The sequence below is a fragment of the Microbacterium sp. NPDC090225 genome, from assembly GCF_044772365.1.
Taxonomy (GTDB): domain Bacteria; phylum Actinomycetota; class Actinomycetes; order Actinomycetales; family Microbacteriaceae; genus Microbacterium.
In genome coordinates this window covers 2,424,260-2,475,133 of record NZ_JBIVYS010000001.1, presented here as the reverse complement: position 1 = coordinate 2,475,133, position 50,874 = coordinate 2,424,260, and the positions used below count along the sequence as shown (strand labels likewise).

At 69.4% G+C, this 50,874-nt stretch carries 43 protein-coding genes (1 of these 43 running past the window's edge); 18 read left to right on the top strand and 25 right to left on the bottom strand.

Annotated features, from left to right (window positions below; all coding sequences use genetic code 11):
• Positions 1-250: 250 nt before the first annotated feature.
• The 3 genes from ACIQTT_RS11905 to ACIQTT_RS11895 are packed head-to-tail and all read right to left on the bottom strand — an operon-like array spanning position 251 to position 3,866.
• The gene (locus tag ACIQTT_RS11905) at positions 251-1,561 is read right to left on the bottom strand and encodes an MFS transporter (RefSeq protein WP_402789998.1); all 1,311 of its coding nucleotides are present in this window, start codon (positions 1,559-1,561) and stop codon (positions 251-253) included.
• 38 nt (positions 1,562-1,599) lie between these two features.
• Positions 1,600-2,571 (bottom strand): amidohydrolase family protein, encoded by a 972-nt coding sequence (locus ACIQTT_RS11900; RefSeq protein WP_402789995.1) that lies wholly within the window; start codon positions 2,569-2,571, stop codon positions 1,600-1,602.
• Positions 2,568-3,866 carry a homoserine dehydrogenase gene (locus tag ACIQTT_RS11895; RefSeq protein WP_402789993.1) on the bottom strand — a complete coding sequence of 433 codons (1,299 nt, stop codon included), beginning with the start codon at positions 3,864-3,866 and terminating at the stop codon, positions 2,568-2,570. Before ACIQTT_RS11895 ends, ACIQTT_RS11900 begins: the two co-directional genes overlap by 4 nt.
• Before the next feature lie 166 nt (positions 3,867-4,032).
• Between ACIQTT_RS11895 and otnK the strand changes: the two genes are divergently transcribed.
• From otnK to ACIQTT_RS11880, 3 genes are read left to right on the top strand one after another with little or no spacing between them, the layout of a single operon-like run.
• The gene (otnK, locus tag ACIQTT_RS11890) at positions 4,033-5,280 is read left to right on the top strand and encodes a 3-oxo-tetronate kinase (RefSeq protein ID WP_402789990.1); all 1,248 of its coding nucleotides are present in this window, start codon (positions 4,033-4,035) and stop codon (positions 5,278-5,280) included.
• Entirely contained in the window at positions 5,264-5,920 is a 657-nt protein-coding gene (locus ACIQTT_RS11885) for a class II aldolase/adducin family protein (protein WP_402789987.1), read from the top strand. The genes otnK and ACIQTT_RS11885 overlap by 17 nt, the downstream gene beginning before the upstream one ends.
• A 12-nt stretch (positions 5,921-5,932) precedes the next feature.
• Entirely contained in the window at positions 5,933-6,733 is an 801-nt protein-coding gene (locus ACIQTT_RS11880; protein ID WP_402789984.1) for a DeoR/GlpR family DNA-binding transcription regulator, read from the top strand.
• Between the two features lie 49 nt (positions 6,734-6,782).
• Here ACIQTT_RS11880 and ACIQTT_RS11875 read toward each other — a convergent pair whose 3' ends face one another.
• Entirely contained in the window at positions 6,783-7,481 is a 699-nt protein-coding gene (locus ACIQTT_RS11875; RefSeq protein ID WP_402789981.1) for a gamma-glutamyl-gamma-aminobutyrate hydrolase family protein, read from the bottom strand.
• A gap of 138 nt (positions 7,482-7,619) precedes the next feature.
• Here ACIQTT_RS11875 and ACIQTT_RS11870 point away from each other — a divergent pair, with 138 nt between their 5' ends.
• The 6 genes from ACIQTT_RS11870 (at position 7,620) to ACIQTT_RS11845 (ending at position 10,247) form a co-directional block, all read left to right on the top strand.
• A complete protein-coding gene (locus ACIQTT_RS11870; RefSeq protein ID WP_402789978.1) occupies positions 7,620-7,937 on the top strand; it encodes a LysR family transcriptional regulator in 318 nt (105 codons plus the stop codon).
• Positions 7,938-8,255: 318 nt separating this feature from the next.
• Positions 8,256-8,576 (top strand): hypothetical protein, encoded by a 321-nt coding sequence (locus ACIQTT_RS11865; protein WP_402789975.1) that lies wholly within the window; start codon positions 8,256-8,258, stop codon positions 8,574-8,576.
• A complete protein-coding gene (locus ACIQTT_RS11860; RefSeq protein ID WP_402789972.1) occupies positions 8,573-8,887 on the top strand; it encodes a hypothetical protein in 315 nt (104 codons plus the stop codon). The genes ACIQTT_RS11865 and ACIQTT_RS11860 overlap by 4 nt, the downstream gene beginning before the upstream one ends.
• Positions 8,884-9,189, top strand: coding sequence for a hypothetical protein (locus ACIQTT_RS11855; RefSeq protein ID WP_402789969.1), 306 nt, complete (start codon positions 8,884-8,886; stop codon positions 9,187-9,189). The genes ACIQTT_RS11860 and ACIQTT_RS11855 overlap by 4 nt, the downstream gene beginning before the upstream one ends.
• Positions 9,186-9,488 (top strand): hypothetical protein, encoded by a 303-nt coding sequence (locus ACIQTT_RS11850; protein WP_402789966.1) that lies wholly within the window; start codon positions 9,186-9,188, stop codon positions 9,486-9,488. The genes ACIQTT_RS11855 and ACIQTT_RS11850 overlap by 4 nt, the downstream gene beginning before the upstream one ends.
• 186 nt (positions 9,489-9,674) lie before the next feature.
• On the top strand, positions 9,675-10,247 hold the full coding sequence (locus ACIQTT_RS11845; RefSeq protein ID WP_402789963.1) for a DUF805 domain-containing protein: 573 nt from the start codon (positions 9,675-9,677) through the stop codon (positions 10,245-10,247).
• A gap of 110 nt (positions 10,248-10,357) precedes the next feature.
• Here ACIQTT_RS11845 and ACIQTT_RS11840 read toward each other — a convergent pair whose 3' ends face one another.
• The 3 genes from ACIQTT_RS11840 to ACIQTT_RS11830 are packed head-to-tail and all read right to left on the bottom strand — an operon-like array spanning position 10,358 to position 11,092.
• On the bottom strand, positions 10,358-10,618 hold the full coding sequence (locus tag ACIQTT_RS11840; RefSeq protein WP_402789960.1) for a hypothetical protein: 261 nt from the start codon (positions 10,616-10,618) through the stop codon (positions 10,358-10,360).
• A gap of 10 nt (positions 10,619-10,628) precedes the next feature.
• Positions 10,629-10,883, bottom strand: a complete 255-nt coding sequence (locus ACIQTT_RS11835; RefSeq protein WP_402789957.1) for a hypothetical protein — start codon at positions 10,881-10,883, stop codon at positions 10,629-10,631.
• Complete coding sequence (locus ACIQTT_RS11830; protein WP_402789954.1) at positions 10,883-11,092, bottom strand: hypothetical protein; 210 nt, start codon at positions 11,090-11,092, stop codon at positions 10,883-10,885. The genes ACIQTT_RS11835 and ACIQTT_RS11830 overlap by 1 nt, the downstream gene beginning before the upstream one ends.
• A gap of 202 nt (positions 11,093-11,294) precedes the next feature.
• On the opposite strand from ACIQTT_RS11830, the gene ACIQTT_RS11825 reads away from it, so the two are divergent.
• The 3 genes from ACIQTT_RS11825 (at position 11,295) to ACIQTT_RS11815 (ending at position 13,541) form a co-directional block, all read left to right on the top strand.
• Complete coding sequence (locus tag ACIQTT_RS11825) at positions 11,295-11,663, top strand: hypothetical protein (RefSeq protein ID WP_402789951.1); 369 nt, start codon at positions 11,295-11,297, stop codon at positions 11,661-11,663.
• A gap of 238 nt (positions 11,664-11,901) precedes the next feature.
• Positions 11,902-12,606, top strand: a complete 705-nt coding sequence (locus ACIQTT_RS11820) for a hypothetical protein (protein ID WP_402789948.1) — start codon at positions 11,902-11,904, stop codon at positions 12,604-12,606.
• 182 nt (positions 12,607-12,788) lie between these two features.
• Positions 12,789-13,541, top strand: coding sequence for a GntR family transcriptional regulator (locus ACIQTT_RS11815; protein WP_402789945.1), 753 nt, complete (start codon positions 12,789-12,791; stop codon positions 13,539-13,541).
• Positions 13,542-13,687: 146 nt separating this feature from the next.
• On the opposite strand, the gene ACIQTT_RS11810 is transcribed toward ACIQTT_RS11815, so the two are convergent.
• The 13 genes from ACIQTT_RS11810 to ACIQTT_RS11750 all read right to left on the bottom strand — a co-directional run bounded on the left by ACIQTT_RS11810 (position 13,688) and on the right by ACIQTT_RS11750 (position 40,657).
• Positions 13,688-14,377, bottom strand: a complete 690-nt coding sequence (locus ACIQTT_RS11810) for a hypothetical protein (protein ID WP_402789943.1) — start codon at positions 14,375-14,377, stop codon at positions 13,688-13,690.
• A 66-nt stretch (positions 14,378-14,443) separates the two neighbouring features.
• Positions 14,444-21,397 (bottom strand): GEVED domain-containing protein, encoded by a 6,954-nt coding sequence (locus tag ACIQTT_RS11805; RefSeq protein ID WP_402789941.1) that lies wholly within the window; start codon positions 21,395-21,397, stop codon positions 14,444-14,446.
• A 172-nt stretch (positions 21,398-21,569) separates the two neighbouring features.
• Positions 21,570-23,168, bottom strand: coding sequence for a LuxR C-terminal-related transcriptional regulator (locus tag ACIQTT_RS11800; RefSeq protein WP_402789938.1), 1,599 nt, complete (start codon positions 23,166-23,168; stop codon positions 21,570-21,572).
• On the bottom strand, positions 23,165-23,650 hold the full coding sequence (locus ACIQTT_RS11795; protein WP_402789936.1) for a hypothetical protein: 486 nt from the start codon (positions 23,648-23,650) through the stop codon (positions 23,165-23,167). Before ACIQTT_RS11795 ends, ACIQTT_RS11800 begins: the two co-directional genes overlap by 4 nt.
• A 96-nt stretch (positions 23,651-23,746) precedes the next feature.
• A complete protein-coding gene (locus tag ACIQTT_RS11790) occupies positions 23,747-25,825 on the bottom strand; it encodes an Ig-like domain-containing protein (RefSeq protein ID WP_402789933.1) in 2,079 nt (692 codons plus the stop codon).
• An 856-nt stretch (positions 25,826-26,681) separates the two neighbouring features.
• Positions 26,682-30,839 carry an SdrD B-like domain-containing protein gene (locus tag ACIQTT_RS11785; RefSeq protein ID WP_402789930.1) on the bottom strand — a complete coding sequence of 1,386 codons (4,158 nt, stop codon included), beginning with the start codon at positions 30,837-30,839 and terminating at the stop codon, positions 26,682-26,684.
• A 786-nt stretch (positions 30,840-31,625) separates the two neighbouring features.
• Positions 31,626-32,996, bottom strand: a complete 1,371-nt coding sequence (locus tag ACIQTT_RS11780; RefSeq protein WP_402789928.1) for an RNA polymerase sigma factor — start codon at positions 32,994-32,996, stop codon at positions 31,626-31,628.
• 234 nt (positions 32,997-33,230) lie between these two features.
• Positions 33,231-34,151 carry an aldose 1-epimerase family protein gene (locus tag ACIQTT_RS11775; protein ID WP_402789925.1) on the bottom strand — a complete coding sequence of 307 codons (921 nt, stop codon included), beginning with the start codon at positions 34,149-34,151 and terminating at the stop codon, positions 33,231-33,233.
• A 160-nt stretch (positions 34,152-34,311) separates the two neighbouring features.
• A complete protein-coding gene (gene araA / locus ACIQTT_RS11770) occupies positions 34,312-35,835 on the bottom strand; it encodes an L-arabinose isomerase (RefSeq protein ID WP_402789922.1) in 1,524 nt (507 codons plus the stop codon).
• On the bottom strand, positions 35,832-37,460 hold the full coding sequence (locus tag ACIQTT_RS11765) for a xylulokinase (protein WP_402789920.1): 1,629 nt from the start codon (positions 37,458-37,460) through the stop codon (positions 35,832-35,834). Before ACIQTT_RS11765 ends, araA begins: the two co-directional genes overlap by 4 nt.
• Positions 37,457-38,176: an L-ribulose-5-phosphate 4-epimerase gene (locus ACIQTT_RS11760; RefSeq protein ID WP_402789918.1), complete on the bottom strand. Its 720-nt coding sequence runs from the start codon at positions 38,174-38,176 to the stop codon at positions 37,457-37,459. The genes ACIQTT_RS11765 and ACIQTT_RS11760 overlap by 4 nt, the downstream gene beginning before the upstream one ends.
• Positions 38,177-38,355: 179 nt before the next feature.
• On the bottom strand, positions 38,356-39,354 hold the full coding sequence (locus ACIQTT_RS11755) for a LacI family DNA-binding transcriptional regulator (protein ID WP_402789916.1): 999 nt from the start codon (positions 39,352-39,354) through the stop codon (positions 38,356-38,358).
• A gap of 130 nt (positions 39,355-39,484) precedes the next feature.
• The gene (locus tag ACIQTT_RS11750) at positions 39,485-40,657 is read right to left on the bottom strand and encodes an ROK family protein (RefSeq protein WP_402789914.1); all 1,173 of its coding nucleotides are present in this window, start codon (positions 40,655-40,657) and stop codon (positions 39,485-39,487) included.
• 119 nt (positions 40,658-40,776) lie between these two features.
• On the opposite strand from ACIQTT_RS11750, the gene xylA reads away from it, so the two are divergent.
• Together xylA and xylB are read left to right on the top strand one after the other, a co-directional pair.
• A complete protein-coding gene (xylA, locus tag ACIQTT_RS11745; RefSeq protein ID WP_402789913.1) occupies positions 40,777-41,964 on the top strand; it encodes a xylose isomerase in 1,188 nt (395 codons plus the stop codon).
• Between the two features lie 8 nt (positions 41,965-41,972).
• Positions 41,973-43,268 (top strand): xylulokinase, encoded by a 1,296-nt coding sequence (xylB, locus tag ACIQTT_RS11740; protein WP_402789911.1) that lies wholly within the window; start codon positions 41,973-41,975, stop codon positions 43,266-43,268.
• 34 nt (positions 43,269-43,302) lie between these two features.
• Here the strand turns inward: xylB and ACIQTT_RS11735 are convergent, their stop codons facing one another.
• A complete protein-coding gene (locus ACIQTT_RS11735) occupies positions 43,303-43,971 on the bottom strand; it encodes a GPP34 family phosphoprotein (protein ID WP_402789909.1) in 669 nt (222 codons plus the stop codon).
• Positions 43,972-44,109: 138 nt separating this feature from the next.
• Positions 44,110-44,760 carry an MIP/aquaporin family protein gene (locus ACIQTT_RS11730; protein WP_402789906.1) on the bottom strand — a complete coding sequence of 217 codons (651 nt, stop codon included), beginning with the start codon at positions 44,758-44,760 and terminating at the stop codon, positions 44,110-44,112.
• A gap of 200 nt (positions 44,761-44,960) precedes the next feature.
• Between ACIQTT_RS11730 and ACIQTT_RS11725 the strand changes: the two genes are divergently transcribed.
• A complete protein-coding gene (locus ACIQTT_RS11725; RefSeq protein ID WP_402789903.1) occupies positions 44,961-45,173 on the top strand; it encodes a multidrug transporter in 213 nt (70 codons plus the stop codon).
• Positions 45,174-45,194: 21 nt separating this feature from the next.
• On the opposite strand, the gene ACIQTT_RS11720 is transcribed toward ACIQTT_RS11725, so the two are convergent.
• Positions 45,195-46,478, bottom strand: coding sequence for a serine hydrolase domain-containing protein (locus ACIQTT_RS11720; protein WP_402789900.1), 1,284 nt, complete (start codon positions 46,476-46,478; stop codon positions 45,195-45,197).
• Positions 46,479-46,575: 97 nt separating this feature from the next.
• On the opposite strand from ACIQTT_RS11720, the gene ACIQTT_RS11715 reads away from it, so the two are divergent.
• Both ACIQTT_RS11715 and ACIQTT_RS11710 read left to right on the top strand, forming a co-directional pair.
• Positions 46,576-46,890, top strand: a complete 315-nt coding sequence (locus ACIQTT_RS11715; protein ID WP_402789897.1) for a DUF2470 domain-containing protein — start codon at positions 46,576-46,578, stop codon at positions 46,888-46,890.
• 65 nt (positions 46,891-46,955) lie between these two features.
• Complete coding sequence (locus ACIQTT_RS11710; protein WP_402789894.1) at positions 46,956-47,603, top strand: heme oxygenase (biliverdin-producing); 648 nt, start codon at positions 46,956-46,958, stop codon at positions 47,601-47,603.
• A gap of 329 nt (positions 47,604-47,932) precedes the next feature.
• Here the strand turns inward: ACIQTT_RS11710 and ACIQTT_RS11705 are convergent, their stop codons facing one another.
• Positions 47,933-49,327, bottom strand: a complete 1,395-nt coding sequence (locus ACIQTT_RS11705; protein ID WP_402789891.1) for an ATP-dependent RecD-like DNA helicase — start codon at positions 49,325-49,327, stop codon at positions 47,933-47,935.
• A 115-nt stretch (positions 49,328-49,442) separates the two neighbouring features.
• Here ACIQTT_RS11705 and ACIQTT_RS11700 point away from each other — a divergent pair, with 115 nt between their 5' ends.
• Positions 49,443-50,513, top strand: coding sequence for a hypothetical protein (locus ACIQTT_RS11700; protein WP_402789888.1), 1,071 nt, complete (start codon positions 49,443-49,445; stop codon positions 50,511-50,513).
• A 26-nt stretch (positions 50,514-50,539) separates the two neighbouring features.
• On the opposite strand, the gene ACIQTT_RS11695 is transcribed toward ACIQTT_RS11700, so the two are convergent.
• Positions 50,540-50,874, bottom strand: the final stretch of a protein-coding gene (locus tag ACIQTT_RS11695) for a cytochrome c oxidase assembly protein (RefSeq protein ID WP_402789885.1). The gene runs 1,678 nt beyond the window's last position; only the last 335 of its 2,013 coding nucleotides appear in the window; its start codon lies beyond the right edge, outside the window; its stop codon occupies positions 50,540-50,542.

The following is a 50,874-nucleotide window of genomic DNA, read 5'->3' as shown; positions in this document are numbered from 1 at the left end:
TTTGGTGTTTGTTTCCTTTATCGTAACCATGCTACGGGCCTCGGGCCCCCGCCCCCACCCCCGGGGGGGCCGCCCCACCCCCGGGGGTGGCTGTGCCTTTCCAAGCGTCCCCCTCCCCCCCCCCCCCCCCGAAGACACAGCTCCTCGGGGCGGGGCCCTTCGACAAGCTCAGGAACCCAGCCCTGACACCACGACGAAGCCCCCGCAGACACTGTCTGCGGGGGCTTCGCCGGTCTCGGTAGCGGGGGGTCTACTTCGAGACGAGCTCCGACGGGAGATCCTTCGCCGTGGCGACGGCGCGATGCTGCCGCACGGTCATGGTGAGGATCGCGCCGACGATCATGATGCCGCCCGTGATGTACAGGGCGACGGTCGCGACGCCGGTCGCGTCCTTCACGAAGCCGATGAGGTACGGCGCCGCGAAGCCCGCGAGGTTTCCGGTCGAGTTGATGAGCGCGATGCCACCGGCGAGGGCGGTGCCGGCGAGCATCGAGGTCTGGAAGCTCCAGAAGATCGCCGGGATCGACAGGGCGCCCGCGTTCGCGAGGCACAGACCGATGATTCCCCAGACCGGGTCGGTGCCCGCGATGATGCAGATCGCGAAGCCGGTGGCGCTGAGCAGGAAGGCCGCGGCGATGAACTTGCGGCGCTCTCCGGCACGGTCCGACAGGTAGCCGAAGGTGACCATCGAGATGATCGCCGCGAGGCTGGGCAGCGCACTGAGGAAGCCGACCTGCACGGTGTCGGTGATGCCGAGGTCGCCGATGAGGGTCGGCAGCCAGAAGCTGATGCCGTAGAGGGCGAAGTTGTACGAGAAGTACACCGCGGTGAGCAGCCAGATCAGCTTGCTGGTGAAGACCTTGCGCAGCGGCGTCTCGGCTTCGTCGACGCGTTCGGCCGCGAGGAGGGAGCCGAGGCGGTCGCGCTCGGGTTCGGTGAGCCAGGTGACCTTGCGGTAATCCTCCTGCAGGCAGAAGAGGATGACGATACCGAGCAGCACGGTGGGGATCGCCTCGATCACGAACAGCCACTGCCACCCGGTGTGGCCCCAGACGCCGTCCATGCCACTGAGGATGAAGCCCGAGACGGGGCCGCCGATGAGGCCCGAAGAAGCGAGGGCGATGTAGAAGATGCCCCAGGCGCGCCCGCGGCGGCTGGCCGGGAACCAGTGCGCCATGTAGAAGAGGATGCCGGGGATGAAGCCGGCCTCGGCCACACCGAGCAGGAAGCGCAGCAGGTAGAACATCCACTCGCTGTCGACGATGAACATGAGGCCCGAGATGAGGCCCCAGGTGATCATGATGCGCGCGATCCACTTGCGCGCGCCGACCTTGGCGAGGATGAGGTTCGAGGGGATCTCGAAGATGAAGTATCCGATGAAGAACAGCCCGGCGCCGAGGCCGTAGACCACGTTCGAGAAGCCGAGGTCGGCGCTCATGGTGGCCTGGGCGTAGCCGATGTTCACGCGGTCGAGGTACGAGAGGAAGAAGCCGAGCATCGCGAGCGGGAGCACGCGCAGCATCACCTTCCGGAAGAGCTTGTCGTCGTTGACGGTCGTCATGAGGGTCCTTCGTCGGTTCAGGGGGTTCGGGTGTCGGGTCAGGCGGCGGGCACGTCGAGTCGGTAGACCCGCGCGGCGGTGCCGTGGAAGAGCGCGTCGAGTCCCGCGGCGTCGAGGCCGGCGGCACCGGTGAGGATCGTGTCCATCACCTCGTCGAAGTCGGGGGCGGTCAGGGTCGCGACCGGCATGTTGGAGGCGAACAGCGCACGGTCGGCACCGAAGATCGCGAGGGTGTCGCGCACGACCTCCTCGTTGGAGGGGCGGTCCCAGCGGTTGCGGTACAGGCCGAGTTCCGACACCTTGACGGCGGTTCGGGGCAGCCCGGCGAGGCGCTCCATGCCGTCGCGCCAGACGCGCAGGGCGTCGGCGTCGCGGTCGAGCGGCAGGCCGCAGTGGTTGATCACGACGGTCAACTCGGGGAAGTCGGCGAGCACGTCGGCCGCTTCGGCGAGGTGGTAGTAGGGCACGCGCAGGTCCCACGAGAACCCGTGCGCCGACAGCGCGGCGATGCCCTCGACCCACGCGGGGTCGTGGAGCGTGCCGGGGCCGGTCGCGGCCTCACCGGCGCGCGGGGCGATGACGGGCTTCGAGCGGATGCCGCGCACGATGGAGCGCTGCGCGTGGCCGGCGAGCACCTCGTCGCGGTCGGGCTGGAGGAACCCGACGTGCGCGACGGCGGCGATCGGGAAGCGTCCGCCGGTGGCGTCGCTGAGCCCCTGCAGGAAGTCGTCCTCGGCGACCTGCTCGCTGCGGCTGCGCTCTGCCTCGCAGTGCACGGTGCCGAGGATGTGCCAGCCCGCGGTCTCGGCGAGGTACTCGCGCGGCAGGAAGGTGCGGCGCATGGCGTTGTAGTCGCCGAGGAAGAACTGCTCGTTGTACTCGTCCTGGATCCAGGGCCAGTGCCCGTCGCCCTCGAGGTCCCAGAAGTGGTGGTGCGCGTCGACGATGCGCAGGTCGTACCCCTCGGGGAGGCGCGCATCCTGGATGCGGCGGGCGGTCTCGATGCTCACAGCCGCACACCCTCCACGAAGGCGGCGCGCACGTCGTCGGCCACGCCGTCGAGGTCTGCGAGGCGGATGAGCTCCCCCTCGGCGACGTCGCGCACGAGGCGCGCGCCGGAGAGCAGGTAGTAGGCGGCCGCGAGGGTGTCGTCGGCGTCGGTGACGGCATCCGCCCGATCGATGATGACGGGCGCGACGCCGTCGATCTCGTGGTGGTGGCCGCGCACCTCGAACGTGGTGCCCGCGGCGAGCGCTCCGGCCGCGCGGGCGGCCAGAACGGTGTGGTGACGCGGCTCGGCGAAGGTCGAGGTGCCGTCGACGAGGGCGTCGATCGTGAGCGGGGTCTCGACGCCCATGAAGTGGTACGGCCAGTAGATGCAGGCGTAGCGGCCCGAGCGCGAGACGATGTGGCCCTTGCCGGCGAGCAGGTCCCAGGTTTCGGGGTCGCCGGTGGTGACGATCGCGAACACGCCACCGGCGAAGCTCGTCTCGCCGGGCAGCCGCAGTGCCGAGAACACGTCGACGGTGCGGTCGGTGCCGATGATGCCGCCGTCGGCGCGGCGGGCGTAGATGTCGGCCAGCTCGCTCGGGCGGGCGACCGGGTAGTGCATGCGTTCGGTGTCGGCGGTGGCGCCGGCGTAGAGCGAGACGACGGCCATCTCGCAGGAGTCGGCGGCGGCTGCGCGCTTGAGCGGTGCGACGACGGATGCCCGGGCGGCGAGCGTCGCCGCGATGTCGTCGCCGAGGAACAGGTGGTCGGTGAGGGCGGATGCCTCGATCCGCTCGCCCTGCTGCTCGAGCACTCCGGTGGCGGGGTCGAAGACGAGGTCGTACTCGCCGGACTTGCCGAGGGCGACGACCTCGAGGCCGACGCGCTCGACCCAGTCGAGCAGGCGCAGCAGGTTGGCGGGCTGGTCGCCGTCGCCGGGCAGGTAGCCGACGCCCTTCGCGCGGGCGGCGCGCGAGAGCGAGACGCCGGCGACGCTCTCGATCTCCTTGCTGACCATGACGACGTGGATGCCGCGGTCGATGGCTTCGGCGGCGTAGCGGTAGCCCGCCTCGACCCGACCGGAGGCTTCGACGAGCACGTCGATCTCGTCCCAGCGGACGGCGTCGTGGCCCGGGATCGGCTCGGCGTCGGGGAGGGCGCCGAGATCGGCGATGAGGGTGCGCACGCCCTCGACGTCTGGGTCGATGAGCTGCGTGGCCGTCATGCGGTCGATCGAGCGCAGCTGCGAGAGGAACGTGCGGCCGAAACCTCCGCGTGCGCCGGTGAGAGCGACGCGGATAGGAGCGCGGGTCATCGGTGGTCCCCTCTGCACGGGACGTTCCGTGCGGTCGTACGAGAGCTGCGGGAGCGGGTTCTCCCTGCGGCCTCGAACACTGTTTCACAGTCGTAAACATTTCTCAAATTTGTTCACAACAGTTCACACGTGGTGGAATGGGGACACCCACTCCCGAGGAGGAACCGTGATCGACATCGGCGCCGTCGCAGACGACTTCACCGGCGCGACCGACCTCGCCATCGCGCTGCGCCAGCGCGGATTCCGCGCGGTCGTCTCGATCGAGGACGCCCCGCTCGACCCGGCCGAGCTCGGCGATGCGGATGCCGTCGTCGTCGCCCTCAAGACCCGCACCGCCCCGGTCGGCGACGCGGTCACCCAGTCGCTCCGCGCCGTCCGCGCCCTCGAGGCCCTCGGCTCGCGTCGCTACTACGTGAAGTACTGCTCGACCTTCGACTCCACGCCCGAGGGCAACATCGGCCCGATCCTCGACGCCGTGCTCGACGAGCTCGGCGAGACCCGCACGATCGTCGTGCCCTCGTTCCCCGACAACGGCCGCACCGTCTACCGCGGACACCTGTTCGTGCACGACGAGCTCCTCGAGCACTCCCCCATGCGACAGCATCCACTCACGCCGATGACGCAGTCGCGCCTGCGCGACATCCTCGCCCCGCAGACCGCACGCCCGATCCACGAAGTGGGAGCGGATGCCGTGTGGGCAGGACCTGCGGCGCTCCGCAGCATCCTGGGCTCCGAGCCGGACGGCTACACGGTCGTCGACGCGATGACCGACGCCGACCTCGCGACCATCGCGACCGCCGTCTCGGACTGGCGCGTCGTCACCGGCGGGGCGGGTCTCGCGCTCGGCATGACCGGACCGCGGCCCGGCACGCTCTCCGAGATCGAGATCGCCCCCGGGCGCCGCCTGATCGTGTGCGGCAGCGCCTCGGCGAAGACCCGCGCGCAGATCGCGCACGCTGCCCGCACGCTGCCCTCCCGCAAGCTCGACATCGAGGAGATCGCCGCTGACCCCGCGCAGGTCGTGGCCGACACGGTCGCGTGGCTCGAGACGCTCGACGCCGACAGCATCCCCCTCGTCTACACCGTCGGCTCGCTCGACGACATCCGCCGCGGCCCCGAGGGCAACACCGTCTCCGGCCGGATCGAAGAGGTGCTCTCGGCGATCGTCGACCGCGCGACCGCCGAGCTCGGCGTCACCCAGGTGATCGTCGCGGGCGGCGAGACCTCGGGTGCCGTCGTTCAGCGCCTCGGCATCCAGCGTCTGCGCATCGGACCGCGCATCGCGCCCGGCGTGTGCTGGAGCGCCGCCGAGACGACGCACGGCCCCGTCACCATCGCTCTCAAGTCGGGCAACTTCGGCGCCGACGACATGTTCACCACCGCCTGGAGGGCGCTCGATGACCACTCCCACTGACGCACTCATCGCGGCCGGAGCGCGCGTCGCCGCCGCCGGCATCAGTCCCGGAAGCAGCGGCAACGTCAGCATCCGCGTCGACGACGTCGTGTACATGACCGGCACCGGCACCGACCTCGGCCGCCTCACCGACGCCGACATCGCGGTCGCCACCCGCGGCGGCGACCACCTGCGCGGCGCGAAGCCGTCGAAGGAACTCAGCCTGCACCTCGCGTTCTACGCCAAGAACGCCGAGCACACCGCCGTCGTGCACCTGCACTCGCCCTTCGCGGTCGCCGCGAGCTGCCTCGAGCCGTGGGCGGAGCACAGCGCGATCCCGCCGCTCACCCCCTACTTCGTGATGCGCGTCGGCCAGACGCCGCTGGTGCCGTTCCGCGTGCCCGGCGACCCCGACCTCGCCGCGCAGATGCTCGCACTGCCCGGTGAGTTCCGTGCCGCGCTGCTCGCGAACCACGGTCAGATCGTGTCGGCGCCCGACCTCGATGCGGCCGTCGAAGCGGCGATCGAGCTCGAAGAGGCGTGCCGCATCGCGCTGCTCACCGACGGCAAGCCCCGCCGCCTGTTGCCACCGGAAGACGTGCGCGCTCTCGCCGACCGGTGGGGCACTCCCTGGACCGAGGAATCCGCCCTCGTTCGCTAGGCTGACGACGACATGACCCCCTCCGACGACGCCACCGCCACGCCGCTCATCCCCGAGCAGCGGCGCGAGCTGATCGTCAAGCACCTGCGCCGCGAGGGCGTGCTCAGCTACCGCCAGCTCACCGGCATCCTCGGCGTGAGCCACATGACGATCCGACGCGACATCGCCGTGCTCGAAGAAGCCGGCCGCGTGCTCGCGACCCCCGGCGGGGCGAAGATCGCCTCGCGCCTGGTCGCCGAGCCGTCGCGGTTCGAGAAGGCTCGGCAGGACGTCGCCGAGAAGGACGCGATGGCCCGCCACGCGGCATCGCTCGTCACCGAGTCGATGACCATCTACCTCGACGCCGGCACGACCATCCAGGCGATGCGCCCGCACCTCGAGACAGTGCAGGACCTCACGGTCGTGACGAACGACCTCGCGATCATCGCCGCGTTCCTCGACCACCCCACCGCCGACATCATCGCCATCGGCGGACGCGTCGAGAAGGCCAACCAGTCGACCACCGGGCGTCTCGCCGCTCTCACGCTGCACGAGCTGTCGATCGACATCGCGTTCCTCTCGTCGTCGTCGTGGGATCTGCGCCGTGGCGTCACGACCCCGACGGAGTCGAAGATCGCCCCGAAGACCGCGGCGATCGAGAGCGCGAGCGAGACGGTGCTCGTCGCCGGCAGCTCGAAGTACGGCTCGTTCGGCCGCTACCGGGTGTTCGACCTCGAAGACCTCGACGTGATCGTCACCGATGCGGGCCTGAGCGACGCCACCGCCGCCGGCATCGAAGAGCGCGGCGTCACGGTCGTCCGCACCGGCGCATAGCCTTCACGCGGCGGGGCCCTTCGACAAGCTCAGGGACCCACTCCCGCCCCTACGCCACCAACTCCCCCGCATGCACCGCTCGCAGCAGCGCGCCGAACTGCGTCGCGGCGGTCAGCGGATGCTCGGGATGCCACTGCACCCCCAACAACGGCAGGGTCTCGTGCGCGATGGCCTCGATGACCCCGTCGCGCGATCGGGTGAGCGCCACCAGCCCCTCACCGAGCTCGTCGATGGCCTGGTGGTGCGTGCACAGGGTCGGGCCGCGAAGACCGGGGGCCACCGCAGACGGATCAAGCGCCGTGGCGATGAACGGTTCCACCCCCGGCCCCCGGTGCCCGGGCACGTGTTGCAGCAGGCTCCCGCCGAGGGCGACGTTGAGCAGCTGATGCCCGCGGCACAGTCCGAGCAGCGGCCGCCCGGCGCCGACGGCATCCATGATCACGGCGATCTGCAGCCGGTCGGCCCGCCGCTCGTACGGCGATCGGCGCGGCCGGCGGTCCTCCTGGCCGTAGAGCCCGGGCTCGATGTCGTCGCCGCCGAGGATCACGACCACGTCGGCGTCGCGCGAGGCCCGGCGCAGCTCGGGCTCGGGGTCTTCGGCCGCGGCGTGCAGCGAGGCGGTCCAGCCGAGCCCCTCGACGGCGGCGACGGCCGCGTCGTTGAGACTGTCGAGCAGGGCCTGGTAGCCGGCGGCGGCGCGGGCACGGTGAGTGCGCACATGGAAGAGGGCGACGTGCGGGGCCGTCATGCGGATGCCTCGGTCATGGGTACTCCTCCAGCACCAGGAAACCCTGCGAAGAACCCCAGGTCAAATACGGTATTGATACCGTTTCGCTCGCAATCTCCCCGTAACGGAGCGGTAATACGAGACACGTATCGTGCCCTCATGGAGCTCCGTCAACTGCGCTATTTCATGGCCGTCGCCGACGAGCTCCACTTCGGCCGCGCGGCCCAGCGCCTGCACATGTCGCAGCCCCCGCTGAGCGTGCAGGTGAGTCGGCTCGAGCAGGAGGTCGGTACCCCGCTGTTCGAGCGCAGCACCCGTCGGGTTTCGCTCACGCCGGCCGGTCGCCACCTGCAGGAGCGCGCCCGGCACATCCTCGACGAGGTCGAGTCGGTGCGTGCCGATATGCGCGACTACGTCGATGGGCTCGAAAACTCACCCCACCGATCACGTCACGAAAACCGATATACGGCGTCTTAACCACTGAAGGGCTTCTGCCTTCGCCGGCCTCCCCGCCGGCAGCCGGCCTCCCCGCCGGCATCCGATCCAGGTCCCCACGACCGGATCCCGAGGGAGGGCGCCCCAACGCCCTCCCTCTTCTCGTCGCCCCGCCCTGTTGAGCTGAGCCTCGGGTTGCCGAGCCCTGGGTTGCTGAGCCTGTCGAAGCATCACAGGGCGGGACCCTTCGACAAGCTCAGGGACCCCGTGCAGCCACTCAGGCTCCGTCCAGAATCAGCCCGTATCGTCGCCGACTCGCTGTCCATCCTGGGGAGGGTCGACGAGCGAAAGGCACGACACATGGCACTGGCCTCTGCCCTCAACGCGTTGACCATGGGCACGTGGGCGCTCTTTCTGGGAATGCTCGTCGCTTCCTACCGAAGCGGCGCACCCGCACGGCGGCGCGGGGCGCTCGCCGTCGTCGCCGCGGTCTGGCTGATCGTGGCGGGCGTGCAGCTCTGGCACGAGCCGGCGATCGAACCCCTGTGGCTGCAATACCTGCTGCTCCTCCTGTTGCCCGCAGCGCTGGGGCTCGGCTTCGCCCTGCTCGCGCAGCACTTCCGCACATCCCCCGCCGATCCTCCGAGCCGGGATCCCCAGATCGAGGAGGGCGAGCGGTGAACGGCTGGGAGGTGGCCGCTGTGATCGCCATGGTCATCGTCGCCGTGCGGTTCGGCTGGGATCTCCGCTCGGTCGGCGAACCGGAGACCACGTACTCACCTCGCTTGAGCGTAGCCATCCTCGCATTCGTGATGTGCGTGATGTGCGTCACGCTCGTACGCATGCACCCGTCGTTGGGCGACTGGTCGTACTTCCCCTACGCTCTCGCCGCCCCGTGCGGCCTCGGCTACTGGCTGCACAAGAAGCGCAGCACGCGACGGCGCACCCGTGAAGCATCCGCACCCGACACCTCAACCGGAGCCTCCCGATGAACGACACCGTCCTCATCCCGATCGTCTCCGCGGCGATCGTCTCGATCGCCGCGCTGTGCCTCGGCATCACGACCCACATCGCGCGACACCGCCGCATGCGCGCGGCGACCTTCACGCTGATCGCGTACCCGCTCATCCTGGCGGTCTTCGGGCTGCGCAGCGCCGAGCATCCGCTGTTCGGGCCGCTCTGGCTGCAGTTCCTCGCCCTGATCGCCGCGCCGTTCACCATCGGCTACAGCGCCCATGCGTTCGCGGCCAGGGGGCGTCGACCCGATCACCCTTCGAAGGAGAGCATGCGATGACCGAACAGACCGTCACCCTCATCAGCATCGCCGTCGCGATCGCGCTCGTGATCGTGTCTCTGGCCTACGGCATGAACCTCGGACGCCTCAGCGCCCAGAAGCGCGAGACCACGGGGTCCGATCGACGACCCAGCGGGTTCGGCCTCCTGATGTTCTTCTGCGCCGCGATGCCCGGTGGAATCGTCTTCCTGTGGAACCGCCCGCTCTTCGAACCGGTCCTGCAGATCGTGTTGCTCTGCATCGTCCCGGCGCTGATCGGCTACGGCATCCGCGTCCTGCTGCGACGACCGAGTCGCTGAACCCGTCGAAGGGCGACAGCTCTCGCCGAGACCCACTGCCGCCGCCGAGACCGGGGTGGCCGCTTCGTGATTCGTCCGTGCACAGGAGCACGGGGCGGACCGCTTCGACAGGCTCGGCGACCCAGTCGTCGAAGCTGGGTCCCTGAGCTTGTCGAAGGGCCCTACGACGGACATGAGGATGCCCCCATGCGCGAGACTGAGGGGGCGGATGCTTCCGCCGAACCGTCGAGGAGACCCGTGTCCGCAGCATCCGCTCCCCTGTCCCAGCCGCTGTACCGCGCGACGTTCGCGCAGGCGGTGAGCCGGTTCTTCCGTCAGTTCGCGACGTTCACGGGGCGGGCCTCGAAGAGCGAGTTCTGGTGGGTGGCGCTGTTCGTGTTCCTCGTGTCGCTCGCGCCGAACGCCCTCCTGACGGTCGGCCTCGCCTCCGGGATCACGCACTCGATCACCAGCCAGCTGACCGTCTCGGCCGGCGCCGACCCCGACACCGCGATGCCCGTCGGCACAGCGGGCGCCGCGATCCTCGACGACCCGACAGCCGCCCTGCTCGTCCCGCTCGGGGCCGCGATCGGCGGCGTCATCGCCCTCGCGTTCGTGGTGCCGTGGCTCGCCCTCACCTGGCGGCGTCTGCACGACGCGGGTCTCGCCGGAGCCTGGTTCTTCCTGTCGTTCCTCCCCGCCGTCGGGGGCCTCTTCCTCCTCGTGCTCATGCTGCAGCCCGCGAAGAAGGAGGGCCGCCGGTTCGACCCGGCCCCCTGACTCGACGCGCGCCCCCGCCACCTGCAGGGAGAGAACACACGTGCAGGGATAAACCACCCGATCCGCCCTGCGGGTGTAAAGCCTCCCTGCAACTCGCAAGCGTGCACCCCTCACACCCCGCGCCGACGCCGACGCCGCGACCGCGCCTCCACCTCCGCCTCCGCCTCCGCCTCCGCCTCCGCCTCCGCCTCGAGCATCCGCCGCCGCTCCCGCCACCCCAGGACCAGGGCGACCGTAGCGATCACGAGACTGACGAGCGCCGCGACCCCCACCCACGCACCGGCCGACCCGAACACCAGCGCACATCCGAACAGCACCCCCGCGGCGAGGAACAGCACGCCCTGCACGAGGAACCAGCGCCAGCGCGGCATCCGCCCGACCTCAGTCTTCGCCCGGCAGAGAATCGGATGCCGCGGCCACCGCCCGATACCGACGGCTGCTCGGTCGACGCGGCGTCACGCGCTCGCGCGCCCGCTCACGCAGCGCGAGCACGAACCCCCACGCCGAGACCGCGAACACCAACATCAACGTGAGGATCGCCTCGACGACGCGCCTATCGTCGCGCGCAAAGAGGAGGATTCCCCCGACGAGGAGGAACACGAGTCCCTGCAGCAGATACGCCCGCTTCTTCGCCATCACCGGCGAGACTCGACATGAGTCACTCGTCGCTCGCGGCGGCGCTCGCGCAGCGCCCGGGTGAGCATGATCCCCGATGACAGGAACGCCGCGGGCACGACGAGCGCGACCCACCAGCTGGCACCGACCGCCGCGATGACGAGCGAGAACACCACCGCGCCGAGGAACAGGATCCCCGCCTGTCCGAGATTCCACTTCCACTGGTCCATGACCGCTTCCCCCGTCGTATCGTGCCGGCGTCGCCTCACACGTACGCCCCCTCATCCACATGACGAGATCGCCCTCGGGATCGGTCGCGGCCCGTCCGCACCCCCTCCGATTTCGGGCATCAGCGTAAGAATCCGCCCCCTCGCTCGTCTCCTAAGGGGGCATCGCGCCCGCATCGTTCGAACTGGGGAAAGGAACGACGACATGAGCGAGGGAATCCCTCTCTGGTCACCGGGCATGCTGACCGCGCCCGACTCCGCCGCGCACGCGCGCTTCCACGTGCACGCCGGCACGGATGCCGTGGCTACCGCCGTCGAGCAGATCGTGATCGGCGGCGAGCACACCGATCTGCAGGTCGACGATTCACGGCAGCGTCTGCGATTCCGCACGAAGCGCACGATCTGGAACTGGGAGATGGAGGTCGGCGTGACGTCGACCCCGATGCGTCGCGGGTGCGAGGTGCAGATCTCGCTCGACGTCGCACCCGACCGCCCGTTCAGCCCGCACGACGCCGAGAAGAACGTCGCTGCGCTCGAGCAGATCCGCTGGCAGATCGAGTCGTCGATCGATTGATTTCCGGAATCGGCGACAGATTCCTGCACTCCATCCGTCAATAGATGTGGAAGCGGAGTCTCGGTCTTCGCTTCCGTCCTCGATCCGGGAATATCGAGGCCACAGGTGGGCGACATGGGGGTGTCGCCCACCGAAGGTGGTCGGCATCTTTTGCATGCGGATGCCGGCCACCCCAGTGGGGATTACTCCCCATGTCCGCAGCCATAGTCGCTGCACAGGTTTCGCTATGCTCGGGCGCATGACCCTGGCTACCGTCCAACATCAACTGTCCACGCCCGAAGGTTTCGCGAAGGCCGTCGACGCCAAACGCACCGTCGGGAGTCTCGGCTGGACGAGCCTCGGGCTCGGCGCGGCGGCGTTCGCGTTCAACCTCTTCTCGACCGGCCAGGCCGTCGACTGGAACTGGAGCCTCGTCGGAATGACGCTCTTCCGCCCCGATCTCTTCGAGTACTCGAGCGGTCGTGGCGAGGTGTGGGCGTACGTCTACACGTTCGCACCGATCGTCCTCATCCCGCTCGGCATCATCCTGCTGATCGTGCACTTCTCCACGCGCAAGAATGCGGGCTCGAACCTCTTCGCCGACTTCCGGTCGCGCGGCTGGGTCGGCAAGCAGCGCTACACCGGGCTGCAGGTCAAGAACGGCAACCAGACGGTCGACACCGTGCTGGTCTCGCACCCGAGCATCCCCGACGAGCAGTTCGACGCGATCGCTCTGCAGTTCCAGACCTACGTCACCAGCCTCGACAAGAAGGCGCTCAAGGCCTTCACCGCCAGCGCGACCAAGGCGGGCGTGCTCACGGGCATCCCGGCCGCGGTGATCGCACCGGGCATCCCCGCCGAGGTCGTCATCGCCCCGACGCAGGGCAAGAGCGAGTTCGCCGTCGTCGTTCCCCCCGCTCCGGGCACGACCGGCAAGTTCAAGGTGCTGCCGATCAAGAGCTGATTTCCTGCACTCAGTCGCCAATTCGACGAGCGAGCGTCAGATTCCTGACGCTCGCTCGTCAATCTTTTGAGGGGTAGTCGGTTCCCTCATCTACGCGGCGGCTCCAGGGGAGTGTCGCGTGAAGGGGGCGGAGTGTGGTGCGCCGCCCCCTTCACCCTCCACAGTGAGTCGATTGGTGATAGATGAGCGTCATCCTGGACGAAGTCCGCGTACGGCCCCGCAGTGCCCTGAAGGTTCCCCACCCGGTCGAAGATCTGGCCCCGGCCGACCCGAGCCCCGAGATCCCCGCCACTCCGCGGCAGGAGATCTATGACGGCTCCGAGCTGCGCCGTGAGCGCCGTTTCCTGGGTGACGACGCCTTCTCCGAGATCGGATCGGCGATCGCCTCCGGCTCCCTCGAAGACGGCGAGCTGCTGCGCGACCGCGAGCTGGCCGAGCAGATGGGCATCTCCCGCACGCCGGTGCGCGAGGCCATCCTGCAGTTGCAGCAGATCGGGCTCGTCGAGATCCTTCCGTCACGCCGCACGCGCGTGACGCCGCTGACCCGGCAGATCGCCGAGGACTGCCGTCGCTGGGCCGGCTACTGCGGGGGCATCGCCGCCCGCCAGGCGGTCGCATCACTGTCGACGACGGATGCCGCGACCGCCGTCTCCCGCATCGATGCACTGCTCGAGGCCATCGGCTCGCCCGCCGAGGCCGCGACGGCGGCGCTCGAACTCCTGCTCTTCCTGTCGGCACGCGCCGGCAGCCCGATCCTCCACGCCGAGATCACCGAGCGCCAGTTCTCGCTGCTGCGGGCGCTGCGTCGTCTCTCGTACTCGTCGCACGAGGTCGACGACGCGCGCACGGGCAGCCGCGATCTCGCCTCTGCGATCGCACGCCGCGACGGCGACGGCGCCGAGTCGGCGATGCGCCGCATCTTCGGCATCCGCTAGATGTTCTTCGAAGGGCCCGAGCACACGCTGTCTCGGGCCCTTCGACGTATGCCGGAACCTTGCCGCGGGCGGGGTGCTTCGACAGGCTCAGCAGCCCACGGACAGCACTGGGGCCCTGAGCCCATCGAAGGGCCCCACCCCGAGAGTCAGTGACTCCCCGGCTCCTCGGGTCCGGCATCCGTGGGCTGCGACTCGCGCCGCGCATACCCGACCCACGCTTCGCGCTTGGCGGCTTCCTCTGCGGCGCGACGGCGACGCTGCAGCACGATGAACACGACCGCGAGCCCGATCAGCACGACGATCAGCCCGATTCCCACGGCGAGCAGGATGCCGGGCAGCGGACTGACCTCGGTCGGCACGTCGTCGACTCCATCGATCAGGTCGGCCGATGCGGTGCGCACGAGCGGGCTCGTCTCATCTCCGACGTACAGGCTCAGCAACGCGGTCGCCCGCAGCTCGGCGTCGGGGATGTCGCCGATCCGTGCGGGGATCTCGATCGTCTTCGTCTCGGCCGCTCCGAGGGTGAGCGACCAGGTCGCCTCGTTCTCGTCGACCTCGGCATCGTCGAGCGAGCCGAGTCCGACGTAGGCGGGCGGGGTGAGCACCACGCGGACCTGCACGGCCTCTCCCCTGTTCACGATCTCGGCGGTGTAGGTGATCCGATCCCCCGCGGCGAGGGCCTCGGCGTCGCTCGTGAGAGTGACCGCGATGTTCGGCGTCGTCTGCTCGGCGGCGGCCGCCGGAGCCCCGCCGAAGCCGAGCAGCCCCAGCACCGGGAGCGCGATCGCGAGTACGGCCGCAAAACGGGTGACAGTTAAGAGATGTATACGTGACATGTCGTGGATGCGGTGAACGGGCGAGGCCGTGTGGCCCCGCCCGTTCACCTGTGCCTTACTTCTCGATTACTCGGCGACGTTCTGACGGCGGCGCACCAGGAGCAGTGCGAGTCCGGCGAGGATCGCCAGCGTCGCGACTCCGAGGCCTCCGCCCACGATCCACGGGTTCAGACCCGTGGTCGCCAGCGGCGGCTGTCCCGGAACCTCGACCTCGGTCAGGGTCTCGCAGGCGTCGAAGCACGGCTGCCCATCACCGGGCATCACCGCGTTCCGCAGCTCGCGGTCGCCGGACACCGAGTCGTTGACCGTCACGCTGTACGTCACGGTGACGACTTCGCCGACCGCGAGCGGTCCGGACCAGCTGAGCACCGGTGCCGCGTAGATCGCGCCGTTCGTCGCGTCGCCGTTGTACGTCGCGTCGTCGAGCACCTCCGAGAGGTCATCGGTGAACGACGCGGGGGTGGCGTCGGTGTAGTCGGCCGCTCCCGTGTTCTCGATGGCGATCGTGTAGGTCACGACCTCGCCGAGTGCGGTGGACGTCGTGTCGACGACCTTCGCGACGACGTAGCCCATCACCGGGGTGTCGGTGATGCAGGATCCCTCTTCGAGGCACTCTCCGCCGGCACCCGGGGTGACCACGTTGACCAGCTCGAGGTCACCGGTGAGCTCGTCGTCGACCGTCACCGAGTAGGTGAGGGTGACGCTCTCCTCGACCGGGATCGCCAGCGACCACGACAGGATCGGGGCGGCATAGGTCGCACCGTTCGAGGCGTCGCCGTTGTAGGTCGCATCGTCGAGCACACCCGACAGGTCGTCGGTGACGGTGGCCGGGGCATCTGCCGTGAAGGCAGCAGCACCGGTGTTCGTCACGACGATCGTGTAGGTGAGCACCTGGCCGCGACCGATGACCGTGCCCGAAGCCGACTTGTCGACCGTGAAGGAGCGGAGTGCGTCGGTGGTCGAGCACTCGCCCTCCGGGTCGCACCCGCCGCCGGGACCGGTGGGGACGACCGCGTTCGTGAGAACGCCGTCGCCGGTTCCGGCGGCGAGCACCGTCACCGAGTACGTGATCTCGATGGACGCACCACTGGGGAGGGCGCCCGACCACGACAGGGTGTTTCCGGTGACAGTCGCACCGGTGGACGCGTCGTCGTTGTACGACGCGTCGTCCAGCACCGCCGACAGGTCGTCGGTGAAGGAGGCCGGCACATCGTCGGTGTAGTCGACGGCGCCGGTGTTCGTGATGGTCACGGTGTAGGTGACCGCGTCACCCACGGTGACCGTGCCTGCGGCCGACGATGTCTTCGAGGCCGTGTAGGCCTGGAGGGCGTCTTCGGTCGAGCAGTCGCCGATGCAGGTACCGCCGTCACCGGGCACGACCGCGTTGGTCAGGATGCCGTCGCCGTCACCGGCCGCGTTCACGGTCACCGAGTAGGTGATGGTGATCGTGGCGCCGGCGGCGATCGGACCCTCCCACGAGAGCGTGCCGTCGGTGACGGTCGCCCCCTCGGTCGCGTCGTCGTTGTACGTCGCATCGTCGAGCACGGCCGACAGGTCGTCGGTGAAGGATGCCGGGGCGTCCTCCGTGAAGTCGACGGCGCTGTTGTTCGTGACGGTGATCGTGTAGGTCAGCACGTCGCCCTCGTTGACCTCGCCCGTGCCGGACGATGCCTTCGAGACCTGGAACTGGCCGATCGGGGTGTCGGTGGCGCACCCGCCCTCGGGGTCGCAGTCGCCGCCCGGGGCGGTCGGGACCACGATGTTGCCGAGGTTGAGGTCGCCCGCGCCCTGGCCCGCCGGGTTGACGGTGACGGAGTAGGTGATCTCGATCGAGGCACCCACGGCGAGCGGACCCGACCACGAGAGCGTCGTACCGGTGACGGTGGCGCCGCCCGTGGCGTCGTCGTTGTACGTCGCGTCGTCGAGCACGTTCGCGAGGTTGTCGTCGAACGAGGCCGGCTCATCGGCGGTGAAGTCGATCGCACCGGTGTTGGTGACGGTCACCGTGTAGGTGACGACGTCGCCGGGCAGCGCGCTGGTCGCCGAGGCGTCCTTCGACACGGTGAACGAACCCGAGGGGATGTTCACGAGGCAGGCAGGGTCCGTCGAGCCGGGCTCGCAGTTTCCGCCGTTCTCGGTGACCACCGCGTTGTCGATCTGGCTGTCGCCGGTGATCGGGTCGTTCACGGTCACCGAGTACGTGATCGTGACGGTCTCGCCGACCGCGAGCGGGCCGGACCAGCTCAGCACGGGAGCCGCGTAGGTCGCACCGCCCGTGACGTCTCCGTTGTACGTCGCGTCGTCGAGGACCTCGGTGAGGTCGTCGGTCAGCGCCGCCGGGGAGTCGGCGGTGTAGGCCGCCTCGCCCGTGTTGGTGATCGTCAGCGTGTAGGAGATCGTGTCGCCCGGGATCACGTCCACGGCATCCGCCGTCTTCGTGACCGTGTACGACTGCACCGGCGTGACCGTCTCGCAGACCTCTGCGGGGTCGCACGTTCCACCGGGGCCGGTCGGGACGACCGTGTTGGTGAGAACGTTGTCGCCGGTGTTGGGGCTGTTGACCGTCACCGAGTAGACGATGTCGATCGACTCGCCCGCCGCCAGCGCGCCCGACCAGGCGAGCGTGTTGCCCGTCACGGTCGCGCCGCCGGTCGCGTCGTCGTTGTACGAGGCGTCGTCGAGCACGGCCGAGAGGTCGTCGGTGAAGGATGCCGGGGCGCCCGCGGTGTAGTCCACGCCACCCGTGTTGGTCACCGTCACCGTGTAGGTGATGGTGCCACCGAGCTGCACCGACGTCGCCGATGCCGCCTTCGAGACGGTGTAGGACTGCACATCGGTCGTGGTCTCGCACTCGCCGGGCACGCAATTCCCGCCAGGGCCGTCCGGGACGACCGCGTTGGTGAGCACGTCGTCACCGGTGTTCGGGTCGTTCACGGTCACCGAGTAGGTGATGGTGATCGACTCGCCGGCGGCCAGCGCGCCCGACCAGCTGAGGGTCGGCTCCGTGTAGGTCGCACCGTTGTCGGCGTCGCCGTTGTAGGCGGCGTCGTCGAGCACGGCCGACAGGTCGTCGGTGAACGATGCCGGAGCGACGTCGGTGTAGTCGACCGATCCGGTGTTCTCGACGGTCACCGTGTAGGTGATGGTGCCGCCGGGGACGACGGTCGACGCGGAGGCCGCCTTCGACACCGTGTACGCCTGCACCGGGGTGACCGTGCCGCACTCGTCGGGCACGCACTCGCCGCCGGGGCCGTCGGGGACGACCGCGTTGGTGAGCACACCGTCACCCGAGACCGGGTTGTTGACCGTCACCGAGTAGGTGATCGTGGTTGTCGCGCCGGCTTCCAGCGGGCCTTCCCAGGTGAGCGTGCTGCCCGTGACGGTCGCACCCTCGGTCGCGTCGCCGTTGTAGGCGGCGTCGTCGAGCACGGCCGACAGGTCGTCGGTGAACGATGCCGGAGCGTCCACGGTGTAGTCCACATCGCTGTTGTTGGTGACGACTACCGTGTAGGTGATGGTGTCGCCGGGAACGGCGCTGGTCGCGGATGCCGACTTCGACACCGTGTACGACTGCACCGCGGTCACCGTCTCGCACTCGCCGGGGGCGCACTCGCCGCCGGGGCCGGTCGGCAGCACCACGTTGGCGAGCTCTCCGTCTCCCGAACGCGGGTCGTTGACCTCGACCGAGTACGTGATCGTGACGGTCTGGCCGACGGCGATCGCGCCCGACCAGTTCAGGTTCGGCGACGCGAACGTCGGAACCGGGAGCTGGATGCCGGGCTGCCCGACGACCACGGCCCTCGGCGTGCCGGTCAGCGTGGCGTCGTCGAGCACGGCCGACAGGTCGTCGCTGATCGTCGCCGGGAGGCCGGACGTGTATGCGGCGGTTCCGTCGTTGACGATCGTGACCGTGTAGGTGACGACATCACCCGGGTTCACGATCTCGGGGGTCGTCGCGGCGACCTCCTTCTCCACCGAGTAGTGGCGGACCGGGTTCTCGGTCTCCTCGCAACCGGCGGGCGGGCAGGTGCCGTCGCCGTTGCTGAGCACGTTGCCGAGCACGTGATCGGTCTGATCGGCGAAGTCGTTCACCGTGACCGTGTACGTGACGGTGAGAGTCTCGCCGACGGGGACCTCACCGGTGATGGCGAGGTCGGTGCCGGTCAGGGTCGCGGTGAGGCCGGCCTCGGCCGTCGGGCCGGTGGTCAGCGTCGCGTCGTCGAGCACGTTCTCGAGCGAGTCGAGGGCGTCGACGGCGGCCGGTGCCTGCCCGTCGTTCGTGAACGACAGCGTGTAGGTGACCTGCTGGCCGGCGATGACGGCGGTGCCGGACGCCGGGTCGACGGTCTTGGTCATCGACAGTGCGGCTGCGGGCACCTGTGCGAAGTCGCACGCGGCAGCCGGGTCGAGGGCGTCCTCGACCGGCACGCAGACGGTGTTGATGAGCACGTTGTCGCCGCTGGATGCGTCGTACGTCACCGTGTAGGTGATCGTCGCCGAGGCTCCGGCCGCGAGCGGGCCGGTCCAGCTCAGCTCCGGCTCGGCGTACGAGACGGTGCCGGTGGTCGCCGAGGCGTCACCGTTGTAGGTCGCGTCGTCGAGCACCTCGGTCATGTCGTCGACGAAGGTCGCGGGCGACCCGGCGGTGAACTCACCGGGGCCGTCGTTGGTGATGACGACCGTGTACGTGACGGAGTCTCCGTCGGCCGGGAGCTCATCGGTGCTCGCGGTCTTCTCGACCGTGAGGCGCGGGAGCAGGCTCTCGGTCGCCGCACAGGCCTCGCCGGTGACCGGGTCGTTGCCGTCGGCATCCGCGGGGTCGCAGGTCGGGACGTCGGTCGGCGGCGTGCCGGGGGCCGGCGGCGTGTTCGGCTGCCAGGCGACGTTGCGCACGACGCCGTCGCCACCGGCCGCGAGGGTCACGGTGTAGGTGATGGTGACGGTGTCGCCGGCCGGCAGAGCACCGCTCCAGGACAGGAAGCCGGGGTCGAGGTAGGACGGAAGGCCACCGACGGATGCGGTCGCGTCGTTGTTGTACGTCGCGTCGTCGAGCACGCCGCGGATGTCGTCGAAGACGACCGCGGGGATCGCGGCGGTGTACGCGGCATCGCCGGTGTTGGTCGCGCTGATCGTGTAGGTGATCGTGTCGCCAGGGCGGCTCGCGGCCGTCTGGCTCGACTCCTTCACGATGTCGAGCGCGCGGTCGGCGAAGACGACCGGGTAGTCCTCGACCTCACCGCCGAGCACGTCGCCGCCGGGCAGCGGCGTGGCGACGGCGCCCGGGAGCAGACGGAAGCGCGCGAACGTATCGGCGGTGGCCGTGCCGGCGGGGAAGGTGAGGGTGTAGTTCGCGGTGCCGCTGTTGGCGGGCACCGCGACGCTGACGAGTTCTCCGGCCTCGAACGTGCCATTGCCGTTGAGATCGATCCAGCCGGCGAGGGTCGCGGCGGCGGCCGTGTTGTTCGTCGCCGAGACCACCACGGCGGACTGCACGCCCGGGCTGATGACGATCGGCGCGGCGACGCCGTCTTCGTCGGCGAGGCCGGTGTTGTCGTCACCGTCGGCGGCGGCGGTGGGCTGGCCGTCGACCTCGGCGTCGATGGACGCGCCGAGCATCAGAGTCGACGTTCCGGCCGCGGAGTCGAAGCCGAGGATGCCGTGGCGCGGACCGCCCTGGGCGATCGTCGTGCCGTAGCTCGCCGGGGCATCGCCGAGATCGGAGGCGAGGAACTCGACGGTGGAGGTGCCGGGCTCGTTGAGGCCGGTCGGCGTGACGTTGTCGGGGCCGTTGGTGTAGGAGCCGACGGTCGACGAGGTCACGTCGACGGTGATGGTGCAGGAGGCCTGGCCGGCAGCCAGAGACCCGTTCGTGACGGTGATCGTTCCGCTACCGGCAGTCGCTGCGCGGGTGGCGACGCAGGTGCCGCCGAGGTTCGGGGTCGGTGCGACGGTCAGACCGGCGGGGAGCGCGTCGACGAAGCCCCAGCCCGCCTTCGCGGCGAGTTCGCTGGTGTTCGTGACCGTGAAGGTGAGGGTCGAAGACTGGCCGACGAAGCGGATCGCGGGCGAGAACGACTTGTCGAGCTGCGGAGTGACGTCGAGGATGCGGATGTCGTCGAACGCGGCGTCGTTGCCGCCGCCGCTGCCGTTGGCGTTGGTCATCTGCACGCCGACCGAGGTGCCATTGAACAGCACGGATCCGTTGGAGGTGTAGGTTCCGACGCTCACCGGAGATGCGGGGATCGCGCCGACCGCGGGGGCAGTGACGACCGAGCCCGAGCTACAGGCGTTGATCTGACCGCCGACGGGGGTCGCGGCGCCACCCGAGGAGACGAGAGAGAAGTTGTAGAGCGGCGCCGAAGCGATCGGCGGGCAGTTCTTCGCCGCCGCGTTCACGCTGAAGGTGAGGAAGCGGCCGTTGGCCGAGGCCAGCGGCACGGGGTTGACCGTGGCAAACTCGACCTGGTTGGCGCCGGGGTTGCCCTCGGTGTATGCCGCGACAGCCCTGTTGTTCGTGGGACCCGCCGTGCCGTTGTGCGAGCCGAGCGCCCATACGATCTGGCGGAGGTGCGACGAGTTGTCGACCGTCGCGCAGTTACCCAGGCTCGACGCCGGCATGCTGTGGCTGACAATGATGCCGTTACAGTTCGCGAGCCACGGTGCTGCGGCGGTGTAGGTCTGTCCACCGGCCCCGACGTAGTTCGTGAGCAGGACAGGGTTGCCGACTCGGTTGTTCTCGAAGTTCTCGGTGAAGAGTGTGATCGGCGCGGAGGGCACTCCCGGGTTGCCCGGGGCGAGCTTCGCGATCAAGTCTGCCGTCGCCGGTCCGTTGAAGGCCGCGCTCAGCGCGGTCCCGCTCGTGGTCGGCGTGGCGAAGGCCGCGGCCGGCACGAAGGTCGACATGAGGCTGACGACGAGCGACGTCACCGCGAGCGCGGCGAGTGCCGGCCTCTTCTTGCTGAGTCCTTCACTGCGAGCGGTCGACCGGCGCCGACTCTCACTCGCGAACAGGTTACGCATACGCATACTTGGGTTCCCTCCCCCACCGCTCGACGACGGGTGCGTCGAGACAGAACGAGGCCCAGTATTCCGATGAACACGCGTTCAGGAAAAGCTCAGGTAACGAATATCACCCTCACAGGATGCAAAATTCACCCCCGTTCTCACCCCGGGTGAGAACGATGTCGAGAACTCACCCCGAGCGGTGCCCGCGGCGGAGATGCGCGGATGCGTCCAGCGCCGCCGCACGCGTGGAGACTCCGAGCTTGCGGTAGAGCACCCGCAGATGGGTCTTCGCGGTGTTGCGCGAGACGAACAGTGCCTCGGCTATCTCCTGCACCGAGGCGTGCGCGGCGAGGAGTCCGAGCACCTGCTCCTCGCGCGGGGTGAGCGAGACCATCGGCGGCGGAACGAAGCGTGCGGTGGCGTCTCCGGGGAGCGGCGCGTCGGCGACGATCGCCTGGTACACCCCGGGTATCGCGTCCTGCGCCGCGTCGTATGTCTGCGTGTTGTCGATCGAGCGCCTGACCCGTGCGAGCAGGTCTCTCGCGGCCTGACTGGCCCGCGAGAGGTGGGCGAGGTTCGCGCGGAGCACGAGCCAGCGCGCTGATTCGCTCGCGTCTCGCCCGAGCCGCGCGTGTGCCTGTTCGAGGAACTCGGTGGCCTCGTGCGTGCGCCCCTGGATCATGAGGGCCCGGGCTGCACTCACGGCGAGACGAGGGTCGCCCTGGGCGCGGGAGAGGGGTTCGACGATGTGCACGGCAGCCTCGAGGTTGCCGAGCGACTGGTGGAGGTCGGAGATGTCTGCGCGCAGCAGTGCACCGGCGAGTGATGCCGGTGGGGTGAGCGAGGGGAACGAGTTGAGCGCGTGCTCGAGGTCGCGAAGCGCCGCTCGGCGGTCTCCCCAAAGCAGGGCGTGGCGCGCTCGCGCGTGGCTTTCGACCCACCAGAGATCGCCGGACTCGACGCCGCGGCCGACTCGCGTGAGGATCTCTGCGGCCGACTCGTGGTCGAAATGGCCGATGGCGAGGAGGGCTCGCGCGAGGAGCCCGGCGTACTGCAGGCGGTGGGTCATGACGTGCGGGTCGGTCTCGACGGGTACGACGCTGCGGTCGACCCATTCCTGCGCGTGGGCGTTGTCGCCGGCGAGGGCGTGCGCGAGGGCGCAGTATCCGGCGAGGTACGGGGCGACGGGGTGCGGCAGCCCGGTCGCGCTCCAACGCCAGGCTTCGGAGAAGGCTTCGGCCGCTCGGCCGAGATCGGCGACGACGAGTCGCGCGAGTCCGACGTGGAGCAGCACCATTCCGAGGATGTCGTCGAAGCCGCGCTCTTCGGTTGCCGCACTGATCGCCCGCTGCGCATCGTCGGCGGCGTCGTTGGCACGGACGAAGCGTCCCGAGACGAGGTGGTGGCGGATCTCCATCGCGTGCAGGGTGATCGTGTCGCGTGCGGCGGGTTCTTCCTGCCCGAGCACCCACCGGGTGAAGGTGCGCTCGACGCGTTCTTCGAGGCGGTCGGCGGAGCGCCAGATGGCGTGGGTCCACGCAGAAGCGACCAGCTGACGCGGATGCTCGGCCACCCACTCCCGGGGAACCCGCGGCCACGCCTCGATCAGCACATGCGGCTCGGCGGCGGTGAGCGCGAAGAAGTAGTCGTCGATGATGGCTCCGAAGTCGTCCCAGCGTTCGGCGTCGATCGCCGCACGGATCTGGGCGACGACGGCCTGCCGTTCCTCCCGTGGCCAGGCATCGGCGACGTCGGCAGAGGCGGGCTCTCGGGAGTCGTCGGTCATGCGGCTCGGGATTCTGCGGCGGGATGGGCTGTCGAGTGGGGCGAGGTTACCGAAGTCGTGTGACGGGAGAGTGTCGCCCCGATCGCGAGGACGAAGGTGGCGAGTATGCCGCCCCACAACAGGGGCGACTGCGCGGCGAAGGCGGTGGGGGCGTTGAAGAACGCCCAGATCATCCAGATGGTGTGGGCCGCGGTGGCCACGGTGACGGCGGCGCCGAGGGCGCCGATCGCCTGCGCGCGGTGACCGAGGAGGGCGAGGTTGCCGAAGAGCGCGGCGGCGAAGCATCCGATGCTGAGGGTGACGACGGTCGCCGCTGCGAGGCCGGCGGCAGCGGCGCCGCGGATGTCGGCGACGAGAAGGATGGCGATGACCGTCGCGAGGCCGAGCGAGACGACCGAAACGGTCGAGACCACCCGGCGGGCCTGTTCATGGCGGCGACGTGCGGCCTGCGCACGGGCCGCGTTCGCGGTGGTGACGTTCATGTGGTTCCTCGGTCGGGAATCTCGGCCGAGCAGGTCGGCGGTGGGTACACCGGGGGCCGCGCACCTTGCGATGCGCGGCCCCCGGCTGTCAGCGGTTTACGCCTGGCCGCGGCGGCGGCGAGCCACCAGGGCGATCGCTCCGGACGCCAGCAGGAGTCCGGCGATGACGATCAGGGGCGTGGAGTCCGCACCCGTGATCGCGAGCGACGTGGTCGACGACCCCTGAGGCGTGGTCGGCTTCGTCGGGGGCGTGGTCGGTGGCACGGCGGTGACCGCGTTCTCGAGACCGATCTCGACGAGGCCCGCGCCCTGCGTGAAGGTGGCGGTGCCGTCGCCGTTGTCGGTGACGCCGGCGCCCGAGAACTTCGGGGTGGCGAAGGTGACGCCCGGAGCCGTCGCCTTGACCTCGCTCAGCGTGACGACCGTGCCCTCAGGCACCTCGAGGATCGAGTAGACCGTGCCGTTGCGCACCTCGAAGGTGTCTTCGCGGGGCTCGGTCTCGCCCGGAACCATCGCGCTGTAGCTCACCGAGTACGCCATGTCGACGACCTTCGCGGCACCGTCTCCGGTCACCGTCTTGGTCACGGCGAACGAGTACAGGTCGAAGTCGACCGGGTTCATGAGGCCGACCGCGACGGTGCCCTCACCGACCGTGAAGGACGCGGAGCCGTCGCCATTGTCGGTGACCCCGGTGCCCGTGTAGACCGGGGTGCCGTAGGTGACGTTGGCAGCCGTCGGTGCGACCTCCGACAGCGTGACGACCGTGCCGACCGGCAGCTCGTCGACACCGGCGGTCTCGTCGGCCGCGATCGTGAGCGCGCCGGTGACGGTCTCGCCCGCGACGACGTAGGAGTAGTTCACGGTGTATTCCGCGTCGGTGACGACTCCCGTGCCGGTGCCCGTGACCGTCTTGGTGACGTCGAAGCCGCCGAGGAGCTGCTCGACCGGGTTCTCGAGACCGATGGCGATCTCGCCGTCGATCATCGTGACCGTCGCGCTGCCGTCGCCGTTGTCGGTGACCCCGGTGCCGGTGTAGATCGGCGTGCCGTAGACGACGCCCGTGCCCGTGGCCGCGACCTCGGCGAGCGTGATGACCGCGCCTTCGGGGATGTCCGTCAGCGACGTGGTCTGACCGTCGGTGACCGTGAGCTGACCCGAGGTCGTGCCGTACGAGTAGTTCACGGTGTACGAGGTGCCCGCGACCTGCGGGGCGCCCGAACCGGTGACCGTCTTGGTGAGTGCGAGGTCGCCGAGGTTGTCGCCCTCGCCGCCACCGCCGGCGCCTGCATACGGGAGAGGCGTCGCGGAGTACGTCGTCCCGTTCACGACCGCGCTGTTGTTGAAGACGTCGCCATTCTGAGCGCCCTCGGGCCAGTCCATCACGACCTGCACCTGGTAGACGCGGGTGCCGTCGGTGTTCGCGCCGTTGAGCTGAACGTCGAAGGCCGTGTCGACCGGACGGTTGGTGAGCGTGTACGAGCCGGCTCCGGTGCCCTGGCCGAGGTACGTCCACTTGGACGAGTCGGCGCGCTGCTCCCAGTCGACCTTGGCGATCGAGCGGACGGTCAGGCGCGACGGGTCGAAGACGAGCGGAGCGTCGTAGTCATCGGTGATGATCGGATTGGCTCCTGCGCCCAAGTCCTCACTGGGGACGTCGATGTTCCACGTCATGGAGGTTCCATCGTCGTTCGGGTAACCGAACTTGGTCGGCGAACCGGGAGCCGTGTCGGGGCCAGCCGTGCCGACGCCACCCTCGACGTCGGTGACGATGGTCACGTTGTTTCCGGTCGTGAACTCGATCTGCTCTTCGGTGAAGGTCTCGACGAACTTCGCATTGAAGTTCAGCGTGCCGTGCACGTTGTTGTGGTCGGCAACGAAGTCGGTGAGCGTGCAGACGAACTGATTCGCCGTCACCTCGCAGGTTCCGACGATGTTGCCATCGGCATCCGGCAGGTTGATCGAGGCGCCGAACCCGACGAGAGCGTCGGGGAAGTTGAGGGTGAAGGTGTCGCCCGGCTGCGCCGAGTCCGGCACCGCCCAGGTCGCGGCGACCTGGTACTGCGCATCCTTCACATATGGCGGCGCGTTGACGATGTCGACGCTCGTGACGCCGTTGACTTCGGCGGCGCTCGCCGGTTGAGCCGCAAGCACCCCGGAGAACATGGCCAGGACCATGCCCATCAATACAAGAAGTGCACCCGTCGCGCGCGAGCGCTTTCGGAGCACTGCAGAATTCCCATTCATCCCAGTTCCCTCATCCCGTTTCGAAGCACAGCGGTCGGCGTAGCCCCCGACGTTAAGACGCCGCACTCGCGCGTTCATTACGCGCTTCGTTCGTTTTTCTCCAAAGCCGTGGAGTCTCCGTCATTGACGACACGCACCGAACAGAGCGTCCACGGATGTGGCGAAGCGCCCTCCACCCGTGGTGGATCGATGCCGAGCGTCCCAAGTCAGAACTCCGGGCCCACTAAGCAAGACGTGGTGGCTGGGGAAATCGGTCGGGCACGCCAAAACATTTCTCGAAAGGTTTTGAGGACGGGGTGAGGAAACTCTGAGGAGAAGCGGCGGTCGCCCCTTGGAGGTGGAGCGACCGCCTGACGCCCGAGCCGTGGGGGCCCGGCTCTCAGAGCGTCACTTACCAAGACGAGATGGGATACCGAATATGTCGGTTAATGCGCGATATTCCCATAACCCGTTTTGATCGCCGTCAGGGGAGACAAAAGCGACGGCCGGCCCCGCAGCAGGAGGGCCGGCCGTCGTCGAGTGATGCGCATCCAGAAAGATGCGGATCCCCCCGATTGCTCCGACGGGATGGGAGGACGTCGGAGCGACGCCCCGGAAGCAGGAGTCCGAAGGCGCTACATACAAGACGGGTTCGGAGGTGGAATCTGTCGGACGGGGGGGTGGATTCGTTTCGGTGGAAGGTGGCGGCCCTTCGTCTCACTGCGCTCGCTCAGGAAGCGGGTGTGGGTAGTGGGGGCAGGGGAACGCCCGGGCCGGCGTGAGCCGGGCCCGGGCGTTCACAGGTTGGTCAGACGGTCTCGTCCATGCGGCGACGACGGAGCGTCAGAACGAGGCCGAGGGCCAGCGCGGCGAGAGCGGCGATCGAGACTCCGATGCCGACCATCGTTCCGCCGGTGATGGCGAGGCCACCGGTGGGAGGCGTCGCGCCACCCGGCGGCGTCGTACCCCCATCGGTCGGGGGCACGTCGATGTCACCGCAGGCCTTGTCGGTCACCGTGACGCCGTCGACCGTGAGCTCGGCCTCGTTGAGGAAGCCGCCGCCCGTCTCGGTCGTGGTCGTGGTGCACTCGGCCTCGACCACCGAGATGGTCGTCGCGACGGTCACATCGATCGTGACCCGGTAGGTGTGCGTCGACTCACCCGGCAGCGTGACACCCGACGCGATGGTCGTGTCTTCCACGCCGTCGTAGTCGGGATTGGTGTCGACCTCACCGGGCGTCACGTTCTCGACCACGACGTCACCGATCTCGACGTCGCCCCCGAAGTCGAGCGCGTCGACCAGGTCGTACGTACCCTCGGCGGTGCCGTTGTTGATGACATCGAGCTCGTAGGTCACCGTCGACGTGTTGTCATCGGTGAGATCGGTCGCTCCGATGTAGCGCTTGTCGAGCACCATGTCGAAGTCACGGTCGATGATGAGTCCGGCGTCGAGCGTCGGGTCGGCCGAGTCGGGTGCCAGCGTGAACGTCTGGGTCGCACCCGTCGTCACGTCGGCATCCGAATCGATCGTCGTGTCGTCACCTGCGTGCTGCGTCGTGAACGTGGTGTTCGAGTTGAGCCCGTTGGGATCGAAGATCACCTGGTACTCACCCGAGGCGAGGTTCTCAAACGCATAGGCGCCGTTCTCGTCGGTGACGGTCTCGAGCGAGACCGGGTTGCCATCGAGATCGGTACCCACCAGTCGCACGGGGAACCCGGCGATGCCCGGCTCACCCTCGCTCTGCAGGCCGTCGCCGTTCACGTCTTCCCACATACGGTCGCCGACCGACGACGAGATGATCTCGACGCGACGGATGGCGGGGCCGACGCCCTGCGTGACGCCATCGGCGCGACCCGCGGTGACGTTGTTGTAGACGTCACCTCCGGAGTTGCCGACCGGGGTCATGGCGATGTCGACCTGGAACGGCGTCGCCGGGGTGAAAGCACCGGGGCGCTGGAAGCGCAGTCCGGTCACCTCGCCGTTCGCCGTGGGGCAGTCCGCCGCCGTGCCATTGCCCGAGACCACGGCGCCCGAGACGGCGTCGCACCAGACGGTCGATCCGGATGCCCCGTTCGAGGCGTCTCCCGGAGCGACGACCAGTGCGGCCGACGGGGTCGCGGTGTAGAGGATGCGGATGCCGTCACCCGCGACCGCGGTCGCCGAGTCGAGCACCAGCTGTCCCTCGAAGTCGCTGTTGTTCACGCCGTCGGCCGGCAGCACGTCGATCACGTCGACGTTGCTGACGTTCTGCGGGGAGTCGACGTTCGCGAAGAAGACGCTCCACTGCACGGTGCGCGGCGTCTCGACACCCTCGGGGTTGACCTCGATAACGGGCTTGTTGACCGTCTTCGCGACCTTGATGCCCGTCGGGACGACCAGTTGGATCTGCACGTCGTCGTCGCGCAGGTTCGCCGGGCTGCCGTCGATCGGCGACGAGGCGAGAACCTGGTTGGTGTAGACGCCGTTGCGGGCGGTCGAGATGATCTCGGCCGTCACGATCAGCGGCTCGATCGGCGCACCGATCGGCAGCTCACCCAGGTTGTACCGCACGTACTGGCGGTTCGCCGCGCAGGCGATCTCGGCATCGGCCGGAGCGCCCATCTGCACCACCTCGGGCGTGATCGCGTTCGCCCCCTGGACCGTCGAGCCGTACACCTGGTACTCGGGCAGGCAGTCCTCGATCACCACGAGAGCCGGGTTGCCTTCGACCGCGACCGCGGTCGTGAGCGACGGGTTCAGGCGGTAGCGGATGTTCGAGCCGGAGGTGTACTGCGGCACCGTGTCGTCGACGAACTGGCCGGTGGTCAGGTTCTCGACGTACTTCTGCACGCGCACGATGCCCTCGCCCTGAATGAGGCGGTCGCCGAAATTACCCGAATGCGTCGTCTTGTTATACGTCGGCAGGGCCGTAACTCGCGCCGGATCCGTCGTGGCCTGAGCCGACGTCTTGACTCCCTGGGAGATGATCCGGGAAGCCCAGTTGCCGATCGGTTCCGTGCTGTCGGAGTCGAGAACGACCTGCCCGATCGCGAAGCTGAGGTTGACGTCACCGAAGCTCGTCCCCACGGGCCACTCGGTGTTGAACGTCACTCGCACCCGGTTGACGCCCGGCCACACTGTGCGGCCCTGGGCATCGACGGTCGGGGTAACGAGATCACTCGGATCGGTGACCCAGGTTCCCGTCGCGCAGTTGGCAGCGGCACCGGCGCCGGCGGCTCCGATGCTGTACTCGACCGTCACATTTCGGGCCCCCGAGGCTGGCGTGCCAAGCGTACTGGCCGGCAACGCCGCGTTCGCCTGCAAATACTGCGCCAGGTACACCGGCGATCCGTTGCTCGGGTAGAACGCGGGGTTGAAACCTGTCCACGACGGGTTCCCCGCGAGCGCGAGGCGGTCAGCATCCCAGACATCGCAGCCCACGAGGGTTCGCGTGAAGGCGGTGCCGGAGCCCGCCGGCGCCGATTCGTTGAGGCTGAGCACGCTCTGCACGGATTGTCCTGGCATGACGACGGTGTTGCCGTCCTTGCGAACACCCGATCCGGGCGGTCCTTCGAATGCGCCACCCGGAGCGAAGGCCTGGGTGGGCGTGTTACCTGCCTGTCCGAACACCCCCGTGAAGGCCTTGTCGAAGTTCCCACTGACCTGCGCGGTGATGACGGCATCCCTCGCGTTGTTCGTGGGGTCATCGACGGCGGGCGTACCGTCGATGCCGGTCATCTGCACGTTCACGTACTCGTTGTGCGTGCTCAGGGAGAACGAGTTCGCAGGACCGGTGCCGAACTCCACCAGCGCGGCCTGTGGCACGTGGATTCGCAGTTCGAGCGTGACGATGTAACCGACCCCGCCGGTGATCGCGTTACCCGAGCCCGTCGTCGTCGGAACCGTCGAGCCGGTCGTGTCGGCACCGGTGATGGTGATGACACCGTTCTCACCCGGCTGACCCGAAGTGCAGCTCACCGACCCCGAGTTGCGAACCGAATTGGTCGTGTTCGCGTACGCACCGAGGGACAGCGCCGAATACGGCGTCGACGTCCGGAACCCGCTCGAGGCCGTGATCGGCGTGCAGTTACGGAAGATGGGTGCATACGCGGCGGTTGCAGCCGCTTCCGATCCGGCCTTGGCCACCATCTGCGCCCAGACGGTTGCTCCGTAGAAGGACTCGGGGTCGAGGTTGTCCTCGAAGACGATCGACGAACCGAGCGGTGCGACTCCCTTACCGCCCCCGGGAACACTGATGGTCACCGGGTAGGTCAACTGACGGCACGCCAGCGTTGCGTCATGAACGCACGCCGTAGTCCCTTGGAACAGCGGGCCTTGGTCGACCGATGTTTCCTGCAACCGCTTCGACAGATCGAACCGCGGCGCAGCCGACACCGTCTGCGAGAGGGGCTCGGTGGCGACGGCATCCGGGATCTGGTCGGACGAGACCTCGAAGACGACCGGATCCATGGTCGTGCCGTTCGTCACCTCGGGCTTGACCCGCGTGACGAAGGGGTAGTTCAGCGACGTGCCACCGGTCTGGTCGTCGAGCACACAGACGACATCCTGGGTGGGGTACGACTGCCAGGACGTGCCGGTGATCGGCGGGGTGAGCGCGGGGAGCGTCTGCGGCGTCGCGCCGGAGCCCGGCAGACAGAACGGCGGCAGGCTCACGAGCTCCTGACCGCGCGGAACCGTGAAGCGCACGGTCGGCGTGGTCTGGTCGTCGCCCTCGAAGCGGATGCCGAGGTTGTACGAGATGGTGTCGTTCGTGCGGATGATGTCGTTGTCGGGCCCGGAGTCGTTACCGGCGGCGTCATCGGCCGAGAACGGCGCGGTTCCCGTCGTCTGGTCGATCGTCAGCGCGAGCGTCGCCGCTGCGGATGCCGGAGTGGCGACGAAGAGGCCGGCACACAGCGCGCTCAGCGCCGCAGCCACCCCCATGGTCCTGGTCAGTGCGCGCGAGCGCGCGGTCGTGCGAGTCATGATGGCCCTTCCCCTAGCCAAGTGATGCGCGAAAGAACTGCTCCCCGTAGGTGGAAGCTTCGGATGCTTCCACCTGGTGAGACTTCGGGTAGCGCTCACGCGAAACTGGAAACTTTGTGTGATTAAATCTGTCGTTAAGTGACTACGGTTTTCGCGCGAACGTGCGCGAGTGTCTTCAGAGCGTCGGTCGCGGCCTGCGATGTGGTCACGATGTCTTCGTAGTGGTGCACGAAACCCTGCGCGTCTTCGATGACGACGGTGACGCGGACCTCGTGGGGGTTGAGACCCTTCGACAGGCTCAGGGACCCAGCCGGTTGCGGAGTCAGGGACCCAGCCGGTGAGTCGGCGGGCGGGGTCGGCGACCCCACCCGCTCGAATCGCCCGCGGATCACTCCGGCACCGCGTGGTTCCACGGTGCGGTGTCGTCGGCGAGTTGCGGAGAGCATCCGCCCCCTGACCTCAGACAACCCGCGCACGCGATGCAGGTCGTGCCCGCGTTCGCGCGTGAGCACGCCCCGTTCGGGCGTGCGGTCGTGTGCCGCTGCGCGCGGCGAAGCATGTGCTGCCATTCGAATCCTGCTCCCCCATCCCATCGACCCGCCTCCCGCGAACCCCAGTGCAGACAGAGTGCTGAAGAGCTGGGTGGAGGCGAGCCGACTTGGGGAGGCTTCTCCACCCAGCAACCCGAACGAACGGGTTTCGACACTGGGGAGGGTCGAGTGGGGAGCAACTCCCCACACTGAGTTGACGGGTCGGGCGCCGGAATCTGTCGGCGGAATCCGAAAATCAGTCGCCGACGGTGCCGCGGGCTGTTCCGTTGAGCATCGCGCCGCCCTCGGTGCGACCGTCGAAACCGATGTCGTAGGTGACCTCGCCGGCCGACTCGTGCGCGACCTCGAAGCGTCCACCGCTCGGGGATTCACGGTCGGTGGTGCACGAGACGTCACCGCCCTCGACCAGGCAGTTCCACCCGCTGGGCGCGGTGACCGACTCGACATCGACCGAGAGATCCATCCGGAGAGTGCCCAGGGTGAACGACTCGTCCTGCACGGTGATCGCCATGTCGAACTCGCTGTGCTCGGCGTCGACCTGCTCGGAGGTCATGCTCAGCGAACCCAGCGGCGTCTCGGCGAAGAACCACGTCTTCGTGACGAACGTCACCACGACCACGGTCATGAGCACGAGCGCCGTCGCGGCCGCCGCGAGCATCGCCGTCGTGCGCGCCCATTCGTGCCAGAAGGACGACCCGGAACCCGCATCGGCGGGAGCATCCGCCGACGCCGAGGGCTCCGCACCGTCGACCGGCAGTTCACTCGCCTCGGCCGTGCCCGCCGGACCCGCCAGCGCCACCGCACCCGCGAGCGGGAGCACGCCGAGCGTCGCGAGGCCGGCGAACCGCTTCCACGAGCGACGGCAGTACGGGCACGTGCGGTAGTGGTCGGCGGAGCGGCCGCCCTTGGTGCCCTCGGGTGTGTCGCCCACCGCTTCGGGCAGCAACTGCGCGGCGGCCACGCACTCCGGGCGGGCGTTCTCCTCGAGCAGCAGACGCAGCGTCGTGCGGCGCAGATTGCCCTTCGCCCGACGCGACAGCGAATAGATCGCGGATGCCGGACGCGCCATGTGCTCTTCGAGGTCACGCGGTTTGCGCCCCTCGAGCACGGTCGCGACGAGCACGCGCTGCTGGTCGGACGGCAACTCGGCGAGCGCCTTGCGCACGATCGCCAGCTCGGACTCGATCTCGAGCTCGCGGATGCGCGGATCGGCGTTCGACGCCGGCTCCTCGACGTTGTCGAGCGGGGCGACCTTCGACCGCGGCGAACGGAAGTCGTCGCGGATGCGGTTGCGCATCGTCTGCGCGATGTACGCCGGCACGTTCTCGGTCGGGCCTGTGCCCTGCGACCACTTGGCGAGCACCATCAGCAGCGCATCGCCGAGCAGGTCATCGGCATCGTGTGTGATCCCCGCCACCCGCTTGGCCGTGAGGGTCAGCGACGGCAGCATCAGCGAGAAGTACTCGCCCGCCGCATCGCGATCGCCGGTCGCCGCCCGGCGCACGATCTCCGCCGTGGCGTCGGGGTCGAGAGAGGGCGTATCGACGGAGTCGTCTTCGGACGCCGTGTCGGCATCCGACGCATCCGGGGGAAGCGCGTCCGTCATCACTTTCCTCATCGAGTCGCAGGGGCGGGAACGCAGCAGAACCGAGCATGCTGTCGCCGAGCGGCAACGATACACCGCCGAGCCGACGTGTGGCATCACCAAGCGTCGGCTCGGGGGCGAACTGTGGATAAGTGAGGGCGAATGTTGCGGGCCCTGATCGGGTGGGCCCGCACTCTCAAGACGAGTGAAACTCGCGAATCTGTCGGCCCTGGACGGCGGTGTCGGACGGCGGCGTCAGATGGCGGAGATGCGCCAGGCCGCCGCGTGCGACTCCCCGGGATCGAGCACCACCAGGTCGACTCCCGAGTTGAAGGCATCCGGAGGGCACGTCATCGGCTCGACCGCGAGGCCGATCCGGTTCGTCTCGGGCAGCGGGGTGTCGGCCGTGTGCACCTGCACCCACGGGCAACGCTCGTCGAACGTGATCGCGACGCCGTGACCGTCGGCCGCGAGTACCGTCACCGCGGCTATACCCGACGGATGCCGTTCGAGAGACGTGAACGCGTGATCGATGAACGTCTCACCGATCAGCCGCTCCTCACGGAAATCGAACTCGGGCACCAGCTCCACGGACTCGACGCGCACCGGGCTCAGGCGATCCTCGGTGACGAGCAGCACCTCGGATGCCGGCAGGCTCAGCGTCCAGGCATCCACGCCGCCGTCGCCCGCCCACAGGTACGGGTGCGGTCCCGTGCCCCACGGCGCGGGCACGTCGTCGAGGTTCGTCGCGGTCACCGTCTGGGTGAGTCCGTCGATGCCGACCGCGTACTCGGTCTTCACCATCACGCGGAACGGGTAGCCGTCCTGCGCGGGGATCGTCGCCTCCAGCGTCACCCGATCGGATGCCGTCGCCACCACGTCCCAGTCGGTCCAGGCGAGCAGCCCGTGCAGGGCGTGCCCGCGCGCGGGCTCGGTGAGTGCGAGCCGGTGATCGACACCGCCGAACGAGTAGGTGCCGTCGACGACACGGTTCGGCCACGGGGCGAGGGTGGCTCCGCGGTAGGCGGGGCGCACGGCATCCGCTTCGAAGGGCACGACCAGGTCGCGACCCTGGAAGGTCAACGCGCGCAAGGAGGCGCCGACGCTCGCGATCGTCGCCTCGTAGCCGTCGGAGAAGATCGTGAACTGGCGGCCGGAACGGGGGGTGGGGGTCATTGGATCCACGTTACTTGTGTCCTTCGTCTCGCTTCGCTCGCTCAGGAACCGGGTGTCTCGGCGGGGCCCTTCGACAGGCTCAGGGACCCAGTGTCGACCAGGCTCAGGACCCAGCTCGTGGGTCGCTGAGCCTGTCGAAGCGTCCCGCCCGGAGAAACCGTCACAGGCCCTGGGCGAGGCGGTGGTAGGCCTGGTTCCAGCGCACCTGCTGCTGGAACTCGGGCAGGCGGGTCGCGTCGTCGATCACGAGCAGTTCGACCTCCGCCATCTCGGCGAAGTCGCGGAACGCCTCGATGCCGACGGCCGTCGACATCACGGTGTGGTGCGCGGCTCCGGCGGTGAGCCAGGCCGCCGCGCTGGTCGGGAAGTCGGGCTGCGGCTTCCAGACGGCGCGGCCGACGGGTAGCTTCGGCAGCGCCGCGGTCGGCTCGACGTTCTCGACGACATTGGCCGTGAGACGGAACCGGTCGCGCATGTCCGACAGCGCCACCACGACCGCCGGCCCCGGGTCGGCCGTGAAGACCAGGCGCACCGGGTCGTCCTTGCCGCCGATCCCGAGCGGATGCACCTCGAGGGTCGGCTGCTGCGACGACAATGACGGCGAGACCTCGAGCATGTGCGCCCCGAGGATCACCTCTTCGCCCGGGGTCATGTCGTAGGTGTAGTCCTCCATCAGGCTCGCCCCACCGGGCAGGCCGGCACCCATCACGTTCGCGACGCGCACGAGCAGCGCGGTCTTCCAGTCACCCTCGGCGCCGAACCCGTAGCCCTCGGCCATCAGGCGCTGCACCGCGAGACCGGGCAGCTGTGTGAGCGCGCCGAGGTCTTCGAACGAGGTCGTGAACGCGCCGAAACCACCCTCCTCCAGGAACGAGCGCAGACCGATCTCGATCGCCGCGCCGTCGCGAAGCGACGGGTGGCGCTCTCCCCCGCGACGCAGTTCGGGCGCCACCGCGTAGAGCTCCTCGTACTCGGCGACGAGAGCGTCGATCTCGGCCTCCGAGGCGGCGGCGACGGCATCCGCCAGGTCGTTCACGCCCCAGGTGTTGACCTGCACGCCGAAGCGCAGCTCGGCCTCGGTCTTGTCACCCTCGGTGACCGCGACGAAGCGCATGTTGTCGCCGAACCGGGCCAGCTTCAGCGACCGCGCCGCCGCGAGGCCGGCCGCCGCGCGCTGCCAGGTCGCGAGCTCGGCGCGCACGCGCGGATCGCTCGCGTGGCCGACGATCGTCTTGCGCGGGATGCCGAGGCGGGTCTGGATGTACCCGAACTCGCGGTCTCCGTGCGCCGCCTGGTTGAGGTTCATGAAGTCGAAGTCGATCTCGCTCCACGGCAGCGCCACGTTGTGTTGCGTGTGCAGGTGCGCGAGTGGCTTGCGCAGGCTGTCGAGCCCCGTGATCCACATCTTCGCCGGGCTGAACGTGTGCATCCAGGCGACGACGCCGATCACGCGGTCGTCGGCGTTCGCCTCGAGGGCGATGCGGCGGATCGCGTCGGAGTCGGTGAGCACCGGCTTCCAGACGATGCGCACCGGCACATCGTCGGCCGCGTCGAGGATGCCGGCGATCTCCTGCGACTGAGCGGCGACCTGGGCCAGGGTCTCGGGGCCGTACAGGTGCTGGCTGCCGGTGAGGAACCAGATCTCGTAGCCGTCGAGCGACGTGGTCAGCGGGGTGCGGGTCATGAGGCGTCCTTCGGGTCCTGGCTGTTCTCCTGCGTGGGCAGGGCGGTGATGGCGGCGGCCTCGATGGCGAGGCCCGCGCGGTAGCGGTCGAGGTAGGCGGCGAACCCGGCGACGTCGGTCGGGCCGGGTTCGGCGGTGGTGACGGATGCCCCGGCGAAGACCGTCTCGTCGAGGTACGCCGCGAGCGGGCGGTCGGCGTGATCGAGGTACGCGGCGAGCACGGCGATGCCCCACGCCCCGCCCTCGGCGGCGAGATCGCCGACGTCGACCGGGGTGTCGAGGGCCGCGGCGAGGAAGCGCTGCGCCACGCCCGCCGTGCGGAACAGGCCGCCGTGAGCGAACATCCGCTCGATACGCACGCCGTCGGCGGCGAGGATCCGCATGCCCAGGGCGAGCGTGCCGAAGACGCCGTAGATCTGCGCCCGCATCACGTTCGCCAGGGTGAAAGAAGCATCCGGGGTGCGCACGAAGAGCGGGCGGCCCTGGTCGAGTCCGACCACCGGCTCACCGGCGAGATGGTTGTAAGCGAGGAGGCCACCGGCATCCGCGTCGCCCTGCAGCGCCTCGGCGAACAGGGTGGCGAAGACCTGATCCTCGTCGACGAATTGCCCGTTCGCGACCGTGAACCGGTGGAACAGCGCGGCCCAGGCGCCGAGCTCGCTCGCGCCGTTGTTGCAGTGCACCATCGCGACCGTCGCGCCGGCGGGGGTCGCGACCAGGTCGAGCTCTTCGTGCACGGTGGGCAGCGGTTTCTCGAGCACCACCATCGCGAAGATGCTCGTGCCCGCGCTGACGTTGCCGGTGAGCGGGGCGACCGAGTTCGTCGCCACCATGCCGGTGCCCGCGTCGCCCTCCGGCGGGCAGAGCGGAATACCGGGCTGGAGCGCGCCGGTCGGGTCGAGGAGCGCGGCCCCCTCGGGGGTGAGGGCACCGGCATCCGCCCCCGCCGGGAGCACGGACGGGAGCAGCGGACGCAGATCGCGGCCGGTGTGGTCGCGGTAGGCCTGGAGCAGGTGCTCGTCGTAGTCGATCGCGGCGGAATCGATCGGGAACATGCCCGAGGCATCCCCCACTCCGAGCACGGTACGGCCGGTCAGACGCTCGTGCACGTGCCCGGCGAGGGTGTTGATCGACGCGACGTCGGCGACGTGCGGTTCACCGTCGAGCGCCGCCTGGTGCAGGTGTGCGACCGACCAGCGCTGGGGGATGTTGACGCCCAGAACTTCGGTGAGTTCCGCCGAGGCCTCGCCCGTGCTCGTGTTGCGCCAGGTGCGGAACGGCACGAGCAGGGTGCCGTCGGCATCGAAGGCGAGGTAGCCGTGCATCATCGCCGATATACCAATCGACCCGAACGAGGAAGGGCGGATGCCGTGGCGCTCCTGCGCGTCGTCGACCAGTGCGGCGTACGCCGTCTGCAGCCCCGACCACACCTCGTCGAGCGGGTAGGTCCAGCGGCCGTCGACGAAACTGTTCTCCCACGTGTGCGACCCCGTCGCCAGCACCTCGGCGGTGTCGGCGTCGATCAGGCAGGCCTTGATGCGGGTCGATCCGAGCTCGATGCCGAGGGCGGTGCGGTTGCGCGCGATGAGCTCGGCGGTGGTCCCTGAGCTCCGACGAAGGGTCATCGGCGAGCGTCCGCGCTCTGGCCGTACACGTTCTGATACCGGTCGAACAGGCGGTCGATCGCCTCCTGCGGGAGGGGGATCACCGGGCCGGCCTCGCGGGCGTAATGCACGGTGCGGGCGACGTCTTCGACCATGACCGCGGCCTTCACGGCATCCTTCGCGTCGACCCCGATCGTGAACGGGCCGTGGTTCTGCATGAGCACCGCGCGACTGCGGTGACCGCTCAGCGTCTCGACGATGCCGCGACCGATCGAGTCGTCGCCGATGATCGCGAACGGGCCGACCGGGATCGGGCCGCCGAACTCGTCGGCCATCGCCGTGATGACGCAGGGGATCTCCTCGCCGCGCGCCGCCCAGGCGACCGCGAACGTGGAGTGCGTGTGCACGACCCCGCCGACCTCGGGCATGTGCCGGTAGACGTAGGCGTGCGCCGCGGTGTCGCTCGACGGGCTGCGCTCGCTGCCGGGGGCACCGGGGATCGCGGTGCCGTCGAGGTCGCAGAGGATCATGTTCGAGGGCACGAGATCGTCGTAGCTCACGCCCGAGGGCTTGATCACGAACAGGTCGGCGCCGGGCACGCGGCCCGAGACGTTGCCACCGGTCCAGACGACCAGGCCGTTGCGCACGAGTTCTCCGTGCAGGCGGGCGACATCGGCGCGGGTGCGGTCGATCGCCGCCTGGATGTCGGGGGCGTATCGGGGGGCGTCGTCGCTCATGGCACCTCGTCGTGGTTTCGACTGTGACCGGTCACAGTTAGTGTCACGGGAAGCCTACGGCGGGGGTGGCGGCGCGGTCAAGCGCCCTTCGTCTCGCTGCGCTCGCTCAGGATCCGGGTTTCTACCGGCACCCGGTCCCTGGCGCAGCGACGAGACGGAGGGCGCCCCCGAGAAACGCCTCAGACCCGCGGTTCCGCGATCGAGTCGCGCACCACGAGCTCGGGCACGATCGACTCCGCGGATGCCGCGGCATCCCCCGCGATCACCGCCTCGACCGCTCGTCGTGCGAGCTCGTCGAAGTCCTGACGCACCGTCGTCAACCGCGGCCACGCGTACGCCGCCTCCGGCAGGTCGTCGAAGCCGACGACACTGATCTCCCCTGGCACCGGGACACCCGCCGCGTGCAGCGCGCCGATCAGGCCGAGCGCCATCTGGTCGTTCGCCGCGAACACCGCCGTGACTCCGGCCTCGCGCAACGCCGGCGCCGCCTCGAACCCGGCGCGTGCGGTCCAGTCGCCGACCACGGTGAGCACCGGCTCGAGTCCGCGGGCTGCGAGCTCGGCCGCGAACCCCTCGGCACGGGACTCCGCCTCGAGCCAGTCTGCGGGTCCGGCGAGGTGCGCGATGCGGGTGTGCCCGGCATCCGCCAGCGCCCCCACCGCCAGCCGCGCACCGGCGACCTGGTCGACGCCGACCCCGCGCGCATCGTGGCCGGCCGAGTGCAGGGTCACGATCGGAACCCCCACCGTGACGGTGTCGAGCATCCGCAGCGTGCGCGCGTGCGGGGCGACGACGAGGATCCCCTCGACCCCCTGGGCGACGAGATGATCGACCGCGGCCGACACCGACGCCGTGTCATCGGCATCCGCGAAAGCCGCGCTCACCCAATACCCGGCGGCGCGGGCGGATGCCTCGATCGCCGCGATGCTGCGCGACGGACCGAACTGCAGCGCATCCGAGGCGAGGATCCCGAGCGTCCGCGACCGGCGCGTGCCCAGCGCGCGGGCGGCGTTGTTCATGCGGTAGCCGAGCTCGCGCATGGCCTTCTCGACCCGCTCGCGCGTGGCGTCGGCGACATCCGGATGCTCGTTCAGCACCCGCGAGACGGTCTGCCGCGAGACCCCGGCGAGCGCGGCGACGTCACGCACTCCGACCGCTCGCCCGCTGTTGTCCACCACGTCGAGGAGTCTAGGCGGCGCGGCATCCCGTCCCTAACTCAGGAAGATCGTGCCGAAACGCGCCCGAAAGCCCCGATACAGGGCCCGAGCGTGGAGTTCTTCCTGAGTTGGGTACGGGCGGGTTGCGCGACTACCCCGCGACGACGGCGAGGGGGTCGGTCCACAGCGGGCGGAACGCGAGTTCGGCCGCGCCGACGAGCAGCCGGTCCGACCCGAGGGCCGCGGTGCGCAGTTCGACGACCTCGGCGCTCTCGCTCATCGCGAGTCGCGAGACCTCGGCCGCGAGGGTGTCGTGCTCGGCGTCGTCGAGCAGCGCGAGGAATCCGCCCAGCACGACCACCGCGGGATTCAGCACGTTCACCGTGTTGGCGAGAGCGCTGCCGAGCACCCGGGCCTGCCGGGCGACCTCTGCTTCGGCGGCGGGGAGGGCTGCCGCGTCGAGCGCGGCGGCGAGCGCTGCATCATCGGCGTCATCGAGGCCGAGGAGCGCCAGCAGATGCCGCCGGTTCACCTCTTCTTCGAGCACGCCGTCGGGGGTGCGGCGGTCGGCGTCGTCGTCGATACGGGGGCGGTTGTGACCGAACTCCCCCGCATAGCCGTTCGCCCCGGTCGCAGCCCGCCCGTGGATCACGAGCCCGCCTCCGATGCCCGAGGCGCCTCCGTTGAGGTAGACGAGTTCGTCGATGTCGCGGCCGGCGCCGAAGAGGTGCTCGGCGAGCGCGCCGAGGGTCGCGTCGTTGTCGACCGCGGTGCGGATGCCGGTGAGCTCCTCGATCCGCGCGGCGAGCGGTTCATCGGTCCAGGCGAGGTGCGGGGCGTTGCGCACGACGCCGTCGGCGGTGCGCACCAGCCCGGGCACGGCGACGCCGATCCCGATCACGGTGCTGTGCAGGAGGGCATCCGTCTGCCAGTGCGCCAACCGGGCGGCGACGAGCGCGGCGACCTCGGCGGCGGTCGGGGTGGTCGTGTTGACGATGCGTTCGCGCACGACGATGCGGCGGTCGAGGGCGACGGCGGCGATCTCGACCGCGTCGACCTCGGGGTGCACACTGATCGCGACGACGGATGCCGAGGGCGCGACCACCGGCGAGGGGCGACCGGCGCGCGACGAGGATTCCGGCGGGCGCTCATCGACGAGCCCGGCCGCGGCCAGCTCGTAGACGAGGGCGGCGATGGTCGAGCGGTTGAGCCCGGTGGACTCCGTGAGGGCCGACCGGGACTGGGCGCCGTCGTGATGGACGATCGACAGGATCCGCGCGAGGTTCGCTTCGCGGGAGCGCGGGGTGGTCTGGTCACGGGGCACGTTCCCACTTTAGGGGTGCGGATGCGGCCTGTCATCGGTTATGTTGTGAATCACAACTTATTGCGCCGCGGCATCCGCCCGGCCCCGCAGACCACCGCAGCACTCGCAGAGGAGCGATCATGCCCACCCCCACCCGCGACGACAAGTTCTCCTTCGGACTCTGGACGATCGGCTACAACGGCACCGACCCGTTCGGCGGCCCCACCCGCCCGGCGCTCGACGTCGTGCACGCCGTCGAGAAGCTGTCGGAGCTCGGCGCCTACGGCCTCACCTTCCACGACGACGACCTGTTCGCCTTCGGATCGACGGATGCCGAGCGTCAGACCCAGATCGACCGCCTGAAGGGTGCGCTCGCCGACACCGGCGTCGTGGTGCCGATGGTGACCACCAACCTCTTCAGCGCCCCCGTCTTCAAGGACGGCGGCTTCACGTCGAACGACCGCCAGGTGCGCCGCTTCGCGCTGCGCAAGGTGCTGCGCAACCTCGATCTCGCCGCCGAGCTCGGGGCGAAGACCTTCGTGATGTGGGGCGGCCGCGAGGGCGCCGAGTACGACTCCGCGAAGGACGTGCGCGCGGCCCTCGAGCGCTACCGCGAGGCCGTCAACCTGCTCGGCGACTACGTGACCGACAAGGGTTACGACATCCGCTTCGCGATCGAGCCCAAGCCCAACGAGCCCCGCGGCGACATCCTGCTGCCGACGCTCGGCCACGCGATCGCGTTCATCGACTCGCTCGAGCGCCCCGAGCTCGTGGGCGTCAACCCCGAGGTCGGCCACGAGCAGATGGCGGGCCTCAACTTCACCGCCGGCATCGCCCAGGCGCTGTACCACGGCAAGCTCTTCCACATCGATCTCAACGGTCAGCGCGGCATCAAGTACGACCAGGACCTCGTGTTCGGACACGGCGACCTGCACAACGCGTTCTCGCTCGTCGATCTGCTCGAGAACGGCGGCCCCGGCGGGGTTCCGGCCTACGACGGCCCGCGCCACTTCGATTACAAGCCGTCGCGCACCGAAGACGAGACCGGGGTGTGGGACAGCGCCGCCGCCAACATGCGCACCTACCTGCTGCTCAAGGAGCGCGCCGCGGCCTTCCGCGCCGATCCCGAGGTGCAGGAAGCACTGGCCGCCGCGAAGGTCGCCGAGCTCTCCGCTCCCACCCTCGACGAGGGCGAGTCTTACGACGACCTGCTCGCCGACCGCACGGCCTACGAGGACTTCGACGCGAACGCGTACCTCGGCGGCAAGGGCTTCGGCTTCGTTCGACTGCAGCAGCTCGCCACCGAGCACCTGCTCGGCGCCCGCTGAGTCCGGCGATGGCACTCGTCCTCGGGGTCGACTCCTCGACCCAGTCCTGCAAGGTGGTCGTCGTCGACTCCGAAACGGGTGCCATCGTGCGCTCGGGCCGTGCCGCGCACCCCGACGGCACGTCGGTCGATCCCGAGGCGTGGTGGGTCGCGCTGCAGCAGGCGATCGCGGATGCCGGTGGCCTCGACGACATCGACGCCTGGGCCATCGGCGGCCAGCAGCACGGCATGGTCGCACTCGACGCCGAGGGCCGCGTCATCCGCGATGCGCTGCTGTGGAACGACACCCGCTCCGCGCAGGCGGCCGACGATCTGATCGGCGAGTTCGGGGCATCCGTTCTCGCCGATCGCACCGGCCTCGTACCGGTCGCGTCGTTCACGATCACGAAGCTGCGCTGGTTGCGCGACCATGAACCCGACAACGCCGCCCGTGTCGCGGCCGTCGCGCTGCCGCACGACTGGCTCATCTGGCGCCTGCGCGGTTTCGGACCCGAGCGACCCGACCTCGGCGAGCTGGTGACCGACCGTTCGGATGCCTCGGGCACCGGTTACTGGAGCCCTCGCACCGGTGAGTACGACCGCGAACTTCTCGTCGCCGCGCTCGGTCGCGACGCCGTGCTGCCGCGGGTGCTCGGCGCCCGGGAATCGGTGACGGATGCCGCGGGCCGACGCGTCGCGCCCGGTGCCGGCGACAACGCCGCCGTCGCCCTCGGGGTCGGCGCGCGCACCGGCGACGTGGTGGTGTCGATCGGAACCTCGGGCACGATCTTCGCGGTGACCGACCGGGGCGTCGCCGATCCGACCGGGATCGTGGCGGGCTTCGCGGATGCCGCCGATGGCTACCTGCCCCTCGTCTGCACCCTCAACGCCGCGCGCGTGCTCGACGTGATCGCGCGACTGCTCGGCGTCGACCACGACGGGTTGAGCGCTCTCGCGCTCGAGGCGCCGCCCGGCGCGGACGGTCTCGAACTCGTGCCGTACTTCGAGGGTGAGCGCTCGCCCAACCTGCCCGAGGCTACCGCGAGCCTGAACGCCATGACGCTCGCCTCGACGACGCGCGAGAACCTGGCGCGCGCCGCGGTCGAGGGGATGCTGGGCGGGCTGCGATTCGGCCTCGACGCGCTGCGCGAGCTCGGCATCCCGCTCGATCGCGTGCTGCTCGTCGGTGGGGGCGCGCAGTCTCTCGCCGTGCGCGAGATCGCGCCGCGGGTCTTCGGGTTGCCGGTCGAGGTGCCGGAGGCCGCGGAGTACGTCGCCGTCGGCATGGCCCGTCAGGCGGCATCCGTCCTGGCCTGGCTCGCCTGACACGCCTGCGCGGAGAGGCCGCGACGAGGCCGGGTCAGCTCATCGTCGCGACGAAGACCGGGGTCAGTGCGGCCATCATCGCGGCCGAGATGACCATCGTCACCGCGCGCGAGACGGCATCTCCCGTCGGGCTGCCCGCGGTGAGCTGCTCGATGCGTCTCTTGAGCTGACCCGACGAGATAAGCCCCACCTCGTCGCGCAGCAGCGGGTGAGCCGCGTTCATGCCCTGCAGGATCGCGAGCAGCGCGAGGTCGGCCTGGGTCGGCGCGAGCGAGCCCGCGATCACGGCGGCAAGGCGCGAACGCAGCAGCGTCTCGGGCCCCGGGTCGGACTCGGGGGTGCGCTCGGCGCCCCACCCGAAGAAGCCCCGCTCGCCCCGCGCCAGAACTCCCTGCACGACCAGGGACTCGACGACGTCGTGCAGAGGATCGAGCTTCGACCGCATCACGAGCGACTGCAGCTTCTTGCCGTTCACCGGCGCGAGACGGGAGAGCGCGGCATCCAGCACCGGATGCCCGGTGGGCTCGGCGGAGACGATCGTGATCACGGGGTTCTTGCCCTCCCCCACGGTGACGCGATGATGCAGCACGAGGTCGACGATCACGGCCGCGATCTCGCCGAACGGGCGGTTGGTGCTCACGCTCGACTCGACCCGGCCATCCGGCCGGAGCAGCAGCAGGTGCAGTTCCTCGACGATCAGCATGTCCTCACGGTATGCCGCGGCATCCGCCCGCCGCATCCCCCGTGAGGCGGATGCTGCGCGAGAGGCTGCGACGCTTCGACGGGCTCAGCGACCCAGAGTGAACTGGGTCCCTGAGCCTGTCGAAGGGCCCGCGCCGAGTTACTCGGCCGCGGCGATCTTCTTCACGTCGTCGCTGTTGAGCAGACGGAACGCGAGGGCCGCGAGAGCGCCGCCGACGATCGGGGCGACGATGTAGAGCCACAGCGAGCTCCAGGCGAAGTGGCCGCTGACCGAAAGGCCGAGCGCGACCGCCGGGTTGAAGCCGCCGCCCGAGATGGAGCCGACCGTGGTCGCGCCGACGAACACGACGCCACCGATCGCGAGGCCGTAAAACGAGTTGCCCGCGGTTCCCTTGGCCGTCGCCACGTTGAGCACGACGTACACGAGGAAGAACGTGAAGATCGCTTCGACGAGGAACGCGGGGCCGACCTGCACGACCATTGCCTCCTTCTCGGGCGCCCACCAGACGGCGCTGACGAGAGCGGCGAGCACGCCACCGATGGCCTGGGCCACGATGTACGCGATCAGGTCGGCGACACTGAGACCGCCGCGCACGAAGACACCCACCGTGACGGCCGGGTTGAGGTGCGCGCCCGAGATGTGCCCGGTGGCGAAGATCAGCACGGCGAGCGCGAAGCCGATCGCGAGCGGCGTCAGCGGGCTGCCGCTGTTGACCGCGCCGATGATGCTGAGAACGAAGAGGAAGGTGGCGAGCGCTTCTGCGACCGCCTTGCGTGCCGTACCGGTCATGGATGTACCCCGATTTCTGAGATGAGGATGAGCGATCCCCCCTGGACCGCCGGCTGAAAACTATCGGCACATCGCCCGGGCGTGTCGCCAGACGCGCGGCATTCCTGAGAAATCGCTGAACGAATCTCACCCTGTCAACCCCGTCGTCGACAGCGGATGCCGCGCCTAACGTCACAGGGACCACGACCCAGGAGGCCCCCATGAGCAGCACCCCGACCGAACCGCACGACGACGAGTCCTTCGACGAGAACCGCCGGGATCAGCTCACGTCCGCTCCGGACGCCACCGAAGCCGACGCCGCTCCCCGCATCGACGTGAGCGAGCACGACGGAACGACGCGCATCGACATCCGTGACGACGCCGAGGTTCGACCCGGGGCCGGACCGGGGATGCCGGAGGCCGACGGCGAATAGCCCTCGGCCCTCCGGCTCAGATCACTCGACCGGCGGCTCGACGCACGGCACCGCTGCGGCGTTGACCGCCTCGCGGTACTGCTCCGCGGTGAACGGCAGGCCGAACTCGGGGGCCGTCTGACCGTCGACGGCCGGGGCCTTCGACCCGATCGCGGCGAGCTCCCAGGCGAGGGACTGCGCGATGCCGGCACCCGCGGTCGAGTTGTTCAGCACCACGGCGACGGTGAAACCGCTCGTCGGGTCGGAGTAGGCGGCGGTCGCGTAACCGGGCGTCCATCCGTGCTGACCGACCATCGAGCCGACCAGGAACGCGCCACCGGTCGCCTGGTACCAGGACTCGGCACCGTCGAACGCGGGCAGCGGCGCGGCGAAGCGGTTGGGCTCCTCCTGCGTGCGCAGCACCTGACGGGCCTCGGCCTGCGCATAGCGGCCGAGGTCGGCGATCGTCGAGACGGCACCCGAATCGGTGTACCCCGCGCTCGACGACAGCTTCGTGATGTCGACCGGGGCGCTGCATGCGAATCCGCCCTCGACCGGGTTCAGATAGTGGCCCTTGAGCACGTCACCGGTCGACGGCGCGGCCGAAGCCGACGCCGGGAGCGAGGTGTTCGCGAGCCCGAGCGGCTCGGTCACGTACTCGGCGATCAGCTGCGAGGCCGACATGCCGGAGGCGCGCTCGAGCGCGAGGCCGAGCAGCAGGTACCCGGCGTCGGAGTCGCGGTACGTGGTGGCGACGGGCGTGCGCGGAGCGGCGAGACCGAAGCCGGCCAGCTCGAGCGGAGCCCACACCCGATCGGGGGTCTTCAGCCACTCGGCCTTGATCTTCTCCTCCGACGAACCGAGGCCCGCGGTGCCGTTGCACAGGTCGAGGAGCGTGACGTCCTTGAGGTCGGGCACACCCGACACGTAGTCCGGCACGGCACCGTCAAGGTCGACCGTGCCCTCGTCGGCGAGCGCGTAGAGCACGTCGCACGTCATGAGGCGCGTGACATCGGCGATGCGGAACGACATGTCGACATCGACCGGGGTCTCACCACCGGGCTCCTGCGAGCCGATGGCGGTCACCCACTGACCGCTCCACGGCGCCCAGACCCCGACGATCGCGGCAGACGAGCCCGACGCGCGGATGGCGTTGTCGACGGCTTCCTGCATCTGCGCGGTCATGTCGTCGGGCAGAGCACCGTCGACCTGTGCCGGAGGCTCGTAGGTGAAGCTGTCTTCGGAGGTGCATCCGGTGAGGACGAGTCCGAGCACGACCGCACTGGCCGCGGCGGCGCGCCAGCGGCGCGACGAGAGAAGCTGCATGTAGGAAACCCCCGAAGATGTGTCTCCCGATTCTAGAGCGCCGATCCTGAAAGACGACATCGTGCCCCGGCATCCGCCGACGTTCTATGGTGAGGAGGTGCCCCACATCTTCGATCACGCCGTGACCGCCGCCGTCCTGCACCACATGAACGACGACCACACCGACGACAACCTGCTCATCGCCCGCGCCTTCTCGACGGCGTCGGATGCAGAGGTGACGGATGCCGTCATGACCGGGTTCGACGGCGACGGCGGCACGTGGCAGGTTACCCGCGCCGGAGAGACCACGGAGCTCGTCGTGGCGTGGCCCGGCGGATCGATCACCGAGCGCCCCGAGGTGCGTCGCGAGATCGTCGCGCTCTACGACAAGGCCTGCGAGCGACTGGGCATCGAGCCCCGCCCGCACGCCTGAGAATCGGGTTTCGCACGGCGACATTCGGGTTTCGCCAAAGGTAAGGCTCCCCTTACACTAAAGTCATGCCCGAGATCCTCTCCTTCTCCGCCGCCCTGCGCGAGCGCTCGTCCGGATCGCACTCCCGCAGCGAGACCGCCGGCTTCATGTCCGACCTCCTGAAGGGCGAGGGCTCCCGCGAGGACTACATCTCGCTCGTCGCCCAGCACTACTTCATCTACGAGGCGCTCGAAGGAGCCGGCGACCGCATGCGCCAGGACCCGATCGCCGCCGTCTTCATCACCGACAAGCTCACGCGCCTGCCCGCACTCGAGGCCGACCTGGAGTTCCTGCTCGGGGCCGACTGGCGCGCGCAGATCGTGCCGCTGCCGACCACGCAGCGCTACGTCGAGCGCATCAATCAGGTCGGCGCGACCTGGGCCGGCGGATTCGTCGCCCACCACTACACGCGTTACCTCGGCGACCTCTCGGGTGGCATCTTCATCGGCCGCGTGATGGCCCGCCGCTTCGGCTTCGAGACCAACGGCATCGGCTTCTACCTCTTCGACGACATCGCCGACCCGGCGGCCTTCAAGGACGTCTACCGCGAGCAGCTCGACGCTGCCCCGTGGGACGAGGCCGAGCGCGAGCGCGTCATCGACGAGGTCCTCCTCGCCTACCGCTTCAACACCGAGCTCTTCGAAGACCTCGACCGGGCACGCGCCGCGGCGTAAGTCCTCGCGCGGGGCGCTTCGACACGCTCAGCGAACCAGTTCAGCTCAGCGCACCAGTTTCGGGCCCAGCGACCCAGTTTCGCGCGTGGTGCCCACGACGGGGTCCCTGAGCCTGTCGAAGGGCCCGCCGCGCGTTCACCTGCAGGGAAAAGTGACACCTGCAGGGAGCATCCGCCCGCTTCTCCCTGCACGTGTGCGGATTCCCTGCGCGTGGCGCCCTTCGTCTCGTCGCTGCGTGGTTCCTGAGCGAGCGAAGCGAGACGAAGGGCTCCTCGCGCAGGGACCGGTTCTTCGCGCCGGCCCCTGAGCGAGCGCAGCGCGACGAAGGGTCAGGCCTTCGGGATCTCGGGCGTCGAGCGCGCGATCCACGCCTCGCGCATGAACCGACGCACGTCCTCGTCGACGCGGATGTCGCTCGGACGCAGCGCGCGCGACAGGTACAGGCCGTCGAGCGAGGTGAGGCGGCTCAGCGCGACGTACGTCTGCCCGGGAGCGAACGCGCCGGAGCCGAGGTCGATCACGGCGCGGTCGTAGGTCTTGCCCTGCGACTTGTGGATCGTGACCGCCCACGCCAGCCGCAGCGGGAACTGGGTGAACTCGGCCACCACGTCACGGCTGAGCTTCTTGGTGTTCTGGTCGTAGGCGTAGCGGAACCGTTCCCAGACCGCCGGCTCGACGTCGACCTCCTCGCCGTCGATGTCGACCCGCACGGCGCCGCCGAGGATGCGCAGCACCGTGCCGATCGTGCCGTTGACCCACCGCGGCGGCTCCCCCGACATCGACGTGTCGTTGCGCAGGAACATGACCTGCGCGCCGACCTTGAGCTTGAGTTCCGACTCCGCCGGCAGAGAGGCCTCGCCGCGGCCGAAGTCGCCGCTGACCTCCGCCCGCGCGGTCTGCTCCTTGCCCGGGAGTGCGGTGAGGTGGCGACTGTTGATGCCGTTGACGATGTCGTTGCGGGTGGCGAGGGTGATCATCGGCACCTCGCCCGGCTCGGGGGCGGGGGGCGTGCGCGCGCCCTGCGTGTTGAGCACTCCCGCGATCTCGGCGGTGACCCGCCCGTAGCGTACGGCGTTCAGCATCGCCTTGAACCCGTCGTCGGACTGCCGGTGGATCTGCACGAGCTCGCGCACGTGCAGCTCGGCGCGGGTGTCGACGGCGAACAGCCCGTCCTGGTCGGATTGTCCCTCGCCGCCGCCGGTGCCGGCCCACACGTGCGCGTCGAAGAACCAGAACGACCGGTAGTGGTCCTTGACGTAGCGGGCCTCATCGCCGCGGGGCGGCACGGGCGCCAGCTGGTACGGGTCGCCGAACATCACGACCTGCACCCCGCCGAACGGCTCGCCGCGGCGCCCGCGCGCCTGACGCAGCGAGCGGTCGATGGCATCCATGAGGTCGGCGTTGACCATCGAGATCTCGTCGATGACGAGCGTCTCGATCGCATTGAGGATGCGCCGGGTCGCATCGTTCTGATCGATGTCGCCGTCGGCGATGAGACCGATCGGCAACCGGAACAGCGAGTGGATCGTCTGGCCCTCGACGTTCAGCGCCGCGACGCCGGTCGGCGCGCAGATCGCGATCTGCTTCTTGGTGTTCCAGGCGAAGTACTGCAGCAGCGTCGACTTGCCGGTGCCCGCACGCCCGGTGATGAAGACGTGCTCGCCGGTGTCTTCGATGAGTCGGAAGAGCTCGTGCTGTTCTTCGGACAGGGCAGGAAGGGACACGGTTCTCGCAGAGGAAGACGGACGGATGCGGGCGCCCCACCATGCTACGGCTCGCCGCGCGACGCGAGGTGTCGGCGCTCGGCTTCGTCTCAGGACGCTTCCCTAGACTGACCCCATGGACGGGGTGGAGTCTTCAGCGCGCAGGCGCGCGCGCGTGGGGTTCGACCTCACGATCCTCGCCCTCGTCGGAATCGTCCTGATCGCGGCGCTCGGCGCCGGAGGGGCGGTCCTCTACAAGGACTACTACAGTCCCTCCGCGTTCGTCACCCGCTACCTCGATCTGCTTTCCACGGGCCGCGCCGCCGACGCCCTGCGCGTTCCGGGCGTCGCCGTCGACCGCGAGACGCTGGACGACGCGGGACTCTCGCCCACGGCATCCGAAGCTCTGCTGCGCCACGCGGCGCTGTCGCCGCTGACCGACGTGCGCATCGAGTCCGAGAAGGCCGTCGACGACGGCTTCGCGGTGACCGTCGGCTACTCGGCCGCCGGGCACCCCGGAACGACCACTTTCATCGTCACCCAGGACGGCTGGGAGGGCGTGGCCCCGCGCTGGCGGTTCCTCGACAGCCCGCTCGCCGTCGTCGATCTCACGCTGCGCGGCGCCGACCAGTTCTCGGTCAACGGCTTCGCGGTCGACCGACGTCAGGTCTCGGCCGCCGGAGTGGATGCCGCTCCCCTCGACCCGCTGCCGCTCCTCGTCTTCACGCCGGGGTTGTATGCCGTGACGGTCGACACCGCGATCTCGGAGTCGTCGGGGAGCGGAGTGCTCGCCGACACCCCTCTCGCCACCACGCCGCTCGATGTGCAGACGACGCCCACCGAGGAGTTCCTCTCGGTCGTGCAGGAGCGCGTCGAGGAGTATCTGACGACCTGCACCTCGCAGGAAGTGCTGCAGCCGACCGCGTGCCCCTTCGGCATGGAGGTCAAGAACCGCATCGCCACCCTGCCCGCGTGGTCGATCGTCGCGCAGCCGACGGTGACCGTCGCGCCCGATGGCTCGCAGTGGCAGATCCCGCCGACGGATGCCGTGGCCCACGTCGAGGTCGAGATCCGTTCGCTCTTCGACGGGTCGATCCAGGCGGTGTCGGAGGACGTGCCGTTCCAGGTGAACGGGACGATCGTGATCCTCGCCGACGGCACGGCATCGATCCGCGTCGGATCGCCCGAGGACGCGCCGGCCGAGTAGTCGGCGACCGGCTCAGCTGCGGCGGCTCAGCTGCGACCGGCGGCCGCGTCCTTGCGGTCGCGCTCGGCGAGCGCGGCGAGCTTCGCGTTGTACTCCTCCAGCTCGGCCTCGCCGGTGCGATCGGCGTGGCGGTCGCGACGCTTCTGCAGCTTGGTGTCGCTGCGGCTCCACTGGATCGCGACGGTGATCGCGAGGATGAGCGTCGGGATCTCGCCGATCGACCAGGCCACGCCGCCGCCGATGTACTGATCGTCCATCGGGTCGGGGCCCCACGTGCGCCCCATCGAGCCGAACCAGTCCGCGACCATGAGGCCCTCCTGCATCATGATCGCGACGCCGAAGAACGCGTGCATGGCCATGA

Coding starts and splice junctions, on each gene's coding strand:
- ACIQTT_RS11885 (WP_402789987.1), top strand. CDS start 5,264: ATGACCACTCCCACTGACGCACTCATCGCGGCCGGAGCGCGCGTCGCC.
- xylA (WP_402789913.1), top strand. CDS start 40,777: ATGCCCACCCCCACCCGCGACGACAAGTTCTCCTTCGGACTCTGGACG.
- ACIQTT_RS11810 (WP_402789943.1), bottom strand. CDS start 14,377: ATGTCACGTATACATCTCTTAACTGTCACCCGTTTTGCGGCCGTACTC.
- ACIQTT_RS11820 (WP_402789948.1), top strand. CDS start 11,902: ATGACCCTGGCTACCGTCCAACATCAACTGTCCACGCCCGAAGGTTTC.
- ACIQTT_RS11870 (WP_402789978.1), top strand. CDS start 7,620: ATGGAGCTCCGTCAACTGCGCTATTTCATGGCCGTCGCCGACGAGCTC.
- ACIQTT_RS11850 (WP_402789966.1), top strand. CDS start 9,186: ATGACCGAACAGACCGTCACCCTCATCAGCATCGCCGTCGCGATCGCG.
- ACIQTT_RS11775 (WP_402789925.1), bottom strand. CDS start 34,151: ATGACCCCCACCCCCCGTTCCGGCCGCCAGTTCACGATCTTCTCCGAC.
- ACIQTT_RS11720 (WP_402789900.1), bottom strand. CDS start 46,478: ATGCAGCTTCTCTCGTCGCGCCGCTGGCGCGCCGCCGCGGCCAGTGCG.
- ACIQTT_RS11795 (WP_402789936.1), bottom strand. CDS start 23,650: ATGAACGTCACCACCGCGAACGCGGCCCGTGCGCAGGCCGCACGTCGC.
- ACIQTT_RS11700 (WP_402789888.1), top strand. CDS start 49,443: ATGGACGGGGTGGAGTCTTCAGCGCGCAGGCGCGCGCGCGTGGGGTTC.
- ACIQTT_RS11825 (WP_402789951.1), top strand. CDS start 11,295: ATGAGCGAGGGAATCCCTCTCTGGTCACCGGGCATGCTGACCGCGCCC.
- ACIQTT_RS11815 (WP_402789945.1), top strand. CDS start 12,789: ATGAGCGTCATCCTGGACGAAGTCCGCGTACGGCCCCGCAGTGCCCTG.
- ACIQTT_RS11790 (WP_402789933.1), bottom strand. CDS start 25,825: ATGGTCCTGGCCATGTTCTCCGGGGTGCTTGCGGCTCAACCGGCGAGC.
- araA (WP_402789922.1), bottom strand. CDS start 35,835: ATGACCCGCACCCCGCTGACCACGTCGCTCGACGGCTACGAGATCTGG.
- ACIQTT_RS11905 (WP_402789998.1), bottom strand. CDS start 1,561: ATGACGACCGTCAACGACGACAAGCTCTTCCGGAAGGTGATGCTGCGC.
- ACIQTT_RS11830 (WP_402789954.1), bottom strand. CDS start 11,092: ATGGACCAGTGGAAGTGGAATCTCGGACAGGCGGGGATCCTGTTCCTC.
- ACIQTT_RS11840 (WP_402789960.1), bottom strand. CDS start 10,618: ATGCCGCGCTGGCGCTGGTTCCTCGTGCAGGGCGTGCTGTTCCTCGCC.
- ACIQTT_RS11855 (WP_402789969.1), top strand. CDS start 8,884: ATGAACGACACCGTCCTCATCCCGATCGTCTCCGCGGCGATCGTCTCG.
- ACIQTT_RS11785 (WP_402789930.1), bottom strand. CDS start 30,839: ATGACTCGCACGACCGCGCGCTCGCGCGCACTGACCAGGACCATGGGG.
- ACIQTT_RS11710 (WP_402789894.1), top strand. CDS start 46,956: ATGCCCGAGATCCTCTCCTTCTCCGCCGCCCTGCGCGAGCGCTCGTCC.
- ACIQTT_RS11865 (WP_402789975.1), top strand. CDS start 8,256: ATGGCACTGGCCTCTGCCCTCAACGCGTTGACCATGGGCACGTGGGCG.
- ACIQTT_RS11760 (WP_402789918.1), bottom strand. CDS start 38,176: ATGAGCGACGACGCCCCCCGATACGCCCCCGACATCCAGGCGGCGATC.
- ACIQTT_RS11800 (WP_402789938.1), bottom strand. CDS start 23,168: ATGACCGACGACTCCCGAGAGCCCGCCTCTGCCGACGTCGCCGATGCC.
- ACIQTT_RS11805 (WP_402789941.1), bottom strand. CDS start 21,397: ATGCGTAACCTGTTCGCGAGTGAGAGTCGGCGCCGGTCGACCGCTCGC.
- ACIQTT_RS11765 (WP_402789920.1), bottom strand. CDS start 37,460: ATGACCCTTCGTCGGAGCTCAGGGACCACCGCCGAGCTCATCGCGCGC.
- ACIQTT_RS11875 (WP_402789981.1), bottom strand. CDS start 7,481: ATGACGGCCCCGCACGTCGCCCTCTTCCATGTGCGCACTCACCGTGCC.
- ACIQTT_RS11880 (WP_402789984.1), top strand. CDS start 5,933: ATGACCCCCTCCGACGACGCCACCGCCACGCCGCTCATCCCCGAGCAG.
- ACIQTT_RS11835 (WP_402789957.1), bottom strand. CDS start 10,883: ATGGCGAAGAAGCGGGCGTATCTGCTGCAGGGACTCGTGTTCCTCCTC.
- xylB (WP_402789911.1), top strand. CDS start 41,973: ATGGCACTCGTCCTCGGGGTCGACTCCTCGACCCAGTCCTGCAAGGTG.
- ACIQTT_RS11895 (WP_402789993.1), bottom strand. CDS start 3,866: ATGACCCGCGCTCCTATCCGCGTCGCTCTCACCGGCGCACGCGGAGGT.
- ACIQTT_RS11735 (WP_402789909.1), bottom strand. CDS start 43,971: ATGCTGATCGTCGAGGAACTGCACCTGCTGCTGCTCCGGCCGGATGGC.
- ACIQTT_RS11730 (WP_402789906.1), bottom strand. CDS start 44,760: ATGACCGGTACGGCACGCAAGGCGGTCGCAGAAGCGCTCGCCACCTTC.
- ACIQTT_RS11725 (WP_402789903.1), top strand. CDS start 44,961: ATGAGCAGCACCCCGACCGAACCGCACGACGACGAGTCCTTCGACGAG.
- ACIQTT_RS11845 (WP_402789963.1), top strand. CDS start 9,675: ATGCGCGAGACTGAGGGGGCGGATGCTTCCGCCGAACCGTCGAGGAGA.
- ACIQTT_RS11780 (WP_402789928.1), bottom strand. CDS start 32,996: ATGACGGACGCGCTTCCCCCGGATGCGTCGGATGCCGACACGGCGTCC.